The sequence below is a fragment of the Agathobaculum sp. genome, from assembly GCF_050946325.1.
GTDB lineage: Bacteria > Bacillota > Clostridia > Oscillospirales > Butyricicoccaceae > Agathobaculum.
Genome location: NZ_JBMNUP010000001.1, coordinates 1 through 57,671, shown reverse-complemented (window position 1 = coordinate 57,671; position 57,671 = coordinate 1). Strand labels below are relative to the sequence as shown.

Here is a 57,671-nt window from a genome sequence, read left to right as displayed (position 1 = left end):
CAGAATGACAGCGGCAAGCTGGTTCTGGTAGACGGCGAGGGCGGCTGGTTCCTGCGCATGGACGGCGTGACCCACTATGGCTGCGACCCCGTTTACGAGCGCATCTGCACCGAGCCGGATGAGCCGCTCTGCTTCTTCAATATGGAAGCGCACCGCGGCGCGACCTGCCTGATTTGGGAGCACACGCTGGACTCCAACGGTCAGCCCTGTCCCAACCCGCGCGCCATTGTGCCGCGTGAAAAGGTGCCGAACATTGTAACCGAGCCGGTTGAGGTTGACGTGCGTACCTTCGGCGTTCGTATGCCACCTTCTACGGCAGAGGACCCGAACTACGGCATTATGGGCATGATGCATGTTATTCCGCCCGCGCTGGCCTGGCTGTGGCGCCTGGTTGCGCCGCGCGGCTTTAAGAACCCGTCCATTGTGGGCGGCGGCGAGCTCAAGAGCGAGGGCGTAGGCTCTTATTGGCCGTTTGCAACCGGTCTGCGCGTCAAGCAGGCCAACCTGCTGCTCAAGCAGATTCTGGATTGCCCGAACACCCGCTATGTGCTCATTCCGAACCAGCATATCGGCGTATACAAGGTCGGCTTTGCTGCGGAGTGGCTCAGCCGTGAGTATCTGGCGCGCCATAACGGCCGCATTAAGCCGGATCATCTGGAACCGGCCCGCTGCCCGCTGCTTGGCTACGCGCTCAAGGATATGAAGCTGGATGGTCAGAAGATTCGTTCCAAGTTCCTGCGCACGGAGACGCAGGACCGCATGGGCCTGGAAGGCTACGATGCAGGCGCCAAGATTCTGACGGACTTCTTCGAAAAGGAACTGAAAAAGTTCGATACGCCCGATCTGGACCCGATCGGCAAGCAGATTATCGACTGCTTCATGAACGGCGGTACGCTTGCGGATTATGAGGCAATCACGCCGACTAAGTTCTGATAACGTTTGAGAAAACGGAAACAAGCAAGATAAAACAAGGCCATCAGAGTATTCTGATGGCCTTGTTTTTTAGCCTGAAACATAGAAGAGGCCCCCAAAGCGGGGACCTCTTCTAAAAAATAATGAGAAAAGAAGAAAAGAGAAAAAGAGTCAGTCAATAAAGAAACCGCGTCTGGGCAGCTCATGTACGCTCTTCCAGCCTTCGCTGAGCGGCTCGCGCAGGCAGGGCTCGATTTCTTCGTACGGGCGGAGCGAGAACTTGCGGGGATCGGGCACCTGGCCGGCCGGATACGCTTCCAGAATGTCCTCTACCATTGCGTTCAGATATTCGCAGATGGCCGCGATTGCGCGCTTGACGCGGCGCGGCTCGCCGCGGGACGGATAGCCGACAACGCCTTCCGGTGTGCCGAAGCGCTCGATCACGCGATGTCCCTCTGCCTCGGACCACTTGTTCGGACGGTGGAACGAGTCAACGGAACCGTCATAGAACCCTCCGTCCAGCATGCCGAAGCTCTTGGCCTGTGCGTCCACAACGCAGCTCATATCCACCATGCCCGGGAACATCAGCAGCGCTGCCGAGGTCTCCGCCTCGTCCGCATGTACGAACGGCGTGCTGACAAAGTCCGGACGCTCGTCGCCCAGCGGGTAGAAGAACTCGCGCACCGCGCGGTGCCATTCAACTACCGTTGCAAAGGCAGGCAGCTGATAACGCTTGAAGAATTCCTGAATCGCAGATTCCAGCATCCAGTCCATGCCGTGGTTGTTTACCAGAATGATTTTGCGGAAGCCGTCGTCCCACAGGCCGACCATCACGTTGATCAGCGTGTCTACGATGCTCTTTTCGCTCGTCATCACCGTGCCGGGCATGCCGCAGTGGTGATACGGATGTCCGCCGTAGTTGATCGGCGGCAGGGCCAGCGCAACTTCGTGGCCGGCCTTGGCGGTCTTGCGGCGCACCGCTTCGCAGATGGAGGAGCACATGAACGTATCCAGACCGGAGTTGTTATGAATGCCGTGGTTTTCCGTGCAGCCGATCGGCACCAGAACGATATCGTTCTTATGGCGCTTTTCAATCACCATCTTGCGCGGAGAGGTCTGGATATAGCAGCAGGGTTTGCCCATCTCGCTGTCTGACGGAATGCCGTAATCGTCCAGAATCCGCTGGATTTCTTCTTCCGAGGCATCCCACAGCCGCTTCTTCAGCTGTCCTACCTTGTTATCCTCAAAAAATATGTTCGGATACTCTGTGGTCAAATACTTTTCTTTCATGTTGTACAGCTCCTTTGGTAAAGATTTAATATTTGATCGGGTCCTATCGTCAGCAAGTGAACCGTTTCATTTCCTCACGACAAAATCCAATCGGTTATACAGCAGAAAAAAGGGGGTGCCGCGGCGGCGATGGCCGCCGCGGCACATACCAGAAAGATTACCGATTTACGGAACCAGCAGATTAATGCTCTTTAAAGGTGTCCGCGTTGTCCAGGTTAACAACCTTGGTCTTAACTTCGTAGAAGTCCTTGACCTCTTTGCCTTCCAGCACATCGGCCGCCGCCTCGATTGCAGAGTAGCCCTGCATAAAGGGATCGCCGAAAGAGGTCAGCGTGATCTTGCCTTCCTTCAGAGCGGCAACGGCGTCGTCGTTCGCGTCCTGGCCGGAAATCATGATCTGACCGGTCTTGCCGGCAGCGTCAACCGCCTCAGCGGTGCCGAGCGCCATCTCATCGTTGCAGCAGAAGAAAGCGTTTACGTCCGGATAGGACTGGAGCAGGTTCTGCGCTACGTTCAGCGCCTCCGCACGGGAGTAGTTAGCAGACTGGGAAGCAACCAGCTCGATGTCCGGATACTCTTCCAGCGCCTTCTTGCAGCCTTCGATACGGTCAAGAGAGGTCTGCGCACCGGTGGAGCCCTCAATGATGATCAGGGTGCCCTTGCCGCCCATCTTCTCAAACAGTGCCTTGGCAGTGTCATAGCCCTGGTTTACATTTTCCAGGCCGACAAAGGTCTCATACATGGTGTCGTCTGCAATGCGGGTGTTCAGGTTAACAACCGGAATGTTGGCATCCTTGATCTTCTGTACGGCAGGGATGATTGCTTCCGAGTCAACCGGGCACATAACGACGAGGTCAACCTGATTTACGATGGCTTCTTCAGCCAGCTGGCTCTGCTGCTCGTTGCCCGAACCCTCAGCGGTATCAACGGGGGTTTTGACCTCAACATTGTAGCCGAGCTCTTCGCCGGCAGCCTTGGCGCCTTCCGCAACGCTGATAAAGAACGGCGCGGTGGAGTTTTTCAGGATAACAGTAATGTTCTTCTTGGCGCCGGCATCGCCGCCGTCTGCACCAGCGCCAGCGTCAGTGCTGTCGCCGCCGCCGCAACCGGCGAAACCAACTGTCATCAATGCTGCCAATGCCAGTGCTGCAAGTCTTTTGCTCTGTTTCATGATACATTCTCCTTTTTCTTCGACTCGTTTTTATTATCACACGGCGCATGCCGCTATGATACGAATAAAATCAGTGGGGGGATTACTTTGCTTTACCTGCCTGCTTTGCCAGAATATTATTCAGCACGCGCTCGTATATGATAGCGAACAGAATGACAAAGCCGACAACTGCCTGCTGCCAGTTGGTGGAAACACCCATGATGTTCATGCCGTTGCGGATGAACATGATAATCATTGAGCCGATCACGGTGTTGACAACCGAACCGGTGCCGCCGCAGAATGCGATGCCGCCGATCAGCGCAGAAGCGATCGCATCGTTTGTCAACGTGCCGCGGATACTCGGGTCCGCCGCGTTCAGACGCGCCAGATACAGAATGCCGGTCAGCGCAGCCAGCAGGCCGTTGATGACGTAAATCGACATGATGACACGCTCGGAATGCATGCCGGAAAGCTTGGCGGCTTTTTTGTTATAGCCCAGCGAGTACAGCGTGCGTCCGTACGTTGTGCGGCGGGTGAAAAAGTACAGGACAAGAAAGATCAGAATCGTGATGAGGGCAACGTTCGGCAGGCAGGGAATCAGGTGCCCGTTTACAATGCTGCGGAAGCCGTCCGAGAAACCGTAAACATATTCGCCGTTGCAGACGACATAGGCGAAGCCAAGCGCCATAAAGTCCACGCTGAAGGTAGCGATGAACGGCTCAATCTTGACCTTGCTGATCAGCAGGCCGTTGAACAGGCCGAACGCAATACCGATGCCAAAGGCAACGATAATGCCCATCAGGTAGTTGCCCTGCTGGAAGTATGCAGCGCTCATATAGCTTGACAGAACCATGGTGGAGGACATCGAAATATCAATGCCGCCGGAAATCATGGCAAGACTCATGCCGAACGCCAGCAGAATCATAAACGGCGCCTGCTGGAAAACTACCTGCGTGATATTATCAACCGACAGGAACGAAGCGGGACGTGCAATGGCAAATCCGACAAAAACGACCGCAAGAATCAGGAAACGTGAGAGCAGGTCGATTTGATTCTTTTTCTTAACCGACATTGTTGTAGACCCTCCTCTTTGCCTGAATGTTCTTTCTGTGATCGGCGACCACGTCGATGATAATAAGCGAAACGATTACCATGCCGGTGATTGCCTTCTGCCAGGTGGAAGGAATACCCATCAGGCTCAGGCCGCTGGCCAGAATTTTCATCAGCAGCGCGCCGAAAACGGTGCCTACCAGGCCGCCCTTGCCGCCGGAGAACGCCGTGCCGCCGATAACAACCGCCGCCATTGCGTTGAAGGTGTAGTCAACGCCTACGGACGGGCTGCCCGAAGTGGTCATGCAGGCAACCGCAAGGCCGGCGATGGAGGCAAACAGACCGCTGAGCATGTAAACAGCAATGGAGGTTTCCACAACCTTGATGCCGCTGACTGCCGCAACATTTCTGGAGCCGCCCAGGGCGAAGAGGTCGTAGCCGAACTTGGTTTTGTTTTGAACCCAGATCATCAGCGCCGCAAGAATGACAGTAATCCAGATGATCACATACAGACCGGCGATTTTTCCGTTGCCAATCCAGTTGATAAAATCATTTTTAACGGCCACTGTATTGCCTTTTGTTACAACAAGCGCCAGACCGGCGAAGACGCTCATCATACCGAATGTTACGACCCAGTAGTCCAATTTGAATTTTGCAATCAATATGCCGTTAACCAGGCCGATCAGCAAACCAAGGAGCAGCGGTGCGACCATTGCCACAGCCAATGGCGCGCCGTTGTTGTACAAGACGACCACCAGTACGGCTGACATGGATACCACGGAGCCGATCGACATATCAATCTGACCGATCAGGATAACCAGCGTCAGACCGATAGCGGCAAGAAGCAGCGTGCAGGTGTTGCGGAAAATCAAAATAATATTATAAGTAGAGAGGAATTTGTTGTTGGCCAAACCAAACAGGATAAACAGCACGATGTCGCCGATCAGAATGCCGGGGATATTCAGCTGTTTGAATTTGCCAAGCAGTCCTCCGCTTTTTGTTTTATTCATTGACCGCACTCTCCTTTCCGCCGACAGCGAAGCGCATAATCGCTTCCTGCGACATCTGTTCGCGGGACAGCTCGCCGGTGATCTCGCCATCCTTCATAACATAAACGCGGTCAGAGATGCCGATTACTTCGTTCATTTCCGAAGAGATCATCAGAATGCCGTAGCCTTCATGTACCAGACGGTCCAGCAGCTTGTAAATTTCGCTCTTGGCGCCTACGTCGATACCGCGGGTCGGCTCGTCGATAATCAGGAATTTACAGCCGGTTTCCAGCCACTTGCCGATAACGACCTTCTGTTGGTTGCCGCCGGAAAGCTCACCGACCAGCTTATCCGCATTCGGCGTTGCAATACGCAGTTCCTTAACATACTTTTCGCCGATCTCATCCTCCGGCTTAGCGCGAAGAATGCCGCCCTTGAATACCTTGCCGAGACTTGCCGAAACCAGGTTTTCCTTAATCGGCATCTGCAGCACCAGACCCTCGATTTTACGGTCTTCTGACAGATAGCCCATAGAGTTTTTCACGCTCTTGTTCGGCGTTGTGCGGGTGATTTCTCTGCCGTAAAGCGTATAGCTGCCATGCTCGATCGGTTCGTCGCCGAACACGGCCTTGGCGATCTCCGTGCGGCCCGCGCCGATCAGACCGGACAGAGAAACGATTTCGCCTTCCCGCACGTTGATGTTTACATTGCGGAAACGCCAGCCCGAAAGATCCTTGGTTTCAAAAATGACCTTGCCTGGCTCGATGTAGTGGCGCTCATACATGTTTTCGATTTTACGGCCGACCATCATGGAGATGAGCGTGTCCAGCTCAACATCCTTGACGTCTACCGTATCAATGTACTGCCCGTCACGCATTACGGTAACGCAGTCACCAATGCGCTTGATTTCATTCATGCGGTGGGAGATGTAAATGATTGCTACGCCGTCTTTTTTCAGCTTTTCGACGATGCCGAACAGCTTGTCGATCTCGCGGTCGGTCAGCGAGGAGGTCGGCTCATCCATGATAACGAGCTTAACATCCTTGGAAAGCGCCTTTACCACTTCCACCATCTGCATCTGCGCAATACTGAGCTTTTTGACCAGAATGTTCGGGTCCAGATCCAGACCCAGGCGGTCCATCAGCTCCCTGCTGTCGCTGACCATCTTCTTGTAGTCAATGACGCCCTTCATACCCTTGACGCGCGGCTCGTGGCCGAGATAGATATTCTGCGCGATGGTGCGTTCAGGCAGCAGATTCAATTCCTGGTGAATCATGCTGATGCCCGCGTCCATTGACTGACGGACATTTGCAAAAGTTACCTCCTGGCCGTCGTACCAGATGGTGCCTTCATCCCTGCTGTAAATACCGGTGATGATTTTCATCAGCGTGGATTTACCCGCGCCGTTCTCACCCAGCAGAATGTGAACCTTACCCTTTTCGCAGGTCAGCTGCACTTTATCCAGCGCAAGCGTACCGGGGAAGGCTTTCGTAATGCCTGTCATTCGCAGGATTACGTTTTCTTCTCTTACGTCCACTGCGTAGCCTCCTTGTCCTTATCCTTCGCTCTGATCCAATGCATTTAATCTTTCATTGGCCAGAAGAATGGCCGTGTTATCCTTATCCCGAAGCCCCATGGCCATCAGGGTGTTGTATAACTGCATGGTCAAACTGGCAGCCGGCAGGCTTGCGTTTACCTGCTGCGCCAGCGCCATAGCCATTTTCATATCCTTGTGCATGTTATAGCAGGTGGAAGTCGGGGTGAAGTCCCGCCGCTTCATCGTATCTGCCTTATACTGCATAATGGGCGCCGCCGCCGCGCTGTCTCCGATCAGGTCGATCATGGTCTCCCACGGCAGGCCGAGTTTCTCACCCAGCACCAGCCCCTCCGAAAACGACTGAAGCGCCTGCGCCAGCATCATATTGATGATGATTTTCATGTATCGGGCCTGCTCGCCGTCTCCCAGATAGGTCTGGCGGTTGCCAAGCACCTTTAAATAAGGAAGGCAGGTCTCAAAAACATCCTGCTCGCCCGAAACCATGATGCCGAGCGTACCGTTTTTTGCGAAATGCGTACTGCCGGTTACCGGCGCGCGCAGGAGATGTCCGCCGTGGGCCGCCATGCGCCGCGCCGCCTCTTCGGAAGAAGCAGGGTCCACGGTGCTCATATCCACAAGGATTTTTCCGTTCAGATCGGCGCTGTCCAGGCCGTTTTCTCCCGATATGATATCCAGCAGGATCTCCCCGTTGGGAATCATGGTGAAGAGAATATCAGCCTGTTCGGCCACCTCTTTGGGACTGTGCGCCAGCCTGGCGCCGGTCTCTTCCGCATAGGCGCTTAAATCGCGCCGGCCGGAGCCGCATATGGTTACCGGATGACCGGCGGCACAAAGCCGCGCCGCCATCGGTCCGCCCATATTGCCTGTGCCGATCCAGCCCAGCCGTCTGCCGTCGCTCATAGCGTTAAAACGACTTTCATCGTTCCCTCCGGAATGCGCGCCCGCGCAAACGCCTCGGGCGCTTCGGTGATGGGGAAGTAGTGGCTGACCAGCTTATCCGCAGAAGCGGGGAACTTGCAGAGAAATTCCATTGCCCGCGGAAAATCGCCCGTGCCGCCGATGGAGCCGACGATGGTGAGCGACTTGGTAACGATCAGCTTCTGTGCAATTTCCACCTTTGCAATCATGCCGACACAGCCCAGTACGCCGCCCGGCTTTACCAGGTTGAGCGCGTTGGCAAACACGGGAGCCACGCCGGTGGTTTCGATGACGACATCGTATTTGGCCGCAGCGTACATGGAGGCATAGTCCGTGCCGGAAGTGCTGACCTCCAGTTCGGAAGCGTCCGGAATCCGCGCGCCTTCAGACTGGGCCAGCGCCTTGCGGGATTCGGCCAGATCATACAGCTCTGCCTGTTTGCAGCCCTCCATATGGAGCAGCAAAAACAGGGCGCTCATGCCGATGACGCCGCCGCCAAGCACCAGTACACGCTTATCTGCAAAACCGCCCGGCACCGCGCGGCGCACCTTTTCCAGCAGATGCGCGGCAACGGCTACCGGCTCGGACAGGCACAGATGCTTGATGTCCATGCCCTCCGGCGCTTTATACAGATAGGCTTCATCCCGCAGGATGTACTCGGCAGACGCGCCGTCGATGGTGATGCCGAATTTTTCGATATGTTCACACAGGTTTTTGTCCCGTTCGCAGGAGGGGCAGCTGCCGCAGAAGCGGGAGCAGTCGCCGGTCACAACGTCGCCGGGGGCAACGCGGGTTACCTCGCTGCCGACTGCCTCGACAACGCCGGACCATTCATGCCCAAAACGCATCGGATAGCTGTGAGGGCCGTTATAAGTGCCGTTAAACAGATGAATATCCGAGCCGCAGATGCCCACATACTGAACGCGGACAAGCACTTCATGCCCCTGCGGCACCGGCGTTTCGCTCTGCTGCGCTTCTATGCATTTCGGCTCCTTTAAAATGTAAGAAATCATTCTCTTAGTCCTCCTCGTCCCCGTTCGGATGGATGACCACTTTGACTGCGCCATCCTTGTGATTGACAAACGTATCAAATGCCTCCGCTGTCTGTTCCAGCGGGAATGTGTGGGTAATCAGCCTGCCGGCTTCCAGCTTGCCGTGGCCGATCAGCCCAAGTACCGGAAGGGAACAATTCGGGTTGGCGCGAACGCCCTGTACGGTGATCTGATTTTTCACCATATAATAAAGTGCTTTCTGCGTGGTTGGAACCTTGGGATAGGCGATGACGCCAACCTTGCCGTTTTTGGCAGTCATGCGGATGGCTTCATCCAGCGTATCGCCGGCGCCGGCGCAGTCAAAGGTTCGGTCTGTGCCATGTCCGCCGGTAATGCGACGCACCTCTTCCACAACGTCGGTCACTTCGGTCGTTTCAATCACATGGTCCACGCCAACGGTTTTGGCCATTTCCAGCCGGTCGTGATCCTGATAACCGATAATAATGGTTTTGGCGCCCATCGTTTTGGCCATCTGCGCCAGCAGCAGTCCCATCGGACCGGGACCGATGACGCCGACCCAGCCGCCGGGCACAATGCCGGTCAGCTGAATGCCGTTGAAGGCGATGCCTGCCGTATCGACCATGGAGCCTTCGTCGTAACTGACGTTTTCCGGCATCAGCGTTAATGCTTTCTCGTCATAAACCTGATACTGCGCGTAACAGCCGGGGGTTGCGTGGCCATAGTGGTGATGGCCGGAGTGCCCGTAGTTATCGCAGAGATTATAAAATCCCTTTTTACACATTTCACAGGTGCCGCAGCCGCAGTGGGCTTCGCCCGCCACACGGTCGCCAACCTTCAGGTTGCTGGCGCCTTCGCCAAGCTCCACAACCTTGCCGGCGAACTCATGCCCTGCAATAAAAGGATAGTGCGGCGGCCAGCCGTCTCCCAGCACCTTTCCTCCGAAAATGCCAGGGTCGGAACCGCAAATTGCAATTGATTTGATTTCCACCAGCACCTCATTGCGTCCGGGTTTCGGTATTTCTACCTCTTCCACCTGATACACATTCGGCGCGTGCAGAACAACGGCTTTCATGTTGCCTTCCATGTGCGTATCACCTCAGCAATCTCCGTTTGGATGAACGATAACCTTCAGTGCGCCGTCCTTCCGGCTGGTAAATGTATCAAAGGCTTCGTGGATCTGCTCCATCGGGAATACATGCGTGATCTGGTCCTTTACATGCAGGCTGCCCTGGCTGATCAGGTCCAGCACGGTTTTGGAGCAGTTGGGGTTGGCGCGTACACCGTGGAGCGTGATCTGATTCATAATCAGGCTTTTCAGCGCTGCTTCCTGTCCATCCTTGGGCGGAATGCTGATGAGCGCCACATGGCCGCCCTTGCGAGCCATCTGCACGGATTCAAAGTATGCCGTGGCGTTTCCGGCGGCCTCAATTACCTGATGCGCGCCGCCGCCGGTCAGCTTGCGGACTTCTTCCACCGGATCGTCCACTTTTTCGTAATCAATAATGTAATCTGCGCCGAGCTTCTTTGCCATTTGCAGCCGCTCGCGGCGGCCGATGACTATGGTCGCCGAGCCCATCGCTTTGGCAAGGCTCATTGCCATGATGCCCATCGGCCCCGGGCCGATGATGGCGGTGTAGCCGCCCGGCTCCACGCCGGTCAGCCGCAGCGCGTTATATGCGGTGCCTGCCGTATCAACCAGTGTGCCTTCGTCATAGGAGACGTTGTCCGGCAGGGGAGTCAGAACCTTCTGGTCATATACCTGATACTGTGCATAGCAGCCTTCTGAGCTGTGGCCGTAATGATGGTGGCCGGCGGCCTTGTTGCCGTAGTTCAGGCACAGGTTGTAAAAGCCCTTTTTGCACATCTCACAGGTGCCGCAGCCGCAGTGGGCTTCGCCCGCCACGCGGTCGCCCGGCTTGAGGTTGGAAACTCCTTCGCCAACTTCCAGCACTTTGGCGGCAAACTCATGGCCTGCCACAAACGGGAAATACGGAGGCCAGCCGTTTTGCAGCACCTTGCCGCCGAAAATGCCGGGATCGGAGCCGCAGATTGCAACTGCTTTCACCTCTACAAGCACTTCGCCGTATCCAGGGCGGGGAATCGGCACCCAGTCGACCGAAAACTCACCCGGCGCATGAATCTGCACTGCGCGCATCTTTTCTTCCATATACTCTGACAATCTCCTTTCCGCTCCCAACAAACAGGAAATACGGGGGCTTGCCCTGCCGCATTTCCTGTGCAACATCTGCCGAAGGTATCATCCTGAACAAAAATAAACGGTTTGTTCCAATGGGTTTCCGTTAGAATTTGTTTTTTTCGGCATTTATGTGGCATGCCACTTGGGCGCCGAAAAAATCACACATTTTCAAAACGATACTGTTGTTTTGTTTTCGCTTGACTCTATTATTCTACAAAACGAATAAAAAATCAAGCGAAAACACTGCGGTTTTTGTTGTATGTTATTACAAAAATGCTATTTTGCACTTATGCAAAATTAATAAAATCAAAGGGGATGAGAAAAAAATACGATCTTTTGCTTGCAAAATCAAAATCAAAAGCGTATAATGCAGGCAAATGGCATGCCGGTGGCATGACATTAAAGCCATCTGTGCTTTTAATCCGTTTACTTATTTATTGCGCATAAAATTCTATGAAGGGCAGGTTATTTTAAGATGAGCAAATGGCAAATCCCCGCGCAGGGCGGCAACATGGAAGCGAATAATGGTATTTACTATCAGAATATGACACGCAAAGAGGTAGAAGAACGCCTGAAGAAGAACGACGTGATTCTGATTCCGGTTGGTTCGACAGAAAACCATGGTGCCAGCGCGCCGTTTGGTGAAGATACCTATCTGGATACCCGCCTGTGTGAGCAGATCGCCAAGGCGACCGGCTGCACGGTGGCGCAGCCGATCTGGTACGGCTCGCATCCCTATCACCACCTTGGCCAGAAGGGCACGATTATGATTCCGGAAGAGACGCTGGCAGACTATCTGGTTTATGTGTTTGCAGGTTTCTGGAACGCGGGCTTCCGCAAGATGATCGTTGTCAACGGTCATGGTCAGGACTATGTGATTCCGCTGGCGATCCATAAATTCGGCAAGAAGTTCCAGGTGCCGGCCATCATTCTGTATACGCACTTCTGGAACTGCGCCAAGGAGCAGCTGGATACTGCGGACAAGGGCGGCCCCTACACCACGCCGTTTGTACATGCGGACGAGTGCGAGCAGTCCTGGTCGCTGGCCCTGTTCCCGGAATTCTGCAAGATGGAATATGCCGAAAAGGTTGCCTCTGCTCCCATGCTGCCTAAGGGTCACATTAACAATTCCGCAGAGCGCGGCGACGGCCCGATCAAGTGGTACAACGCGCTTGGTTCCTGCGGTATGGAGTGCATCTGCCAGCCGCAGGGCGTTATCGGCGATCCCACGCTGGCAGACCCTGAAAAGGCGCGCAAGGGCATTGAGAAAACGCTTGATTACCTGGAAAAGCTGGTTAATGATATTCTGGAGCGCTATCCGGCCGGCCAGCTGCCTCCGGCAGACCTGATGACCCAGCGCGATCCGGAGGCAATCCGCGCCGTCATGGCTGGCGAGCGTCACATCTACACCCTGGCTTACGATTAATCAGGCCCTGTTTTCATTATAGAATGAGGAGGCGTCATATTATGACGAATCAGCTTGCCATCACTGCCATTACCAGCGGCGCCAAACGCGCGCCTCTGGTGCTGCGCGGCGATTTGGTGAATGCCGTCAAGCAGGCCGCGGAATGGGGCTATGATGCGCTGGAAATCCATGTGATTGAAGCCGGTGATTTTCCGCTTCAGTTGATGAAGGACGCGCTTGCACGCTATGGCGTTCGCATTTCTGCCATTGTTACCGGCCAGATTTTTACCAGACGGCATCGCTGCATAACCTCGCCTGATCCGAATAACCGCGCCGCCGCCATGGCAGAGGTGCGGGATTATATTGACATCGCGGCCGAGCTTGGCGCAACGGACGGCATTGTCATCGGTTGGATTAAGGGCGACCGGCCGGACAGCCGGCAGGAGGAATTTGACCGGCTGCTGGCCGATCAGCTCCGTGTGTTGGGCGAGTATGCCGCAACCAAGGGACAGCGCATTCTGGTAGAGGTGATCAACCGGTATGAAACCAATTTGTTCACAACCGCCGCAGAGCTGCGCGCCTTTTTGGATAAGTGGGACCTGCCGAACTGCTGGATTCATATGGACACGTTCCATATGAATATTGACGAAGCCGATATGGCTGCGGCCATTCGCACCGCAGGCTCCAAAATGGGGTATCTGCACGTTGCAGATTCCAACCGGCTTTATCCGGGCGCCGGTCACCTGAATTTTGCAGAGGTGTTTGCCGCGCTGAAAGAAATCGGCTATCGGAATACCATTTCGGTGGAGTGTATCCCAGAACCGGACAGCGATACTGCCGGTGTACAAAGCATGGCCTTTTTATCAAAAGCGTTGAAAGGTTCTTGACAACGCACGGAGATTATAATAGACTGAAATCAATATATTCCGTGCGAAAAAGGAACTTATAATCTCCAAAACGTAATAAAGAACGGTGAATTGAATGGACTATTTTGACGAAGACGCAAACTGCGATCTCAGCAAATCAGAATTTGTATATCGAACCCTGCGGGATGCGATTCTGAACGGAACGTATGCGCCCGGCACCACGCTGTACATTCGCGAACTGAGCACACAGCTGGGCGTGAGCCGCACCCCGGTGAAGGAGGCAATCAGCCGCCTTGCCTTTGAGGATTATATCGAGATGCTGCCCAACCGCTGCGCCGTCGTTTCCAAAATCAGCGCGACTGAAGTCATCGAGCTGCTGGAATTGAGAGAGAGTCTGGAACGCTCTACCGCATATTATGCCGCCCTGCGTCACACGGAAGCGGATATTATGGAAATGCAGCAGATGGAAGATTATCACAAAACGCTTCCTGCAAAGGAAATACAGCGCGTTGCAGACTGCGACCGCCGCTTTCATTTGGCAGTGGCGAAGGCCGCGTATAACCGCCAGATGTATCAAACGCTGGAAAAGGTTTTTTCCAAGCTCAACCGCGTATCGCTGGCGATCAGCCAGGCGCGCCTGCCGGATTCTCTGGTGCAGCACGCCAATATTCTGAATGCGATTCGCGCGGGAAACGCGGAAGCGGCGCGCCGGTATATGTCGGAGCACGATCAGGATATCCTGACTTCGGTTAAACTGTTCCAGTATCAAAATATCCATTTGTTCCGCTCCTGACAGCAGCATGAAAACAGAAAAAGTTCCAGATTCATTTTTGTCTGGAACTTTTTTTGCCTTTTATGTCATGTTGGGCTTTCTCCTTTTACTTTGCGGCCCCGGCCGTGCAAAAGATGTTTCTGCATTTTTACGAATATAAAAAGGAGAGCAAAACAAATGACCAGACTGAATACCCTTTTGCCTGCCCTGCAGCAGGCGCTGCAGGAAAAGCCCGTCTCCGTGTATCCGGAATCCTGTTTTGAAGTGAGCGGCGGCGAGCTTTGCATCGCGGATTTCGGCGCGTATGACGCGCTGCTGTTCTGGGGAGAAAACTGCCCCTTTGCTGCGGCGGAGTCCGCGTTGATGGATGGACTGCCGCTTGCAAAGGTGGCGCTTGACCATGACTGCGCGGCAGTGCTGCATCGTCTGCTGCCGTTTACCGCGCCAAAGCCTGTGCTCAGCCGTGAGCGGACGTTTGGCATGGGCGACCGGCTGGGGATTGCCACGCTTGGGCATATTCGCGCTGCGAAAAAGTTTGATATTTATCCTGTTTTTGCGCAGCAATCGATGCGCGAGCTGACGCTGATGTGCAAAACATATGATGACGTTATCGACCGCGTGACCTTCCAGGTTTTGCAGGCCGGCTTTACCAAGGGATACGGTGCCGACGGCGACCACCTGAAGACGCTGGAAGAGGTGAACGGCGCGATTGCCAGCGGCTGCACAATGATTACGCTGGACTGCAGCGAGCATATCCGCGGCGAAGGCGCGGCGATGGACGCTGCCGCCCTCTCGGCGGCCTGCCCGCTTTCTGCGGAACTTGAACAGCGTTATCTCGGTCAAACGTTTGCTGTTGGGGGCACGCAGATTGCGTTTACAAGGGAAGATTTGCAGCGGTGCGTGATAATTTACGGCGAAGCCATTGGGTTTGCCAAAAAGATTTATGACTGCTGCATTGCGGGTAAGGAAGTCGAGCTGGAGATTTCCATTGATGAAACCGCAACGCCCACCACGCCCGCGCAGCACTTCTTTGCCGCAAACGAGCTGACGCTGGCCGGCGTGCAGTTTATCACCATGGCGCCGCGTTTCTGCGGCGAATTCCAGAAGGGCATTGATTACATCGGCGATTTGGAGCAGTTTGATCGGGAGTTTGCGCAGCATGTCGCCATCGCCGAGCATTTTGGCTATAAGATCAGCGTACACTCCGGTTCGGATAAATTCTCGGTTTACCCCTCTGTGGGCCGGATGACGCACGGCCGGTTTCATGTAAAGACTTCGGGCACCAGCTGGCTGGAGGCTGTCCGCCTGGTGGCGCAGGCCGACCCTGCGCTGTTCCGCGAATTGTACCAATACGCGCTCGGCGTTTTTGAAGAGGCGCGCGCGTACTACCATGTTTCTGCCGAGCTGGAGCAGATGCCCCCGATTGACGGCTATACGGACGACAGGCTGACAGATCTGCTCGAGCTGCCGGCGTCCCGACAGCTGATGCATATTACTTACGGCAAGATTATGAACGAAGTGAATCCGGACGGTTCCCTGCGGTTTAAGAACAGACTGTACGATTTGCTGCGGGAACACAGGGAAGAATATACCGCGATGCTGGAAAAGCATATGGAGCATCATCTCGGCCTGCTGTTTTCGCAGCAGTAAGGCGGAACGCCGGTGCGGCGGCAGCGCGGTGCCGATGAAAAAACGGAATAAAAACACAGCAGGAGCAGCGTGCCGGCCGGCATGCTGCTCCTGCTTTTTTGTGTGATGACAGAGGGGACGATGCGGTGTTGTATTTTTAAGGAAGCGGCTCGATATCGGTGACGGTGAGCATCGGGTCGTCTACGGTGAAGCGGATTTCAAAACCGGCAAAGGGGAAGCCGTAGACGCGGTCGCGCTCGTGCTGGTAGCCCGGCCGGGGGTCCTGCGCAAGCAGAGAAAGCAGGGCGCTTTGCCGGTCTGCGGGCAGCCGGCCGAGCAGTGCGGGCGGACAGTTGACGCGCAGCACGCCCTCACGGTTTTGCAGGGCAAATCCGCCTGTCGCGTCGGGATGGCAGTCTGTGTAGGGCAGATACGGTTTGATATCGAAAATGGGGGTGCCGTCCATCAGATCGGCGCCCAAAACATACAGCACGGGGCCGTCAGGCGTATGCAGGTCAACGCGGTCCAGCCGCACGGAGGACAGGCCGACGGCGTTCGGCCGGAAAGGCGAACGTGTGGCAAATACGCCTGCGCGGCGGTTTCCGCCCAGCTTGGGCGGGCGCACCGTGGGCGACCAGCCCTCGCGCACAGCTTCGGAAAACTGCCAGATGAGCCAGAGATGGGAAAAACCCTCTATATCCCGCAGCGCATCGGCGTTTCGGTAAGGCGGCTCAAAAACAATACGCGCCCGTGTTTCGGCAAGGCCGCTCTGGCGCGGAATGCCGAATTTGGTTGGAAAATCGCTGCGCAGACGCGCGATGATATGCATGGGGACGGTTGTAGACATGGAACTCTTCCTTTTTCATTTGATGCGTTCAGTATAGCATATCCGGCTGCCGGACGCAAATCTGCCGCGCTTTTACAAATCGTTAATGCTTTTTGCGCAAAAAGGCGGTATAATGGTTACATACTATGGAAAGCAGGGGACAACCATGGCAAAGAAAATACTGATTGTGGAAGACGAGGCCAATATCCGCGAATTATTGCGCCTGTATCTGGAGCGGGAAGGCTATACGGTAATTGAGGCAGAGAACGGCGTGGAAGGCATCAAGCTCTGGAAAGCGGAACGGCCGGATATGCTGCTGCTGGATGTGATGATGCCGGTGATGGACGGCTGGGCGGTCTGCAAGGAAATCCGTCAGACCAGCGACGTGCCGATTATCATGCTGACCGCAAAGGGCGAAACGGCGGACCGCGTTTCCGGCTTGGAAATGGGAGCGGACGACTATATCGTCAAGCCGCTGGAAATGCCGGAGGTCATTGCGCGTGTGCGCGCCGTGTTCCGGCGCATGGCGCCCGACGACCAGTTGGAAAAGATCTCGTTTGACAACCTGACGATCGACAAGCAGGCGTATGACCTGGTGATCGGCGGCAAGCGCGTTGACGCGCCGCCCAAGGAGATTGAACTGCTGTATTATCTGGCGTCCAGCCCCAACAGGGTGTTCACCCGCGCGCAGCTTCTGGACGACGTGTGGGGATTTGATTACTTTGGCGATACCCGCACGGTGGACGTACATGTAAAACGCCTGCGCGAAAAGCTGGAAGGGGTTTCTGATAAATGGGAACTGAAAACCGTATGGGGCGTCGGCTATAAATTTGAGACAAAGGAGTAAGCGATGGGCAGACGCAGCTTCTTTTTTAAAAACTATGTTTCGCATGTGATTCTGATTGTATGTGCCTTTACCATTGCCTGCGGCGTGTTTTACTATCAGATGAGCGGCTACGCGCTTGCGGCCAAGCAGGCGGAACTGCACACGACGGTCGGCAGCCTTGCCGAACAGACCAAGCTGATGAAAGAGAACAATTCTGAGGCGTTTCAGCAGTTTTACATGCTGGCAGTTTCCCGGATGGCGGAAGAGGACCAGATTACCGTGCTTGTGACGGATGAACAGGGTGTGGTTTTGTTCCTTGCCGGTCCGGATGGCAGAATGGCAACGCAGCCCGGGTATATCATCGCGCCCGAAGCGGCGCGGCAGGTGCGCCAGACTGGCCGGTATGCCGAAGTGGGCACAATGGGGGTCTTTACAGAGGCTTCCAGTTATGCGGTCGGCACCGCCGTACGCAATGATGACGGAGAAATGACGGCAATGGTCTTTGTTTCCACCCAGGATACCTCGGTGGCAGGCACCATCCGTCATTCCACGCAGATGCTTATGCTGATTCTGCTGGTCACACTGGTGGTGGCGCTGATTTTGTCCTTTATCATCTCGCAGCATATGACGCGCCCGCTGGGCACGATTGCAGCGGCAGCCAAGGAGTTTGCCGCCGGCAACTTCTCTGTGCGTGTGCCGGAGGATAACCGCTGCTATGAGATTGACGAGCTGGCGGCTTCCTTTAATAATATGGCGCGCGATCTGGATCAGCTGGAAGAGCTGACGCGCGGATTTATTTCCAATGTCAGCCATGAATTTAAAACCCCGATGACCGCAATCGGCGGCTTTGTGGACGGCATGATCGACGGCACCATCCCGCCTGAGCAGTATGACAAATACCTGCATATTATCGCGGAAGAGAGCCGCCGTCTGTCCCGCATGGTGGGACGGATGCTGGATGCGGCCAAAATTCAGTCGGGTGAACTGCTGCTGGCGCCCGCACCCTTTGACTTCTCGGAAATGACCGCACAGATTTTGCTGTCCTTTGAGCAGAAGATTGAAAAGCGCGAACTGACGGTTGATTGTGAAATCGATGACCGCCTGATGGTGATGGGCGACCGGGACCACCTGTATCGGGTGGTGTACAACCTGGTGGATAATGCGGTGAAGTTTATTGATACAGGCGGGGTTTTGAGCCTGCGCGCGCACCCGAAGGGACAATTCTGCATGTTTTCCATCAGCAACACCGGCACGGGAATTTCGGAAGAGGACCTGCCGCATGTGTTTGACCGTTTTTATAAGGCGGATAAGTCGCGTTCAATGGATAAAACAGGCGCGGGATTGGGATTATATATTGTCAAAAATATCATTAATCTGCACGGCGGTGAAATTGCAGTCCGCTCGGACGGCGGCGAGACGGAGTTCTCCTTCACGCTGCCGCTTGCGCCGCCGCAGCTTGCAGGCAGCAAACCGCAGGCCTGATTGCCGGTTTTGCGCGGGAAACCGCCAGAACGCCCCATCCGGTTGCACCGGATGGGGCGTTCTCGACGGCTGGAGGAATTGCAGACCGCTTTTTTGACGAAAACGGCAAGTTCAAGAAATGTTCATATTGCTTTCAACAAAACGTCACATTGCGCAGATAAAATAAAATCACAAAATTGATAAGGAGGCCATCATCATGGACGACTTCAACAACAACTACACGCCGTCTTCGCATGGCGATGACAATATGGTTCCACAGCAGCCGATGGCAGAACAGCAGAATACGATGCAGCAGCCGCAGAATACGATGCAGCAGCCGCAGAATACGCAGGCGGCGGAGCCGCAGCCCGCGCAGGGGCAGTTTGCACAGGAAGAGCCGCGCACTCCGTATCAGACGCCGGTGCAGCATCCGGCGTATCAGGCGCCGCAGCAGCCGGCAGGGCAACAGTATAACCCGCAGGACGAAAACGGTGCGCCGCAGCCGCCGAAAAAGAAAAGGCCGCATGGCAAGGGCGTGGTAATCGCGCTTTGCAGCGTGGCGGTGGCCTGCCTGTTGTTTGCGGGCGGCGCAGCGCTGGGCCATGCGTTTTCCTCGGACGGCAGCGCGCCGGAAGACAATGAGCAGGCGGACTCGGGCGAACTGCCCACCATGCAGCTTTCTCAGACGCCGGAACTGGACCCGGATAATTATGATGTGGTTAACGGCCTGGCCGGTGAAGAGATTTATAAAAAAGTCAGCCCGTCCATTGTTTCTGTCCTTGCGATGAATAATGACGGTACGGGCGGCAGCGGCTCGGGCGTTATTATGTCGGAAGACGGCTATGTGATTACCAACAATCACGTTGTCGTAAACGATGAAGGCAGCGGTGCGCGGGTGGACAATGTGACCGTGCAGCTCAGCGATGGCACGCAGCTTCCGGCGACAATCGTCGGCACCGATGAAAAGACCGATCTCGCCGTGCTCAAGGTGCAGACGGATGAAAAACTGACCGCAGCAGAGTTTGGCAATTCGGACGAATTGCAGCCTGGTGAATATGCGTATGCGATTGGTTCGCCCGGCGGCGTTGAACTGGCCAACACGATTACCGGCGGCCGCATCTCGGCCATCAATCGTGATATTACGATTGACGATCGCGTGATGACGCTTATTCAGACCGATGCTTCGATTAACCCCGGCAACTCGGGCGGCGCACTCATCAACAAGTTCGGTCAGGTTGTCGGCATTACCTCCGCCAAGCTGTCCAGCAGCGGTTTTGGCGGTACTTCGTACGAGGGCCTTGGCTTTGCCATTCCGATTAACACCACCAAGACCATTGTTGACGAGCTGCTGCAGAACGGCTACATTACCGGCCGGCCGAGTATCGGCATCACGGGCAAAAATGTGGAGTCTGCCGACGGCAGCATCCGCGGTGTGCAGATTTATTCGATTGACTCCCGCACCAAGGCGGCAACAGAAGGTCTGCAGGTAGGCGATATTATTACCGCGGTAGACGGTACGCCGACGCCGACGATGAACGAGGTAAACGAAGTCAAGGAAAACAAGAAGGCGGGCGATAAGCTGACGCTGACGGTTTACCGCATGTCGGTCAACAAGTCGATCAACGTAACGGTAACCCTGACTGACGAGCATGATCTGGAGGGCGACGACCCCAATGCGCAGCCGTCCGGCGGTCAGAGCAGCGGCAGTTCGCCTTATGGCGGACGGGACCCGTTCTCTTACTTCTTCGGCTGGTAAAATAGCGAAAAAGAGCTTCCCCATAGGGGGAAGCTCTTTTTTTGTAACAAAACTGTGTATAAAGACTGTGCGGTTATTTTTCGTACTGGTCGGCAAGCTGCTGGCTGATGAACTGCCGCGCAGTGCGCGGCGAACGTCCGTTGCGGCGCAGCGCAAAACGTTCGGCCAGCAGGTGCAGCTGGTCGCGCGGCAGGTCGATGCCGCTTTCTGCGGCAAGCTGCTCAACGATGTACAGGTATTCGTCCTTGTCCGGCACAGAGAAAGTGATTTCCAGCCCGAACCGGTCGGACAGAGAGGTTACGGTTTCCAGCGTATCGCGTACGCGCACATCGTCTCCCTGCCGGTCAGCCATGCTTTCGCGGATCAGGTGACGGCGGTTGCTGGTGGCATAGATGACCAGATTTTCCGGCTTGCCGGCAAGGCCGCCCTCGATAAAGGCCTTGAGTGCCGCAAAGTTATCGTCCTCGCGGCTGAAGGACAGATCATCCAGAAAAACGATGAAATGGAAGGGAGAACGCAGGGTTTCTGCAAACAAATGCGGAAAACAGGTGATATGCCGGGGGGACATTTCGATGATCTTCAGCCCGCGGTCCGCGTATTCGTTGACCACGGCCTTGACGGTTGAGGATTTGCCGGTTCCCTTATCGCCGTAAAGCAGGATGTTGTTGGCGTCGCGTCCGGCAAGGAAAGCGCGGGTGTTGCGCAGAATCTGCTCCTTCTGGCGCGCATAACCGGGAAGATCGTGCAGGCGGACGCCGTCCGGATGGAGGACGGGAACGGTGGTTCCGTCATCCTGCATGGCAAAGGCCGAGGACTGCGCAAAAAAACCGTAGCCTTCGGCGCGGTAGTAACCGGCAAGGGCGGCGCCGTCCGCAAAGGGCAGCGGCTCGGCGGCGGGAAAATCGGGAAGCGTGCGCAGCGCAGGAGCGCCGAGGGCGGCTGCGGCAGCGTTTTTCAGGGAAGCGCCGTCCAGCGCGAGCAGCGCGTTTAACACTTCAATATCGTGCGTAGCGGCATAAAGCAGCGTGGGGGCGGGCGCATCAATGGTGTCGGTCATCGGGTTGACATCAAAATGGACGGCGTCCAGCACGGTGCGCGAAGGATTGCCGCAGGCAAACAGGGTGGCGCAGAGTGTGCCGTAGCGGTCAGCAAAACTGGCAGGGTCCAGAGAAAGCGCCTGCAGCGCGCCGGCATAGGCGGCAACAAGCGGGTTGGAAAGCAGGCCGCGCAACACGGACAGCGCGCGGACGCGCAAAGAAAGGGTGGAAAGCTCCATATGGTTCACTCCCGTGTGATAGATAGTTTATTTGGTTCAGCATACCACACTTTGACAGGTTTTTCAACATAACATGAGAACAGACCGAAAAACAGGAGGAGATCGATATGGGACAACACACCCTTTTGATATGCCGCAGCCAGACAGAGGCGGTTGGCGTGTATCATCACTTAAAGCGGATGGGCATACACAGCGAGGTAACGCAGCCGCCGCGCCGTCTGCGGACAGAATCCTGCGGCTGGGCGGTGCGCGTTCACGCGGGACAAAGCGGAGAAGCACTGCGCCAGCTGCGGCTGGCAGGCATTTCGCCGTGCCGTGTGCTGGAGGAGACGGGAGGCGGCATATGATTTATCTGGATAATGCGGCCACCACGCTACACAAGCCGCGGGCTGTGGAACAGGCAGTATATCAGGCGATGCGCAAGGCGGGAGGGTATGCCCGCGGCGGGCATGCGGCGGCGCTGCGGGCCGGAGAGGCGGTTTACGATTGCAGGGAGCAGGCGGCGCTGCTGTTCGGACTGGATGACCCCGCGCGCGTGGTGCTGACGCTGAATGCGACGCATGCGCTCAATCTGGCGATCCATGCGCTGACGCGGCCGGGAATGCGTGTGGCGGTGAGCGGATATGAGCATAATGCGGTGATGCGGCCGCTGCGGCTGCGCGGCGTGCAGGCAGATGTGCTGGATACGCCGCTGTGGGACGCGCAGGCGATGGTGCGGCGGGCGGCGGAAGCGATAGAGGCGGGAGCAGAGCTGTTTATCCTGAACCATGTGTCCAATGTGTTCGGCTTTGCCGCACCGCTGAACGAAATGGCCGATCTGCTGCAGGAGAAGGGCGTTCCGCTGATTCTGGATGCTTCGCAGTCGGCCGGTATACTGGATATTGACGTGCGGCGATATCCCTGCCTTGCAGCCGTGTGCATGCCTGGACATAAGGGGCTGTACGGCCCGCAGGGTACAGGGCTGCTGTTGGCGCTGGACGACCGGCTTGCGCAGCATCCGCTGCTGGCAGGCGGAACCGGCAGTCTGTCCGAGCAGATGCAGCAGCCGGATTTCCTGCCTGACGCGCTGGAAAGCGGCACGCCGAATGTGCCGGGCGCTGCCGGTTTGGCGGCAGGTATTGCATTTGTGCGCGCAATCGGCCCTGCGGAAATTCTGGCGCACGAACGTGCGCTGATACGGGAGTTTGCGCGCGCGCTGGAGCAGGAACAGCGGCTGGAATGCTTTGGTCATCCAATGCAGACGGGGGTGCTGTCGCTGCGCGCCGCGGGCATTCCGTGCGAGACGCTTGCAGAAGAACTGGCGCGGCGGCAGATTGCGGTTCGGGCGGGCCTGCACTGCGCGCCGCTGGCGCACCGCACGGCGGGAACCGAGCAGACAGGAACGGTTCGTTTTTCGCTTTCGTTTTATTCAACGGCGCTTCAGCTGGAACAGACAGCAGAGATGCTGAAGCAATTGGTAAAAAAATTGTGAAAACGCGAGGGGGCGCTATACAGCCCGGCCTTTTTGTGGTAATATATTAATGTTTGGAAGTTTGCCGCGCGTGTTTTGCGCGCCATGGAAAAGGAAATGGAGGGAAACGGTCGGATTATGGAGCAATTACAGCGGCTGCTGTCTACAGATTTTTTCAACATTCGATGGAGCGAACTTGTCTCCGGACTCAGAAGTCTGACCATTATATCATTTGCCGACGTAGTGGATATTCTGCTCGTTGCCTATATCATATATCGCCTGATGAAACTGCTGAAGGATACCAGCGCAGAACGGCTGGTCAAGGGCATCATTGTGCTTGCTGCGGCTTTCCTGCTGACAACGGCACTGCAACTGTCCACCATCAGCTTTATTTTGCGGGCGGTGTTCACCTATGCGCCGTTCTTCCTGGTTATTGTGTTTCAGCCCGAGCTGCGCCGTCTGCTGGAACAGGTGGGCAAAGGCAACCTGAGCCGGCTGTTCAGTTCTGCGGGTGATCCGGATATGGTGCAGGAGGCGATTGATGCGACGGTTTCTGCCTGCGCCGACATGTCCCGCACCAGAACCGGCGCGCTGATTGTGTTTGAGCACCGTGAACGCCTGGGTGAGATTGTTGCAACCGGCACCAAGGTGGATGCAGTGGCCACGCCGGAACTGATCAAAAACATCTTTTTCAAAAACAGTCCGCTGCATGACGGGGCGATGATTATGCGCGAAGGACGGGTGCACGCCGCCGGCTGTGTGCTGCCGCTTTCGGGCAGCCAGAACCTGTCGCGCGATCTTGGCACGCGCCACCGTGCGGCGGTCGGCATGAGCGAAACGTCAGACAGCGTGCTGGTTGTGGTGTCCGAGGAGACGGGCGCGATTTCCGTCGCTATCGGCGGCATGCTCAAGCGGCATCTGTCGGCCGAGGTGCTGCAAAAGGTGCTGGAGGCCGAGCTGATTGACGACGCCAAGCTGGAAAAGAGCCGCCTGGCCGCGCTCCGCAACATTTGGAAGGGAGGCGCGGGCAAGTGAAGCAGTTTATCACAAAGCATGATATCTGGCTGCGGCTGCTGTCGCTTGCGCTGGCGTTTGTGCTGTGGGCCATCGTGATGGGAGAGGAAAATCCGACCCGCGCGGCGATTTTCAGCGGCATCACCGTCAATGTGACGGGGCAGGACGAATTGTTGGAAGAATATGGCCTGTCGCTGATTGAAATGGATATGAATACGGTGACGGTACATGTCAGCGGCCCGCGCAATTCCATTACACCGTCGGAGCTGCAAAACCGCATTACGGCGGAACTGGATATTTCGGGCTGCACAGAAGCGGGCGAATATGACCTGAAGCCGCTGGTTTCCGTCCAGCGCGCGGGCGTGGAAGTGACCAATGTGACGCCCCGCACCATACATGTGCGTGTGGATAAGATGACGACCATGAACGTGCCTGTTCGGGTAGAGGCTGTGGGCAGCCCGGCAGAGGGGTTCAGAGCGGGCAGGCCGGAGCCGGTGACGGCCAATAAAGTGACGGTACAGGGGCCGGTGTCCGAACTGGAGGAGACGGTTTATGCCTATGCAGTCATCAGCGCAGATGGAAAAACCGCAACCGTAACGGAAGAGTGCCCCATTACGCTGTACAACGGCGCGGGCGAACCGATTACCGGCGCGCATGTGACCTGTCTGACCGAACGCATCAAGGTCCGGCTGCCGATTTATCCGATTGAAACCATTCCGCTGAGCGTTACCCTGCGGGGCGGCGGCAGCGTGACCGAGGAAGAGACCGAGGTCAGCATTGAGCCGGACAGCGTTAAGGTGATCGGCGACCCGAATGTTATCGCCGGCATGAAGGAAATTGACCTGGGCGAGCTGAATCTGGACAGCGTCCGCACGGGCGTGCCGATCGAAATGGAAATTCCGCTGCCGGACGGCGTCCGGCTGGACGAAGGCCAGCCGACGACCGCCAAGGTGACAGTGACGATAGACGGCATTGAGACGCGAACGGTTGAGGTGTCCAAAATTGCGCTGAATGATACGGCGGAACAAAGCCCCTATACTGCGGCGGTAGCGGCACAGAGCCTTCCGGTGGAACTGCGCGGCAGCGCCAGCGCGTTGGATGAAGTGGATGAGAGCGGTCTGACCATCGGCATTACCTTTGATTCGGCGGCGCTGGGCGAGGGCGCGCATATGGTGCGCGGCGTCGTGGTGGCATCCAATCTGCCGGACGGTGTGTCGCTGGTGGAGCAGGATGTGCAGGTGATGCTGGAAATTACGCTGAACGACCAGGCAGACGGTGTTCTGCCGGATGGCGGACAGCATATTGAGCAGCCGGATGCGGCGCTGCCCGAGGAAGGCGGAGACGCTGCGTGAGCATTATGGTAAGCAATATCCGGCTGCCGTTTGACCAGCCGGAAGAGGAGGCGCTGGCAGAAGCACGGCGCCTGACCGGCCTGCGGTCGGAGGAGATACAGGCGGCGGTGTGCCGCGTCAGCGTGGACGCGCGGCGCGGACACATCTCTCGCGTATATACGGTGCGCCTGGATGCGCCGTGGGACGAAAAGGCATTTGCAGAAACCCTGCAAATGCCCTTCGTGCGTTATAAACCGAATGAAAAGCCTGCGGTGCCGCAGGGAAGAAAACATCTGGAACACCGGCCGGTGGTGATTGGGCTGGGGCCGGCGGGGCTGTTTGCCGCCTATACGCTGGCGCAATACGGCTACGCTCCGCTTGTGCTTGAACGCGGCGGCGCGCTGGAGGAACGCGACCGCGCGGTCGATGCGTTCTGGTCGGGCGGCGCGCTGGACACGGACTGCAACATCCAGTTCGGGGAAGGCGGCGCAGGCGCGTATTCGGACGGCAAGCTCACCACCCGCATCGGCGACCCGCTGTGCGACACCGTTCTGCAAACGCTGGCCGCGCACGGTGCGCCGTCCGATATTGTGAAAAAAGCCAAGCCCCATGTGGGAACGGATATTCTCAAAAACGTGGTGCGTGCGATGCGGTGCGCGATTATCCAAAACGGCGGTGAGGTGCGCTTCCGCACCGCCCTGACAGGGGTGACGCTGCAAAACGGCGTGCTGCGCGCGGTGCAGGCGGACGGTGACGCCATTCCGTGCGAGCGGGCGGTGGCCGCGATCGGACATTCCGCGCGGGATACCTTTGCAGTGCTGCATCAAAACGGGGTATACTTTGAGCCAAAGGCGTTTTCGGTCGGCGTGCGGATCGAGCACCTGCAAAGCGAGCTGGACCGTGCGCTGTACGGAAAATATGCCGGGCATCCGCTGCTGCCGCCGGCGGAGTACAACCTGTCCCGCCGCGCGGGGGGACGGGCCTGCTATTCCTTCTGCATGTGCCCGGGCGGCGTGGTGGTCGCGGCACAGAGCGAGGAAAACACCGTTGTGACCAACGGCATGAGCTATCACGCGCGGAACGGCAAAAATGCCAACGCCGCGCTGGCGGTTTCGGTCGATCCCGTGGATTTTGCGGATGGTACGCCGTTCGGCGGCGTGGCGCTGCAGCGGCAGATCGAGCGCGCGGCCTTTGCGCAGACCGGCTCGTACCGTGCCCCCTGCCAGCGCGTAGGGGATTTTCTGGCGGGACGGGCGACCGTGCGCGCGGGTAAGATTCAGCCGAGCTATCCGGTCGGCGTGCGGTACGGGGAGGCGGCGGCCAGCCTGCCTGCCTTTGCGCAGGCGATGCTGCGGGACAGCCTGCCGTATTTCGGCAGAAAAATCCGCGGCTTTGACGCGGCGGACGCGCTGCTGACCGGCCCGGAAACGCGCACCTCCTCTCCGGTGCGGATGACGCGCGGGGACGACCTGTTTTCCCTCTCGGGCGCGGGGCTGATCCCCTGCGGCGAGGGTGCAGGCTATGCGGGCGGCATCATGTCCGCAGCGGTGGACGGCATCCGTGCGGCTTACCGTATTATGGAGGAATATGCGCCAATATTGGAATAAACGGAGAATTGAAACGGCAGAATGGAGCATTCCTGAACCGCGCGCCGCGCGGATGAAATGCGCCGCTTTAGGCCGCTCCCTCCTTCTCCGTTCTATAAGCGATTCATAATGGAAAGGTGAGACAAAACAATGACCCAACAGGGAACGATAAAAAAACTGCTGCCGGACGGCATGGCAGAGATTGAGGTAACGCGCCGCTCGGCCTGCGGACATGACTGCGCCAAGTGCGGCGGCTGCGGCGGACTGGAGACGCAGACGCTGCGTGTGACCGCGCGCAACAGCGCAGGGGCGCAGGTGGGTGAGCGCGTATTGATCGAAGGCGGAACAGGGCAGGTGCTCGGCTATGCGGTGCTGGTGTATCTGCTGCCGGTAGCGCTGTTTTTCATCGGTTATGCGGCGGCCGGTCTGGCGCATGCAGGCGCAGGGGTGAGTGCGCTTTGCGGCGGTATCTTGTTTGCCGCAGGCATCATCGGCGCGATTTTGTACAGCCGCCGGATGAAACAGAGAAATGAGATTCCGTTTGAAATCACAAGAAAGCTCTGAATTTTTTGTGAATTTTTGCGGCTTTTGTCTGCAAACATCTTGTCTTATTGAGAAAAGTTCGGTAGAATATATTGATTGGAACTGCGGGCGCGGTCTGCTGCGCCTGCGGAAATGATAAAAAGCCGCAAGTTCTGCTGCGGCGCGAAAGGGATTTGCAATGTTTGGGTTTATCCGGCCGGTCAAACCTGAGCTGCGCGTCAAGGAAGCGGATCGGTTTCAGCAGGTATACTGCGGCCTGTGTCATGCCATCCGCGCGCGGTACGGCCGATTTTATACGCTGTTTTTGAGCTATGATATGACCTTTTTCGCATTGGTGGCAGGGTGCGGACGGCAGGATACGCCGCCGCCCTGCAAAAAACGGTGCGACGCGCATCCGCTGACCCGGCGGGAGTGCGCGCAGACGGAGGAAGCGCTTGAACTTGCGGCCGATGTGAGCGTATTGCTGACCTATCATAAATTCAGGGACAGCGTGCAGGACGAAAAAGGCGTCAAACGCCTGCTGGCAAGGCTGGCGTGCAGAGCCGGCCGGCGCGGGTATGAGCGGGCGCGGGCACGGCAGCCGGAGGCGGACGCAGAAATGGTTGCGGCGCTTGACGACCTGCAGGCGCTCGAACGGGAAAACTGTGATTCCATGGACCGTCCGGCAGATGCTTCGGCGCGGCTGACCGCCGCCGTTGTGCCCCGCACGGGAGACAGCCGCGAGCGGGTGCTGCGGCAGATGTTTTACCAGATCGGCCGCTGGCTGTATCTGCTGGATGCTGCGGCTGACGTGGCAGAGGATATGGAAGACGGTAATTATAATCCGGTTGTGCGCCGGTATGCGCTGCGCGCACCGGATTTGACAGAGATAAGAAAACCGCTGGAGCGTACACTGGAACGCTCTCTGGCCGACGTCTGTATGGCGTTTGACCTGCTGGATGCGCAGCGGGATGCGGATCTGATCCGCAATATTATTTTTTTAGGTATGCCGCTTGTCACCCTGCAGGTGCTGGATGGAACATACCAGAGGAACGGAGGATGGGGTAAACATGGATCCCTATAAGGTGCTGGGCGTCACGCCGCAGACAAATGATGACGACGTGAAGCGCGCATACCGTGAGCTGGCGCGGAAATATCATCCGGATAATTATATCAACAACCCGCTCGCGGATCTGGCAGAGGCCCGGATGAAGGAAATCAACGAGGCCTACGATATGATTATGAATGAGCGCTCGGGCCGCGGACAGGGCGCCGCGGGTGCGGGCGCGCGGCAGCAGTACGGCGGGTACTCTTCGCAGCAGCGCACCTATACGGGCGCAAATGCGGCGCTGTACAGCCAGGTGCGGCAGGCGATTAATCAGGGCAATCTGGGCATGGCAGAGGCACTTTTGCAGCGCGCAGGCGCACGGGATGCGGAGTGGTTTTACCTGATGGGTACGGTATACTATCGCAAGGGATGGTATGACGAAGCCGGACGCGCCTATACGCAGGCCTGCCAGATGGACCCGTCGAACAGCGAATACCGCACGGCGCTCAACAACCTGAATATGTCCGGCGGATACGGCGGTTACCGGCCGATGGCTGAGGCCAGTATGTGTGATTTCTGCTTGCAGATGGCGGTATGCAACTGCTGTCTGAATGCTTGCTGCGGAGGCGGATGCTGACGTGAATGCGAAGGACATCGCGCGCGGCGGCATGCTGGCTGCCGCCGCGGTTGCATTGTTATATATCGGCGGTGCTTCTCCCTGGATGGGCCTTGCCTGCTGCGCGGCGGCAGGCGTTTTCTCCGCTGTGCCGCTGCTGCGGCGCGGCAGGGTGCGGCATGCGGTGCTGCTTTATCTGGCTGCGGCGCTGCTTGCGGCGCTGATTGTGCCGCGCAAAAGCGTTGCGGCCGGCTATATCGGCCTGTTCGGCGTGTATCCGATTTTAAAATACGGGATTGAAAGCCGGATACCGCGTCATGTGCAGCGGTATGTCAAACTGGCGTATTTTAACGTGCTGCTGGCGGTGCTGGCAGTGCTGGCAAAGGCTGGGCTGTTTCCGCAGTTTGCAGGCATGGGACTGATCCGGCTGGCGCTGCTCTGGATTGCCGCCAATATTGCGTTTGAATTTTATGACGTCGGGCTGTCGCGGCTGATTGCTGCGCTGCGCAGAAGACTGCCGCCCGATTAAAAAGGGGAAATATATATGAAGAGCATGACCGGCTACGGCCGAGCCAAGGAACAACTGAGCGGCAGGACGATTACCGTTGAACTGCGCGCGGTCAATCACCGGTACCTGGACTGCACGGTAAAAGCACCGCGTCAGTATGGCTTTCTGGAGGACGCCGTTAAAAAGGCTGCCGCCGCCCGCATTGCGCGCGGCAAAGTGGAGGTATATGTTGCGGTTGAGGTACAGGAGGGCGGCGATGTTGCCGTTACCGTCAACCATGCGCTGGCAGCGCGGTATCTGACTGCGCTGCGCGAACTGGGGGAGGCCTGCGGTCTGCGGGATGACGTGACCGTTATGAGCCTTGCCAAAATGCCCGACGTGCTCGGTTCGGAGCGTATTGAACAGGATGCGGACGAAATGATTCGCGATGTGACCGCTGTGTTTGAGACGGCTTGCAACGGTTTTGATCAGATGCGCGAGCGCGAAGGGGAAAAGCTGGCGGAGGATGTGCGTTCCCGCTGCGCGGCGATTGAAAAGCTGGTTGGCGAAGTGGAAAAACGCTCGCCCGAGCGGGTGCGCGAATACCGCGAAAAGCTGCTTGCCCGTATGAAGGAAGTACTGGCCGACACCAGTATCGACGAGACCCGCATTGTGACAGAGGCGGCGCTCTATGCGGATAAGACTGCGGTGGATGAGGAAACCGTCCGCCTGCGCAGTCATCTGCACCAGCTGGACGGCATGCTGCGCGAGACACAGCCCGTCGGCCGCAAGCTGGATTTTCTGGTGCAGGAGATGAACCGCGAGGCCAATACCATCGGCTCCAAGGCGAACGATGTGGACATGGCGCGTATCGTGGTGGATATCAAGAGCGAAATCGAAAAGATTCGGGAGCAGATCCAGAATATCGAATGACAAGGGGACGGCGCGGATGAAGCTCATCAATATCGGTTTTGGAAATATGGTTGCCTCGTCGCGGCTGATCGCAATCGTCAGCCCGGAGTCTGCGCCGGTCAAGCGCACCATACAGGAGGCGCGCGACCGCGGTATGGTAGTGGACGGCACCTATGGCCGCCGCACCCGCGCCGTGCTGATTATGGACAGCGATCATGTGGTACTCAGTGCGCTGCAGCCGGAGACGGTGGCGGCGCGCTTTGCCGGAGAAGAAGACGGAGGTGTGAGCGAAGATGCATAAAGGAACACTGTATGTTTTCACCGGCCCGTCGGGCACTGGAAAAGGCACGCTGCTTTCCCGCGTGATGGAAGGGGACGATAAAGTGTTTTACTCCATCTCGGCAACTACCCGCGCCCCGCGCCCGGGTGAGACGGACGGCGTACAGTATTATTTTCTGTCCAAGGCGGATTTTGAGCAAAAAATTGCGCAGGACGCATTTTTAGAGCACGCAAAATATGTGGATAATTACTATGGAACGCTGGAGGCGCCGGTGAACGAAAAGCTGGATGCCGGCTGCGACGTTGTGCTTGAAATTGAAGTGCAGGGCGCCATGCAGGTGCATGAAAAACGTCCGGATGCGGTTCTGGTGTTCATTGCGCCGCCCTCGTTTGAAGAATTGGCGCAGCGCCTGCGCGGACGCGGCACGGAGAGCGAGGAAAAAGTGCAGAAGCGCCTGGAAACGGCGCGGCGTGAAATGCAGTATGCCGACCGGTTCGACTATGTCGTCGTTAACGATGAGGTAGACCGTGCGGTGGACGAAATACGCGGTATACTGGCGCTGCGGCGTACATAAGCCGCAGCAAACAAACATAAATTGAGCGATACAAGAACAGGGAAATAAAGGAGAAAACACATTATGCTGAAACCTTCGATGCAGGAACTGATGAAACGTGTGGGCAACCGCTATCTGCTGGTCAACCTGGCCGCGCAGCGCGCCCGCGATATTGCCGACGAGGCAGAGGAAAACGAGGAGCAGCTGGACGATAAGGCGGTAAAGCTTGCGCTGGATGAAATTGCAAACGGCTCCATTGTATACCGCCCCGGCCCGCGGACGGAGCCGGTTGTCATCACCCAGAAGAACGCAATTGCAGCGGCCATGATTGACGTGGACGCGCTTGACCTGGATGACGAGGATGACGAAGAGCGCGAAGACGGCGAGGACGATGAGAAGAACGAGGACGACGAACTGGAGGAAAAGCGTTCTCTGGACGAGTTTGCAGACCATGAGCTGGACGACGGCGACGTGCCGGAGGAGGACCGCTGAGCCATGGTTTTGGCAGGAAAGACGGTTGTTCTGTGCGTAACGGGAGGCATTGCGGCCTATAAGGCGGCGGACTTGACCAGCAAGCTGCGCCATCAGGGCGCGGCGGTGCGTGTGCTGATGACCGAATCGGCCACGCAGTTCATTTCGCCGATGACGTTTGAAACGCTGTCGTCGAACCGCGTGGTAGTGGATACGTTTGACCGTAATTTTGCATGGGAGGTTGAGCACGTTTCGCTGGCTAAGGCGGCGGATGTGTTCGTGATTGCGCCTGCAACAGCCAATGTGATTGCCAAGGCGGCGCACGGCATTGCGGACGATATGGTGACGACCACGCTGCTCGCCACCAAAGCGCCGGTTGTCATCGCGCCTGCGATGAATACGGGCATGTATGACAATCCGGTGACGCAGCAGAACCTGGAGACGCTGCGGCAGCGCGGATTTCACATCGTAGACCCCGCGGCAGGCCGCCTGGCCTGCGGAGACACGGGCCGCGGCAAACTGGCCGATACGCCCGATTTGATTTGGGGCATTGAAAAGGCGCTGACGCCGCAGGACATGGCGGGAAAGCGTGTGCTCGTTACAGCGGGCCCGACGCAGGAAGCGATGGACCCTGTGCGGTTTTTATCCAATCACTCCTCTGGCAAACAGGGGTATGCGGTTGCTGCCCGCGCCGCAATGCGCGGGGCCGAGGTAACGCTGGTCTCCGGACCGACCGCGCTGGACACGCCGAACGGCGTCTGCCGGGTGGATGTGGTTTGCGCCCGCGATATGCACGAGGCGGTTCTTGCCCGCGCGGAAACGCAGGATATGATCATCAAGGCGGCGGCGGTGGGCGATTACCGCCCTGCGGAAACCGCCTCGGAAAAACTCAAAAAGGGCGATGGCGAACTGACGGTTACCCTTGCCCGCAATCCGGATATTCTGGCGGAGCTGGGGCAGAAAAAACGCCCAGGGCAGCTGCTGTGCGGCTTTGCAATGGAAACCCAGAATCTGCTGGACAATGCGGCGGACAAGCTGCGCCGCAAGAACTGCGATATGCTGGTAGCGAACTCCCTGCGGGACAAGGGCGCCGGCTTCCAGGGAGACACCAACCTTGCCACGCTGCTGTTTGCAGACGGAAAACAGGAAACGCTGCCGCTGATGGGCAAGGACGCCCTGTCAGATATTATTTTGGACCGTCTGCTGGGACTTGCTGGGGGCGTGTGAAGCAGAAACTGATAGAACGCCGCAGGAATTGCGGCGTATATCATGCTGCAAGAGGCCGCATTTTGTATAAACAGAGAAAGACAGAGCTGGACATAGCAAAAGGAGGTGCGCGTCCATTGGCTGAAACCATTTGCGCCGTCGCCGTGGACGCCGCGACTTTTGCGATAGATAAACTATATTCCTACCGTGTGCCGGACGGACTGCGGGAACAGGTGCAGATTGGCACCCGTGTTCTTGTGCCGTTCGGCATTGGTAATAAAAGGGCGGAAGGCGTGGTGCTCGCCTTCCGGCAGGACGACGGGGGGCGCAGGCTCAAACCCGTGGTGGAAGTGCTGGATGATATGCCTGTGCTGACTGCGGAGCAGCTCAGGCTTGCCGCATGGATGCGGGAGCGGCTGTACTGCACATTTTTTGACTGCGTGCGTGTTATGCTGCCTGCCGGACTGTGGTTTAAGCGGAACGAGACCTATACGCTTTGCGCGCAGGCCGATTTGGAAACGCTGCGGATGCGGGAAGGAGACGCGGGCGCGGTGCTGCGGCTGTTTGACCAGCCAGGGCAGACGCTGACCGCCGCCGATATCCGGCAGCGGCTGGGCGGCAGAAGCGTAACCCGCACATTGGACGCGCTTGCGGGGGAAGGGGTGCTGCTGTACCGCAGCAATACGGTGCAGAAATCAAACGATAAAACAGAAAAAATGCTCGCGCTGGATATGGACGCCTCACAGGCGTATGCCCAGGCCGGCGGCCGCAGTCCGGTACGGCTGGACGTGATCGGCGTACTGGCGGACGGGGGCTGGATGAGCCAGAAAGAGCTTTGCTATATGACGGGCGCGAGCGACGCCGTCCTGCGCGCGATGGTGAAAAAGGGACTGCTACGCGTGCGGTATGAAGAATGTCTGCGCACGCCTGATTTTGCGGAGATTCCAAAAGCGCCGCCGCCGCTGCTGTCCGCAGCGCAGCAGCGGGTGTATGACGGAATCGCGCCGCTGATGGATACGGGAAAGGCGCAGGCAGCGCTTTTGTTCGGCGTGACGGGCAGCGGAAAAACGCAGATCTATCTGAAACTGATTGAAAAAGCGCTTGCACAGAATAAAAGCGCCATTGTGCTGGTGCCGGAGATTGGGCTGACGCCGCAGGTGCTGCGCCAGTTCGCCGCGCAGTTTGGGGATGCGGTGGCGGTGATGCATTCCGGCCTGTCTGTCGGCGAGCGGTATGACAGCTTCAAAAAAGTCAAATCCGGCCGTGCGCGCGTTGTGCTTGGCACACGTTCGGCGGTGTTCGCGCCGGCAGAGCAGATCGGCCTCATCATCATTGACGAGGAGCAGGACGGCGCATACCGTTCCGAACAGTCGCCGCGCTATCATGCGCGGGATGTGGCGAAATATCTGGCCGCGCAGCACAAAGCGCTGCTGGTGATGGGTTCGGCAACCCCTTCGGTGGAAAGCTATTACGGTGCGCAGCAGGGAAAATATCCGGTTTTTTCGCTGACCGAACGATTTCTGGGCACAGCGATGCCGGAAGTTGTGATTGCAGATATGCGCGGTCAGGCGCGCGAAGGGCGGACGGGCGTCATTGGCCCGCAATTGGAGCAGGAGCTGCGGGACACGCTGGAAAAAGGAAAACAGGCCATCCTGTTTCTCAACCGGCGGGGCAACAGCAGGGTCATCGGCTGCGCGCTTTGCGGCTGGGTGCCGGAATGCCCGTCCTGTTCCACCAATATGACCTACCATTCGGCTTCGGGCCGCGCGATGTGCCACTATTGCGGCGCGTCGGTTAAAATTACGGGGCAGTGTCCGGTGTGCGGAGGTGAAAACCTGTTTACCGAAACGCCCGGCACACAGAAGGTGGAGCAGGAGCTGCATGAAAAGTTTCCTGCTGCGCGCGTGCTGCGTATGGACGCAGACACGATGAATACCAAAAATGCGCATGAAAAGCTGTTTGCCGCTTTTGCAAAGGGCGAGGCGGACATCCTGCTCGGTACGCAGATGGTGACCAAGGGGCTGGATTTTGAAAATGTCACGCTCGTCGGCGTGCTGGATGCGGACCAGAGTCTGTATGCGCAGGATTACCGCGCGCGGGAGCGCACATTTTCGCTGATTACGCAGGTGGTCGGCCGCGCGGGACGGCGGTTTGATACGGGCCGCGCCGTGATTCAGACCTACAGCCCGACGCATCCGGTGATTCTTGCCGCGGCGCGGCAGGATTATGAAGCCTTTTTCGAGCGGGAGCTGGAAACGCGGCAGGCGCTGCAATGTCCGCCGGTTTGTGATCTGACCGTGCTGACCGCCTCGGGCGAGGTGGAACAGCAGGTGCTGCAAAGCCTGCTTTCGCTCAAAACGCGGCTGCAAAGCCTGATGGAGGGCCAGTATGCCGATGTGAAGGCGCCGGTTCTGGGGCCGGCGGCGGCGCAGGTCGTTAAGGTGATGGGGCGATACCGGTATCACCTGACCATCCGCGCGCAGAACAGCGCGCGCTGGCGTTCGCTGATTGCGGGCGTAACGCGGGAGTTTTGGGCGGATACGAAAAACCGAGGGGTGCTGCTGTATGCAGACAGCAATCCCGATATGTGATATACTGAAAAATGGAACAGCAGAAAAAGAATGCCTATGTGCTGCGGCCGGCCTGTGCGGACGACGCGGCGGCTCTTTTAGCGGTGTATGCGCCGTATGTGGCGCAGACGGCCGTTACATTTGAATATGAAATCCCGTCCGAAGCGGAGTTTGCCGCGCGGATTGCCCGCATTGGGGCGGAGTATCCGTATCTGGTATGCGAGCGGGCCGGCAGCGTGCTCGGCTATGCCTATGCGCACCGGCATATGGAACGGGCGGCCTACGGCTGGAACGCAGAACTGTCCATCTATCTTGCGTCCTGGGCGCAGGGGCGCGGCGTGGGCACGGCGCTGTACCGTGCGCTGGAAGTGCTGCTCGCCCGGCAGCATGTGCGCAATCTGTATGCCTGCATTACGCTGCCCAATGAAAAAAGCGTGCGGCTGCATGAAAAGATGGGCTTTTCGTATCTGGGCGCATATCACCGCTCCGGCTGGAAAAACGGCTCCTGGCATGATGTGGGATGGTTTGAAAAGCGGCTTGGCGGGGAGCAAGCGCCGCAGCCATTTATCCCCATTGCACAGATAAATGGCAGAGAAAAAGAAGCATGTTTGCTGGTACAAATGGAAATGTTGAATGACAAAGGAGAATGAATGATGGCACTTCGTAATATTTTAACACAGGGTGAAGAGCAGCTGCTGAAGCGCAGCCGCAAGGTGGAAAAGTTTGACGCCCGTCTGCACATGCTGCTGGACGATATGCGGGAGACGCTTGAACATTCGGGCGGCGTCGGTCTGGCCGCACCGCAGGTGGGCGTGCTGCGCCGCGTGGTTGTGCTGCTGGACGTCAACAAGGAGCCGGAGGAAATGGTGGAGCTGGTTAACCCTGAGGTGATCGAGCAGCGCGGCGCGGAGCGGCGGGTGGAAGGCTGCCTGTCCGTGCCGGGCGTGTACGGCTATGTCACCCGTCCCACCTGGGCAAAAATCCGCGCACAGGACCGGAACGGCAACTGGTTTGAGCGGGAGGGCGAGGGCATGGTAGCCCAGTGCTTCTGCCATGAGACCGAGCATCTGGACGGCCATCTGTTCACCGAAAAGGTGGAAGAATATGTGGATGTGGACGATGTGCAGGACGGCGCGGGTGACGGCGAATGAAAATGGTATTTATGGGCACGCCGGATTTTGCCGTGCCAAGCCTGCAAAAACTGCTGGACGCAGGGCATGAGGTGTGCGCAGTTTATACCCAGCCGGATAAGCCGCAGGGCCGGAAACAGATACTGACGGCGCCGCCGGTGAAAGAGCTGGCGCTGCAATATGATATTCCGGTTTACCAGCCGGCAACGCTCAGAAGCGAAGAAGAGCAGGAGCGCCTGCGCGCCCTTGCGCCCGAGGTCATCGTTGTGGCGGCCTATGGCAAGCTGCTGCCCCGGGCGGTGCTGGAGATTCCGCCGCGCGGATGCATCAATGTACACGGCTCGCTGCTGCCGCGCTGGCGCGGGGCGGCGCCTATCCAGTGGGCGGTCATCGCGGGCGACCAAACGGCCGGCGTCACCATCATGCAGATGGCGGAGGGGCTGGACACGGGCGACATGCTCACCCGATATGAGACCGAAATCGGCGAAAAAGAGACCGCAGGCGAGCTGTTTGACCGGCTTGCAGAGGCGGGCGCGGCGCTGCTGGTGCAGACCCTTGAAAAGCTGGACAGCATTACGCCGCAGCCGCAGGATGACAGCCAAAGCTGTTATGCGCATATGCTGGATAAGCAGATGGCGGTGATTGACTGGACCCGCTCTGCGCACGAAATTGACTGTCTGATTCGCGGACTGAATCCGTGGCCGATTGCGCTGACGGCGCTTGCGGGCGAGCGGATGAAAATTTATGCCGCAGAGCCGGCCGCCGGCAGCGGCGCGTCGGGTGAGGTGCTGGAGAGCGACCCGAAGAAGGGCCTGCTTGTTGCCTGCGGTACAGGCGCGCTGCGGCTGGACGAAATACAGATGGTCGGCGGCAAGCGGATGCGCGCAACCGATTATCTGCGCGGCCACGCAATTGAAAAAGGAACCGTTTTAGGCGTGTAAAGGAGAAAAGTATGCCTTTTTATTACGGGTTTGATATGTATTATGTAGTGCTGGTGCTGCCCTGCCTTTTGCTGGCAATGTGGGCGCAGGCGCGCGTCAATTCCACGTTTAACCGGTATTCACAGGTGCGCAATATGCGCGGCATTACGGGCGCGCAGGCGGCAGAGGCCGTGCTGCGGCAGAATGGCGTAACCGGTGTGCGCATTGAGTGGGTAGCCGGCAAGCTGACCGACCATTACGACCCGCGGACCAACACCATCCGGCTGTCCAATACGGTATACAGCTCGGATTCGGTCGCGTCGGTAGGCGTGGCCGCGCATGAGGCCGGACATGCGGTGCAGTATGCGATGGGCTATGCGCCCATCAAACTGCGCGCAGCGATTATTCCGATCACACAGATCGGTTCGCAGGCTGCGCTGCCGCTGATTTTGCTGGGTCTGGTATTCAGCTTTGGCGCGCTGGTTGATATCGGCATCTGGGCGTTTGCACTTTCGACAATTTTTCAGCTGGTTACGCTTCCGGTGGAGCTGAACGCTTCGCGCCGCGCGCTGGCGGCCATTGAGCAGAGCGGATTGCTGACCGACGACGAATATCCGATGGCGCAGAAGACGCTGTCGGCCGCGGCGATGACCTATGTGGCCGCGCTGGCGGTTTCGCTGGCGCACCTGCTGCGGCTGGTGCTGCTGTTTGGAGGACGGGGTCGAGATGATCGCTAAACGTCCGCGTACACCGCGTGAGGCGGCGGCATTTACCCTGTTTTCCATGGATGAAGAGGCCGCGTGGTCGGACGGGGCGCTGCATCATTACCTGAGCCGCGCAGAGCTGACCGGACGCGACGCGGCGCTTGCTTCGCGTCTGGCGTATGGCACGGTGCAGAACCAGCTGCTGCTGGACTGGTATTTGCGGCAGTTTTCCAGCGTGAGACTGGGAAAAATCGCGCCGCGTGTGCGCCGGTGCTTGCAGATGGGACTGTATCAGCTGATCTTGCTGGACAAGATTCCGGCGCATGCGGCGGTGGATGAGACGGTGGCTTTGGTGCGGCGGTACTGTCATGCCAATGAGCGGACGGTTTCCTTTGCCAATGCGGTGCTGCGCCGTGCGGCGGAGGCGGCGCAGGAGAACCGTCTGCCGGTGCTGAACTGTCCGGATAAAGAAAGCTATTATGCGCTGAAATACAGTCATCCGGAGTGGCTGGTCCGGCTGTGGTCAAAGCAGTTTGGGCAGAAGCTGACGGAGCGCATCTGCCAGGCGGACAATGCGGATACGCCGGTTTCGGTGCGCGTCAATACGCTGCGCACCACGCCCGAACAGGCGGCGGCAGAGCTGGAAAACGCAGGTCTGACCGTTGCGCGGCACGATGCGTTTGCAGATATTTTGCTGTGCAGCGGCGGAGACGTAGCGGCGCTGCCTGCTTTTGCAGAGGGGCGCATCACCGTGCAGGACGCGGCGAGCGCGCTGGCTGCCGCAGTGGCCGCGCCCCGTCCGGACGACAGGGTGCTGGACTGCTGCGCCGCGCCGGGCGGCAAGAGCTTTGCCATGGCAGAGCGGATGCAGGGCCGCGGCACGGTTGTTTCCTGTGATATTTATGCGCACAAGCTGGAGCGCATCCGCACGGGTGCGGCGCGTTTGGGGCTGCCCAATGTGCAGACCGTTTTGCAGGACGCTGCCGCGCCGCGTGCAGAGTGGTTTGCGGGCGCGGACGTGGTGCTGTGCGACGTGCCCTGTTCCGGACTGGGCATCATCCGCAAAAAGCCGGAAATTCGCTATAAAGACCCTGCGGAGCTGGAAAATCTGCCGGTGCTGCAAGGGAAAATCCTGCGCAACTGCGCGCAGTATGTGCGGCCGGGCGGCACGCTGGTTTATTCGACCTGCACGATTTTGCAGCGGGAAAATGAAGACGTTGTCCGCGCTTTTCTTGCGGAACAGCCTGATTTTGCGCCGGCGCCGTGGACGCATGCGGTCTGCGGCGCACGGGAGGACGGCATGGCGGCCCTGTTGCCGCCGGTACATGGGACGGACGGATTTTTTATCGCAAAACTGAGGAAAAAAGCATGACGGAAATCAAATCGCTGACAATGGAAGAACTCAAAGCCGCGCTGAAGGAGTTGGGTGAAAAGCCCTTTCGTGCGGGGCAGATTTTCAAGTGGCTGCACGCAGGCGTGCGTTCGTTTGACGAGATGAGCAATCTGTCCAAGGAGCTGCGCGCCAAGCTGGCAGAACGGTTTGTTTTAACCGTGCCGGAGGTTGCGCGCAAACAGGTGTCCCAGGTGGACGGCACGGTAAAATATCTCTGGCGCATGCGGGACGGGGACTGCGTTGAGTCCGTTTTGATGCACTATGAACACGGCAACACGGCCTGCGTTTCAACGCAGGTGGGATGCCGCATGGGCTGTAAGTTCTGCGCAAGCGGTCTGAATGGACTCAAACGCTGCCTGTCGCCGGGAGAAATACTGGACGAGGTGCTGTTCATGCAGCAGGACAGCGGTGAAAAAATATCCAATATCGTGCTGATGGGCACGGGCGAACCGCTCGATAATTATGACAATGTGCTGAAATTCCTGCACCTGGTCAGCTGTGCGGAGGGCATCAACATCGGCCAGCGGCATATTTCCTTGTCAACAAGCGGAATTGCTGATAAAATAGAGGAGTTAGCAGAGGAAAAACTGCAAATTACGCTGTCTGTTTCGCTGCACGCGCCGGATGATGAAACCAGGTCGAGCATCATGCCTGTCAACAGGGCCTATCCCATTGAACGGCTGGTGCGCGCCTGCAATTATTATTTTGATACCACGGGCCGCCGCATTTCCTATGAATACATGATGGCGCGGGACAAGACGGACCGCCCCTGGCAGGCGGAAAAACTGGCGGGGCTGCTGCGCGGCCGGCCGGCGCACGTCAACCTGATTCCGCTCAATGAGGTGGCGGAGAGCCCGCTTCGCCCTTCGACCAGAGAGACGGTGCGGCGGTTTCAGGCGGCGCTGGAAAAACGCGGCGTTACGGCGACGGTGCGCCGTAAACTCGGTCCGGATATTGACGCTGCCTGCGGCCAGCTGCGCCGCAGAGAAATGCAGAAGTAGCCGCAAAGCAGCCAATGCAGTGATAACAGGTGCAGGAGGTAGCTGATTTACCCCCTATAACCATACAGGAGGTGTTTCTATGGAATGGTTCGGTCTGACGGATAAAGGACGTGTGCGCCCAACCAACCAGGACATTTACAGAATTGAAGTGCGGGAGCAGAATGAAACCGCACTTTTGGTCGTGTGCGATGGGATGGGCGGCGCAAACGCCGGCAATGTGGCGAGCCGTTTTGCCGCGCAGGCGTTTGCCGAGGCGGTGATTCCTGCGCTGGACAGCGCGCCGGATGAGAACCGGCGGCGGGAACTGCTGACCGGCGCGCTCAGACAGGCGAATGAAACGGTGTTCCGTCTGGCAGGCCGTCAGCCGGAATTCCGCGGCATGGGCACAACGCTGGTTGCCGCGCTGGTACAGGGCGGCAGCGCGACCATTCTGAACGTGGGCGACAGCCGCGCCTATCTGTTTGACGGCACACGGCTGCACCAGATTACCGAGGACCATTCCTATGTGGAGGAAATGCGCCGCCAGGGCCGCATCACGGAAGAGGCCGCGCGCACCCATCCGCAGAAAAACCTGATTACCCGCGCGGTAGGCGTGGAGACCATGGTGGAGGGCGATCTGTTTGAAACGCGGCTGGAACCGAGCGAGATTCTGCTGCTGTGTACGGACGGATTGACCGGCATGGCAGAAGACGAACAGATTGCAGAGACGATTCGCCAGAGCAAAACGCTGGCCCTGGCGGGCGATGCACTGCTGACCCTTGCGCTCGCCGGCGGCGGACGCGATAATATTACCGTTGCGCTGTTCACCCGCGGCGCGGGAGAGGAGGCGTGAGATGGATAAGTATATAGGCAAATGGCTGGGCGGCCGGTATGAGATTATCGACGTGGTCGGCGTGGGCGGCATGGCGGTAGTTTACCGCGCGCGCGATACGGTGCTGGGCCGCTATGTGGCCGTTAAAATACTCAAGGACGAATTTGCCAAAGATGCGGAAATCCGCAAGCGCTTTTCGATTGAATCGCAGGCGGTTGCCAAGCTGTCCCATCATAATATTGTCTCTGTGTTCGATGTAGGCAGTGAAAACGGCGTGGATTACATCGTCATGGAGCTTATAGAAGGCGTGACGCTTAAGGAATATCTGAAGAAAAAAGGCAGACTTACCTGGCAGGAATCGCTTTTCTTTGCGCAGCAGCTTTGCCGCGCGCTCTCTCATGCGCATTCCCGCGGCATTATCCATCAGGATATCAAGCCGCAGAATGTCATTATCCTGCGCGACGGCACGGCCAAGCTGACCGATTTCGGCATTGCTTCCTTTGCCACAACGCAGGAGACGCGCGTTGTGCAGGAGGCGATTGGCTCGGTTCACTATATCTCACCCGAGCAGGCCAAGGGCTCCAAAATTGATTACCGCACCGATATTTATTCGCTCGGTGTGGTGATGTACGAAATGCTGACAGGCAAGCTGCCGTTTGAGGGTGAGACTGCGCTGCAGGTCGTCATGCAGCACCTGAATGCGGTACCGCTTGCGCCGAGCGAACTGGCGCCCGGCATTCCAAAGGGGCTGGATGCGGTCGTCATGCATGCGATGTGCGCCAACGTGTCCAAGCGGTATGCCGCGGCGGACGAGCTGTACGCAGATTTGGAAAGAATAAAAAATGAGCCGCAGGTTCATTTTCATTATACTGATGCGGATGATGCGGCGGATAAAACGCAGGTGCTTGGTCCGGAAGTGCAGCAGGCGGCGCGCCGCACAGCGGCAGCGCGCGGAAACAGCGCGCCGCGGCGGGAGCCGCCGGTGGAAGAACGGGAACCGGAAGGCTTTTTTGAGCGGCTGGCAGAGCGGCCCGGCCTTGCGGCAGGAATCGCGGTTGGCGTGTTTGCAGTGATTGCGCTGATGGTGGCCGGCATTCTGATTTTTACGGGCAGCACTGGCAAGGAAAAAATTACGGTGCCGCCGCTTGTCGGCAAGTATATCGACGAGGTACTGGCCGATACCGAACTGACCGAGCAGTTCACTGTGCAGGAGGCGGAGCAGCGTGTGGAATCCGACCGCCCAGCAGGAGAAATTTTGGAGCAGGACCCTGTGCCGGGCGATAAAGTGGTCAAGGGAACCGTCATTACGCTGACGGTATCCGCCGGCGGCGATCATGTGAGCGACAGCTATATGATTGTGGATTTCAAGGAGAAAAAGCTGGATTATGTGACAACCATTCTGGAAGAACACGAGATTGCCTATACCGTTGAGCAGGAATTTTCAGACGAGGTGGAAAAAGACCTTGTCACGCGCACCGACCCGCCTGCGGGAACCGAACTGGAGAAGGGCGCGTCGCTGACCATTTACGTCAGCAAGGGCAAGGAAGGCCAGGAATGCACCGTGCCTGACCTGTATGGCATGACCCGCAGCGCAGCCAAAGAAGCGCTGGAAGCACAGAAGCTGAAGCTTGGTTCGGTGGACGAGGTGGAGAGCCAGGCGGAAAAGGGCACGGTGATCTGGCAGTCTACCGATAAGGACACCAAGGTTGCGGAGGGGACTGCAATCAATGTGCAGATCTCCAAGGGTAAAAAGCAGGAAGAGCCGCAGGAGCCGGAACCCGATGAGCCGGACGAGCCGACCCCGCCGCCGGCGCCGGAGATGGGTTCTGCAATTGTGAATGTGATGCTGCCGGACACGACCGATATGGCGCATGTTGTTATATCGGTGGACGGTGAGGTCAAATATGACCAGACGCATCCGACCGACATGGGCAGCGTTTCGGTAACGGTGCAGGGAACGGCCGGCCAGCATGAGGTAACGGTCAGCATAGACGGCAATTCCAACACCTCGACCTATCTGTTCAGCTGACAACAAAGGAGCGTATTTTTTGACCGAAGGAATCATTCTAAAGGGCATCGGCGGGTTTTACTATGTGGATACTGCGGACGGGCTGATTGAATGCAAAGCGCGGGGCAGATTCCGTAAAACCGTGGGCAAACCCATTGTGGGCGACCGTGTGACGCTGGAAATCCAGCCGGAGGACGGCACGGGCTATCTGTTGGATATTCAGCCGCGCAAGAACAGCCTGGTGCGTCCTGCGGTGGCCAACCTGGATCTGCTGGTTGCAGTGGCTTCGGCTGCGCCGCCGGTGACCGACCCGTTCCTGATTGACAAGGTGACGGCCATTGCCGCCCACAAGGAGATGGACGTGCTGGTGGTCGTCAACAAGACCGACGCCGACCCGGGCGACGCACTGTATGAAATTTACCGTGCAAGCGGCATTGAGGTGATGCGCGTGAGCGCGCTGACCGGCGAGGGGATTGATGCGCTGAAAGCGCGCATCCGCGGTCTGGTATCTGCCTTTGCCGGCAATTCCGGCGTAGGCAAATCAAGCGTACTCAATCGTCTGGACGCCTCGTTCGGCGCGCAGGTCGGCGCAATTTCCGACCGGCTTGGGCGCGGCAAACATACAACGCGCCATGTTGAGCTGCATCCGATTGCGGGCGGCGGGTATATTGCGGATACACCGGGATTTTCTTCGTTTGAAACCGAGCAGATGGATTTGGTGCTGGCGGAGGACCTGCAATTTGCATTCCCTGAGTTTGCACCCTATCTGGGCAGATGTAAATTTACGGGCTGTGCGCATGTGAAAGAAAAGGGATGCGCGGTGATTGAAGCGGTTCAGGCGGGAAAAATTGTCAAGAGCCGGCATGAAAGCTATTGCAGGCTGTATGAAAGCGTAAAGGATTTGAAACAATGGGAGATTTCGAAGGGCGGCACGCGCTGATTTTTGCGGCAGCGCCGGAGACGGAATACGAATATATCCGCACTTTTTTATCTGCGCATCCGGACGTGCTGATTGCCTGCGCGGACGGCGGCCTGCGCCACGCGCGTGCGCTGGGGCTGCATCCGGACTTCATGATTTCGGACTGTGACTCCATGCCGGAGGTGGAAGGGGCGGAAATTGTTCGCCTGAAGCCGGAAAAAGACGATACGGATACGCAGGGGTGCCTGCGCGAAGTGTTCCGCCGCGGCTGCCGGGAAGCGACGCTTGTCTGCGCGACAGGCGGGCGGGTCGATCATATGCTGGCCAACCTCTCCCTGCTGGAAGAAGCGCGCGCGCTGGGCGGCCGTTTGACTGTTCTGGACAGGCAAAACAAACTGGTTTTGCATGAGGGCGGCCTGCAGAAATTCAAAATGCCCGAAGTGTATCAGTATTTTTCCATTGTGCCGCTGGATGCGGTTTTGAAAGGCGTGACCATTACGAACGCGAAGTATCCGCTGCAAAATGCAACCGTTACGCGCGCCGGCATGGTGACAATCTCCAATGAAGCGACGGCCCCTGTGTTTACGGTTTCAATTGAACAGGGAAGCGCAGTGGTTGTGTTTTCACGCGATCTGACGGCGCCTTTGTGAAAAATCAACACGGAAGGCACAGGTTTGGAAGCGTTTTTCTATCAACGGATTTGCAATTTTGCAGAGGCGGACTTGCAAAACGAAGAAAGGAAGCATATAATAGGGACACAGAGTGAAGCAAGAGTGAAGCAAGGGAGTGCTGGATGGTGGCATTGAAACCAATTTCAAAAATTGCAGCAGGGGTGCAGGCGTCAACGACGCTGGCGATCGACTCGCTGTTTAAGCAGATGAAAGCGGACGGACTGGATGTTGTTGGCTTTGGCGCCGGCGAACCGGACTTTCCGACGCCGGAGCACATCAAGCAGGCCGGTATTGAGGCGATTGAGTGCAATCAGACGCGCTATACGCCGGCAGCCGGTCTGATGACGTTGCGCGAGGCGGCCAGTTACCGCCTGAAGGCCGATTTTGATTTGGACTATGCGCCCAATCAGATCGTGGTGGCTTCGGGCGCAAAGCATGCCGTGTACATTACGCTGATGACGCTGTGCGACCCGGGTGACGAAGTTGTGATTGCCGCACCGTACTGGGTCAGCTATTCGGAGATGGTCAAGCAGGCAGGGGCGGTTCCGGTCATCATTGCCGCAGAAGAGGAACATGATTTTAAGGTCACCGCCGCCCAGCTGGACGCTGCGATTACGGATAAAACCAAGGTGTTCATGCTCAATTCCCCCTGCAACCCGACGGGCATGGTCTATACCCGCGAAGAATTGGCTGCGATTGCGGAAGTGTGCTGCCGGCATAATATTTATGTGATTGCAGATGAAATTTACTGTAATCTGGTGTATGACGATAAGGAATTTGTTTCCTTTGCTTCGCTGGGAGAGGATGTCAAGGAACGGACGATCATCGTAAACGGCGTATCCAAGTCCTATGCGATGACGGGCTGGCGCATTGGATACACGGCTTCCAATGCGGCGCTGGCCAAGGTGATGGCAAGTTACCTGAGTCATTCGACCGGCGCGCCCTCGACGATTTCGCAGCAGGCGGCCATTACCGCACTGCGCGGGCCGCAGGAAGATATGCAGGTGATGAAGCGCGCGTTTGAGGAGCGCCGCGACCATCTGGTGGAGCGGATGAACCGGATTGCGGGCGTTTCGTGCATCAAGCCGGAGGGCGCGTTCTATGTGATGATGAACATGAAGAGCTTTCTTGGCACGACGATGTATGGCAAGAAGATTGAAAGTGCGGAGGATTTTGCGCAGCTCTTCCTGGAAAAGGGGCTGGTGGCAACTGTGCCATGTACGGCGTTTGCAGCGCCCGGCTTCATCCGCTGGAGCTATGCTACGTCTCTGACCGAGATTGATAAGGGACTTGACCGGCTGGAAGAATTTATCAAAAATGCATAAAGAAAAAGGAAGGACGAAAGTCCTTCCTTTTTTTCTTACGGCTGCGGCAGGCGTTTGATGAGACGGTATTCGGTAAAACCGTTTTGACTGTACACCTGTTTGAGCGCAAACCCAAAATGAAGATACATCGGTACATTTTCGCGTGAGAGCGTTTCGAGTGCCACGGAGGCAAACTCCTGTGCGGCGGCATGGCGGCAGGCGCCTTCCAGCAGTGTGCGCGCAATGCCGGTACCGCGAAACGGCTGTGCCACAGCGAACTGCGCAATATAGTACGGGCGGGGGTCATAGCGGCGGTACCAGTTCGCGCTGTGTACCGCCATGACGGGACGGCTGTTTTTCGCAATCTGTGCCATAAGTTTGCGGGGGATGGGCCGCAGAAGCCTGCGGTTGCGCAGTCCGTAGGCGAGTTGGCCGAGCGGGCCAAGCTGCGCCAGACGATGCGGGTCGGCGCCGATCAATGCGCCGGACAGCGTGCCGTCCGGCGCGTCGCAGAGAAAAATATCGCCCTGCTGGAAGAACCAGCCCTGCCCCAGGCGGACAACGAGCGGGCCCACCGCACGGGCAGTTTCGGGTGCGATGCCGGCAAACTGCTGCTGCAATTCCTCTTTCTCGTAAAATTGTTCGAACATCAGCGCAGACAGCGCGGGCAGGTCTTCTTGGCGGGCTTGTCGCATGGCGCACCTCCAGTGTTTTGATGGATTGATGATACCATGCGGTGTACACGGCCGTCAAGCGGCGGCCTGTCTGTCAAAACCGTGGCGGATAGGAAGAAAATCTTTGTTTATTGCTACAAGATGTGTGCGAAACCCATGGGTTTTCCTTGAAATACGGGGGACAGGGTGTTAAACTAAAATAAGACTGTTCAGGGCTGGAACGGTGTGTTTTCAGCCGCAAAGGACGATAGAACGGAAAGGATAACGGACATGAACAATGTGTACGAAAGCCCGCTTGCTTCGCGTTACGCCTCGAAGGAGATGCTGTATAACTTCTCGCCGGATATGAAGTTTTCGACCTGGCGCCGCCTGTGGGTATCGCTGGCCAGGGCGGAAATGGCGCTTGGCCTGCCGATTACGCAGGAGCAGGTGGACGAAATGCAGGCGCATATCACGGATATTGATTACGAAGTGGCCCGTGCCCGAGAGAAAGAGGTGCGCCATGATGTAATGGCGCATGTGTATACCTTCGGCAAGGCGGCGCCGAAGGCGGCCGGTATTATTCATCTGGGAGCGACGAGCGCGTATGTGGGTGATAACACCGATATCATCCAGATCCGCGAGGGCCTCAGGCTGGTGCGCAAAAAGCTGGCGGCAGTACTCGATCAGCTGGCGCAGTTTGCAGAGGAACACAAGGCGCAGCCGACGCTCGGTTTTACCCATTTTCAGCCCGCGCAGCTGACGACGGTCGGCAAGCGCGCGACGCTGTGGATGAACGAGCTGCTGATGGACCTGAGCGAAGTGGAGTTCCGCATTGAAAACTTGCGCATGCTGGGTTCCAAGGGAACCACGGGTACGCAGGCTTCCTTTATGGAGCTGTTTGACGGCGATGAGGGCAAGATCAAAGAGATGGAGCGCCGCATTGCAGAGGACTTCGGCTTTGCCGGCGTTGTGCCGGTGTCCGGCCAGACCTACTCGCGCAAGATTGACGCGCAGACGCTGGCAACCCTGTCCGGCATTGCGCAGTCAGCTTCCAAATTTGCAACCGATCTGCGGCTGCTGCAGCACCTGAAGGAGATTGAGGAACCGTTCGAGGCGCACCAGATTGGTTCGTCCGCAATGCCCTATAAGCGCAACCCGATGCGCTCCGAGCGTATTTGCGCACTTGCGCGCTATGTCATCTGCGACAGCCTCAACCCTGCCTTTACTTCGGCTACGCAGTGGTTTGAGCGCACGCTGGACGATTCCGCCAATAAGCGCATTTCGGTGCCCGAAGCGTTCCTTGCGGTGGACGCTATCCTGAACATCATGCTCAACGTGGTTTCCGGACTGGTTGTTTATCCCAAGGTCATCCGGCAGCGTGTGATGAACGAGCTGCCCTTTATGGCGACGGAGAATATCATGATGAGCGCGGTCAAGCGCGGCGGCAACCGGCAGGAGCTGCATGAGCGCATCCGTGAGCATTCCATGGCGGCGGGCAAACGCATCAAAGAGGAAGGGCTGGATAATGACCTGATTGCGCGCATTGCCGCCGACCCGATGTTCGGCATGACGCGGGAGGAAATTGAGGCCGAACTGGACCCGCAGAACTATATTGGCCGCTGCCCTGCGCAGGTGGACGAGTTCCTCAGCGAATGCGTCCGTCCGGCGATTGCCCCCTACCTTGGCGGAGAAGAGATTAAGGCAGAAATCAGCCTTTAACTGCGATAAAATACTGCCTTTGCCCAAAACAGAGAACTTCCGACGGTTATTGACTTTCTGAGGGTTTGGCAGTATACTAAGTTAGTTGTGTTAGAAATCAAAAGGAGGCTGTAAGCATTGAAGAAAAGTGTAACTTCCTTTATTGCGGTCATGCTGGTTATTGTTCTGTTGGGCGTGACTGCGGTAACGGGATTGTATATTCCGGGCGGGTGGAGCATGCCATTCCGGAATACGGAGGAAACGACTGCGGCTGACGACAGCGCAGACACGGCGGAGGGCGAAAAAGACGCTGACGCCGCGGGGGACAGCGCGTCGGATGAAACAGGGGAAGAAACGGACGAGTCGGATACGGCTGACGAAGCCGAGCCGGTCAAGGCCATTATCCCGAGCATTATGGACACCAAAAACGGTATCCGCCTGGGCCTTGATCTGGTCGGCGGCTCGCGTATTGTATATGAGGCAGAACTGCCGGAGGGCTATGACCATGCCAATCTGGCGGACGATATGGAGTCCGTGCAGAAGATCATCCGCCAGCGTCTGACCTATAAGGGCTTTACCGAGGCTACGGTTACGCTCAGCGGAGAGAACCGCGTAACGGTGGAGATTCCGCAGATTACCAATCCGGAAGAAGCGGTGCAGACGCTGGGTTCAACGGCGCAGCTCACCTTCCGCGATGCGGACAATAAAGAATGGCTGAGCGGTACGGACGTGAAGAAGGCCGTTTATGCTTACGGCCGTCCGACCGGCACGGAGCTGGCGGACATTCACTATGTTCAGATTGAGTTTACGAGCGAAGGCCGCAAAAAGTTTGCGGAGGCAACCAAGGCGGTTGCCGCGCGTTCGACCGCAAACGGCGGCGACGGCAAGAACGTGCTGTTTATTGTGATGGACGATCAGCTGATTTCCTATCCCTCCGTCAGCGAGGCGATTGACAATGACAGCTGCGTTATCACCGGCAACTTCACGCAGGAAAGCGCGACGGAGCTGGCAAACCTGATTAACGGCGGCCAGATTCCCTTCAGCCTGAAGCAGATTGAGCTGCGCTCGGTCGGCCCGCAGCTGGGTGCGAACGCAATGCAGACCTCGCTGACCGCAGGCGCCATCGGCATTCTGCTGGTCTGCCTGTTTATGCTGATTATCTATCGCGTGCCCGGCCTGGTGGCCTGCCTCGCGCTGGGCTTCTATATTGTGCTGGAGGCCATCATCTTCAGCCTGATTCATGTGAACCTGTCGCTGCCCGGCATTGCAGGCATCCTGCTGTCCATCGGCATGGCCGTGGACGCCAACGTGATTATCTTTGAACGCATCAAGGAAGAACTCCGTGCGGGCAAGACGGTCAAGAGCGCCATCGAATCGGGCTTCAAGCGCGCGTTTGCGGCGATTCTGGACTCCAATATCACTACGCTGATTGCGGCTGCCGTGTTGTTCTGGAAGGGCACGGGCACAATTGTTGGCTTTGCAACTACGCTGGGCATCGGCGTTATCATTTCCATGTTCACCGCGCTGACCGTGACCCACTTCCTGCTCAACCGCATGGTTGATTTCCGCATCCGCAGCCCCAAGGCTTACGGCCTGCGCGAGCAGAAGCAGGAGCGCAAGCACTTCCCAATTCTGAAGAATTTCAAGATTTACGGCATTATTTCCATCCTGCTGGTGGCAACCGGTCTGGTGGCGCTGCTGATGCTGCCTACCGGCCACAACCTGTTTAACCTGAGCATTGATTTTGCCGGCGGCACCGAGATGGAGTTCAACATGAACCAGACGGTAACGCAGGAAATCCAGAGCGAAGTTGCCGAGCTGGTGAAGGAGACGGCCGGTGTGGACGCCTCTGTCACTTCGTCCGGTGATAAGAACGAGCAGGTGCTCATCCGTTCGACTTCGATTGACTCCGAAACCCGTGAAAAGGTGATTGCGGCGATGGAGGAAAAATACGGCCTGGATGAGAACGACCTGTACGGCAATGAGGATGTTTCGGCCTCGGTTGGCAGCGACTTGCAGCAGGCGGCGTTTATTTCGGCAATTGTGGCCATTGTGCTGATGCTGATTTATATCACCATCCGCTTTGAGCTGACCAGCGGCCTTGCGGCGGTATGCTGCCTGGTTCACGACCTGCTGATTATGCTGAGCGTATACGTCTGGTTCCAGATTCCGCTGGATACCGGCTTTATTGCAGCGGCGCTGACGATTCTGGGTTATTCCATCAATGCGTCCATCATCGTATTCGACCGTATCCGCGAAAACCTGCGCACCGCGCGCAAGGAGCCGTTTGAGGATGTGGCCGAGCGCAGCGTATGGCAGACGATGGGCCGTACCATCAACACCACGCTGACCACGCTGTTCACCGTCGGCATGATTTTCCTGCTGGGCGTTCCGTCGCTCAAGCAGTTCACGCTGCCGCTGATTATTGGCATCATTGCGGGCGCATGGTCGTCGATCATGCTGTCGTCCAGCTTCTGGGCGTTCTTTCGCAAGCACTTCCGCAAGAAGCGCATCTGATAAAAAGAGTTCAAATGGGGGTGCCGCAAGGCGTCCCCATTTGTTTCTTTCGGAAAGGAGGAGACGCGATGCGTCTTGGTGTTTCAACAGCCTGTTTCTATCCGCAGCCGCTGGAAGAGATTCTGCCTGTGCTTTCCGGCATGGGCGTGCGCGCGGCCGAGATATTTTTCAACACGGAAAGCGAATTTGAGCCGCGCTTCTATGAGCGGCTGGGGGCGCAGGCCGCGCAGCTGGGACTGGATATTGTGTCGATTCATCCCTATACCTCCCTGATGGAGGGACTGCTGTTTTTCTCTGACTACAGGCGCCGGCTGGAGGATGGACTGACGCAGTACAGACGTTATTTTGCGTGTGCGGCGGCGCTTGGCGCGCGCTGTCTGACTTTCCACGGAGAACGCGATATGGGGCCGCCGGATACGCCCGAGCGCTGGGCGCGCAAATGCGCCGCTTACCGCCGGCTGTGTGCGCTGGCGGACGAATACGGGGTGAAGGTGGCGCAGGAAAATGTTGCATGGTGCCGTTCCAGGCATCCTGACTATATCCGCGCGCTGTATCGGGATGTGCCTGAACTGCGATATACGCTTGATATCAAGCAGGCGCACCGCGCGGGGCAGGACTGGCGTGTGCTGATGGACGCCATGGGCGACCGGCTGATCAATGTGCATATCAACGATTTTTCAAAGGAGCAGAGCTGCATGCTGCCGTGCAGCGGCATGATGGACTATACCGCGTTTTTCTCCCGCATGCACCGTCTTGGCTATGACGGGCACGCGCTTGTTGAGGTGTATCGCTCCAATTTTGGCGAAGCTGAGGAGCTGCGCAGGTCGGTGTGCGCGCTGTCCCGCTTTGTGCCGCGATGAAGCGCAATTTATTGTGGCATGGTTGACTTTTGGAAACAACTAATGGTATAATAACCGTAAACCAGGTTGATATTTTACAGGATTGCGAGGGTGAGGCCCGATGAAATGTCCGTTTTGTGGCTTTGATGACAGCAAAGTTGTTGATTCCCGTCCGACCGACGAGGGGACGAGCATTCGCCGCAGGCGTGAATGTCTCAAGTGTCTGAAGCGGTTTACCACATATGAAACCGTGGAGCGGATGCCGCTGATGCTGGTCAAGCGGGATGGTACCCGCCAGGCTTATGACCGCCAGAAGCTGTTGAACGGACTGGTGAAAGCCTGTGAAAAGCGGCCGGTTTCCCTGATGCAGCTGGAGCAGATTGTGGATAATGTGGAGCAGAAAGTGTTCGGCACGCTGGAGAGCGAGGTTTCCAGCAAAGCAATCGGCGAGCTGGTGATGGAGCAGCTGCGGCATGTGGATGAGGTGGCGTATGTACGCTTTGCCTCCGTGTATCGGCAGTTTAAGGATATTAATACCTTTATGGAAGAACTCAACACGCTGCTGAAGGATAAGTGAACACCCAGTAGGGCGGCCGGACAGATGGGAAAAATTTTCTTGACAAATCGACCGGCATAGACTACACTATAACCAACATAGCAATATTCTATAGAATTCGTAGGAAAAGGAGGAAAACCGTCATGACCATGCAGCGAATGTACATGTGCGATATGTGCGGTTTTGCTCGTTTTACTGCGGCGTCAGGGCGTTTTTGAACCTCTGATGCGGACGGTGCGGGCCGCTTGTTGTGCGGCTGGGCGCTGTATCATTGAAAACGGGCGGAAAGCAGAAACTGCTTTCCGCTTTTATTTTGAAGCAAGGGGGAATCACTTTTGGAACGGGACGTTATCGTTCGCATCCGCGGTTTGAATAAGACCTTCCACGGCCGCGTAGGCACGGTCGTCGCGCTGGACGGCATCGATCTTGATATCATGCGCGGGGAAATTTTCGGCATCATTGGCCTGTCGGGCGCCGGCAAATCGACGCTGGTGCGCTGCATCAACTTTCTGGAGACGCCGACAGAAGGTGCGGTGACGGTGGACGGACAGGAGCTGGGGCGGCTCTCCAAACCGGAACTGCTGGCGGCACGCCGCAGCATGGGTATGATTTTCCAGCAGTTCAACCTGCTGCAGCAGCGTACAGCGATGGAAAATATCTGTTTTCCGCTGGAGATTGCCGGCGTAAAAAAAGCGGCGGCGCAAAAGCGGGCACGCGAACTGCTGGAAATTGTCGGCCTGAGCGACAGGGCGGACAACTATCCCTCGCAGCTTTCGGGCGGTCAGCAGCAGCGTGTTGCCATTGCCCGCGCGCTGGCAACGGAGCCGAAAATCCTGCTGTGCGACGAGGCGACCAGCGCCCTTGACCCGACGACGACGCGCTCCATTTTGGCGCTGCTCAAGGAAATTAATCAGACGCTTGGCATCACCATTGTTGTCATCACACATGAGATGGCCGTCATTGAGGAGATCTGCCAGCGGGTTGCGATTATTGACTCCAGCCGTATCGCGGAGGTTGGCACGGTTGACCAGGTGTTCACCAAACCGCAGTCCGCAATGGCAAAGCAGCTGATTTATCCGGACGGAGGACGGCAGAAACTGGCCACCGGCAAGCGATACTGCCGCATTGTGTTTGACGGCAACTCATCGTTTGAACCCGTGGTGTCCAATATGGTGCTGGAGTGCAAGGCGGCGGTCAATATTATGTTTGCCAACACCAAGAATATAGACGGCAAGGCGTATGGACAGATGATTTTGCAATTGCCCGAGGAGGAGCGCGCAGCCAGCCGTGCGCTGGCTTATCTGGAGACGCAGAATGTGCATGTAGAGGAGGGCAGCGCAGATGATTTCACCTGAACTTTGGGCCCTGATTGGCCAGGGCGTGATTGAGACGCTGTATATGGTTGTGTTTTCCACCATTGTGTCGTATCTCATCGGGCTGCCGCTCGGCCTGCTGCTGGTGGCGACCGATAAGGGCGGCGTGCGGCCGATGCCGGCGCTCAATGCGGTGGTTGGCGTGATCGTCAACATCCTGCGTTCGGTGCCTTTCCTGATTCTTGCGGTACTGGTGATGCCGGTCACCCGTGCAATTGTAGGCACAACCATTGGTACGGTGGCAACGATTGTGCCGCTGACAATTGCGGCGGCGCCGTATATTGCCCGCATGGTGGAATCCTCTATTAAGGAGGTGCCGTTCGGTGTGATTGAGGCGGCGCAGTCCATGGGCGCAAGCCCGTGGCAGATTGTTACCCGCGTGCTGGTGCCGGAAGCCAAGCCTTCTCTGATGGTGGGCGCGGCCATTTCGATTGTAACCATTTTGGGATATTCCGCGATGGCGGGCTTTATCGGCGGCGGCGGCCTGGGCACGATTGCCCAGAACTACGGTTATAACCGCAATCAGACCCCGCCGATGATCGTGACGGTGGCGCTGCTGGTCATTATTGTTCAGATTTTCCAGACCGTCGGCCTGTGGCTGGCGAAAAAGCTGGATAAGCGCAACCGGTAAACAACTATTGTTATCATTAAAATAATGATATAGAAGAAAAAGGAGAGATCACCATGAAAAAGAAAATTGCAGCCATTCTGGCCGGCGCGCTGTGCCTGACCGCCCTTACTGCCTGCGGCGGCAACGATGGCGCGCAGAGCGGCGGCGACGCGGCAGACAAGCCCATCAAGGTTGGCGCTTCACCCACACCGCATGCGGAAATTTTGAATGCGGCCAAGGATGTGCTGGCTGAGGCGGGCTATACGCTGGAAGTTGTGGAGTTCACCGACTATATTCAGCCCAACGTTGCGCTGAACGACGGCCAGCTGGATGCGAACTATTTCCAGCATCTGCCCTATCTGGAGAAAAAGTGTGAGGAAGAAGGCTACAAGCTGACCTCTGCTGCGGAGATTCACTACGAGCCCTACGGTCTGTATCCAGGCAAGACTGCCGCGATCGCGGATATTCCGGAAGGCGGCGTCATCGCTGTGCCGAATGACGATACGAACGAGACCCGTGCGCTGCTGCTGCTGCAGGACCAGGGCCTGATTAAGCTCAAGGATGGCATTGATGCAACCAAGTCTGCAACGGTGCTGGATATTGTGGAGAATCCCAAGAACCTGACCATCAACGAACTGGCGGCCGAGCAGATTCCGCGCTCCCTGCAGGACGTGGATATGGCGGTTATCAACGGCAACTATGCGCTGCAGTTCGACCTGAACGTCAATGACAATGCAGTTGCCGCAGAGTCCGAGGAGTACGGTTCGGTGTATGTCAATGTCATCGCCTGCCGCGAAGGAGACGAAAACAGCGACAAAATCAAGGCGCTTGTGGACGCGCTCAAGAGCGACACGGTCAAGCAGTTTATTGAAGATACCTATCAGGGCGCGGTAGTACCGACGTTCTGAGCAACCGCAGACAGCAAAGGGACGCATGCGCGAAAGGCGAATGCGTCCCTTTTGCTTGCTTTTTGATTTGCACAGGCGCTTTTCTGCGGCATTTCGGCCGGAAAACGCAAAAAAAGAACCGCCCGGAAGCGGTTCTTTTTTGCACGGAATTTATTCGGCTGCTGCGGCCTGTACGCCCGCCATGTCCGCAACCGGCTTGCAGGACAGCGCTTTGCTGATTTTGCCGGCAAAGCCGGTCAGCGTTTTGCCCGGACCGACCTCGCATGCGCTCGTCAGTCCGGCGGCCATGCCGTTCTGCACCAGATGGGTCCAGCGCACGGGCGAGACCATGTGCTGCTCCAGATGCGCGGGCAGATCGTCAATTTTGAGGATTTGGCCGTCCAGGTTGGAGTAAATATCCATCTGCGGGGCCGAGAACGTAAAGTCCGCTACAAAAGCGCGCAGCTCGGCTGCGGCCCCGGCCATCAGCGGGGTGTGGAACGCGCCGGATACCGCCAGCGGAAGCGCGCGGCGCGCGCCGGCAGCCTTGCAGTTTTCAATGGCCTCAGCCAGCGCGGCCTTTTCGCCGGCAATGACAAGCTGCCCGGGGCAATTGTAGTTGACAGGGCGCACCACGCCGCTTTTCACTGCGGCGCAGGCTTCTTCGATTTTGGCGTCCTCCAGACCCAGGATGGCAGCCATACCGCCCTGAATGGAGTCGGCCGCCTGCTGCATCAGCTTGCCGCGCATGGAGACGATTTTCACGCCGTCCGCCAGCGAGACAACGCCCGCTGCGGCCAGCGCCGTATATTCGCCAAGCGAGAAACCGGCCGCCGCATGGAAGGATACGCCGTTCTCTTTGAGCGCAGCGAGCGCCGCCATCGAGTGGGTAAAAATTGCGATCTGGCTGTTTTCTGTGCGGGAGAGCGTTTCCTTGTCACTGTCAAAACAGAGTTTCGCTACGTCAAGACCGGCGCCGTCGCTGGCTTCCTCAAACACCAGCTTGGCAGCCGTGCTGTTTTCATACAGATCTTTGCCCATGCCCGGCGCCTGCGCGCCCTGGCCGGGGAAAAATGCAAAACCATATTCCATGTATCTTCCTCCAAATATTTCTGTCAGCCATCGGAAAAGGTTGACATTTGTGCTTGCTTTTATTATAATATTCACGGATTACTTTGTCAATCAAACTATTGTCGCTTTTCCACGATTCCGGAAGGGCGATTTACTTTAGGAGCGAATAGGTTTATGGTGAGCAAACTGATAGGAGTGGGCAGTTATGTGCCGGAGCACAGGCTGACCAATGCTGCGCTGGAGCAGCTTGTCGATACGAACGATGAGTGGATTGTGCAGCGCACCGGAATACACGAGCGGCGCATTGCAGCAGGTAAGGCCACATGGGAAATTGCGCTTGCTGCGGCAAAGGCTGCGCTGGCGGACGCCGGCGTTTCGGCAGAGGAGCTGGACCTGATTATTGTGACGACGGTCACGCCGGACACGTTTACACCGACGGTTTCCTGCAGGCTTCAGGCAGAACTGGGGGCGAAAAACGCATCGGCGCTTGATTTTAATGCGGCGTGTAGCGGCTTTGTATATGCGGTAGAGATGGCGGACGGCTATATCCGCACAGGCAAGAAGAAGACCGTGCTGATTGTTTCGGCAGAACGGCTGCACAGCGTGATTGACTATACCGACCGTGCAACCTGCGTTCTGTTTGGCGACGGCGCGGGCGCAGCG

At 57.4% G+C, this 57,671-nt stretch carries 54 protein-coding genes and 1 pseudogene (1 of these 55 running past the window's edge); 42 read left to right on the top strand and 13 right to left on the bottom strand.

From position 1 onward, the window contains the following. Positions 1-933, top strand: the 3' end of a protein-coding gene (locus ACOYIE_RS00275; protein ID WP_433409766.1) for a DUF4914 family protein. It extends 933 nt beyond the left edge of the window; only the last 933 of its 1,866 coding nucleotides appear in the window; its start codon lies off the left edge, out of view; it ends in the stop codon at positions 931-933. A 150-nt stretch (positions 934-1,083) separates the two neighbouring features. Here ACOYIE_RS00275 and iolN (ACOYIE_RS00270) read toward each other — a convergent pair whose 3' ends face one another. The 9 genes from iolN (ACOYIE_RS00270) to ACOYIE_RS00230 form a co-directional block, all read right to left on the bottom strand. Further along, positions 1,084-2,202, bottom strand: a complete 1,119-nt coding sequence (gene iolN, locus ACOYIE_RS00270) for a 3-dehydro-scyllo-inosose hydrolase (RefSeq protein WP_433409764.1) — start codon at positions 2,200-2,202, stop codon at positions 1,084-1,086. Positions 2,203-2,383: 181 nt separating this feature from the next. Next, positions 2,384-3,373, bottom strand: a complete 990-nt coding sequence (locus ACOYIE_RS00265) for a sugar ABC transporter substrate-binding protein (protein ID WP_433409763.1) — start codon at positions 3,371-3,373, stop codon at positions 2,384-2,386. A gap of 82 nt (positions 3,374-3,455) precedes the next feature. After that, positions 3,456-4,424: an ABC transporter permease gene (locus tag ACOYIE_RS00260; protein WP_433409761.1), complete on the bottom strand. Its 969-nt coding sequence runs from the start codon at positions 4,422-4,424 to the stop codon at positions 3,456-3,458. After that, a complete protein-coding gene (locus ACOYIE_RS00255; protein WP_433409759.1) occupies positions 4,414-5,412 on the bottom strand; it encodes an ABC transporter permease in 999 nt (332 codons plus the stop codon). The genes ACOYIE_RS00260 and ACOYIE_RS00255 overlap by 11 nt, the downstream gene beginning before the upstream one ends. Further along, complete coding sequence (locus tag ACOYIE_RS00250; RefSeq protein WP_433409757.1) at positions 5,405-6,928, bottom strand: sugar ABC transporter ATP-binding protein; 1,524 nt, start codon at positions 6,926-6,928, stop codon at positions 5,405-5,407. The genes ACOYIE_RS00255 and ACOYIE_RS00250 overlap by 8 nt, the downstream gene beginning before the upstream one ends. 18 nt (positions 6,929-6,946) lie before the next feature. Further along, positions 6,947-7,849, bottom strand: a complete 903-nt coding sequence (locus tag ACOYIE_RS00245; RefSeq protein WP_433409755.1) for an NAD(P)-dependent oxidoreductase — start codon at positions 7,847-7,849, stop codon at positions 6,947-6,949. Further along, positions 7,846-8,880, bottom strand: coding sequence for a zinc-dependent alcohol dehydrogenase (locus ACOYIE_RS00240; RefSeq protein WP_433409754.1), 1,035 nt, complete (start codon positions 8,878-8,880; stop codon positions 7,846-7,848). Before ACOYIE_RS00240 ends, ACOYIE_RS00245 begins: the two co-directional genes overlap by 4 nt. A 4-nt stretch (positions 8,881-8,884) precedes the next feature. Beyond that, on the bottom strand, positions 8,885-9,964 hold the full coding sequence (locus tag ACOYIE_RS00235; protein ID WP_433409752.1) for a zinc-dependent alcohol dehydrogenase: 1,080 nt from the start codon (positions 9,962-9,964) through the stop codon (positions 8,885-8,887). Between the two features lie 12 nt (positions 9,965-9,976). Next, positions 9,977-11,047 (bottom strand): zinc-dependent alcohol dehydrogenase, encoded by a 1,071-nt coding sequence (locus tag ACOYIE_RS00230; RefSeq protein WP_433409750.1) that lies wholly within the window; start codon positions 11,045-11,047, stop codon positions 9,977-9,979. Positions 11,048-11,552: 505 nt separating this feature from the next. Between ACOYIE_RS00230 and iolN (ACOYIE_RS00225) the strand changes: the two genes are divergently transcribed. The 4 genes from iolN (ACOYIE_RS00225) to ACOYIE_RS00210 all read left to right on the top strand — a co-directional run bounded on the left by iolN (ACOYIE_RS00225) (position 11,553) and on the right by ACOYIE_RS00210 (position 15,770). Further along, positions 11,553-12,503 (top strand): 3-dehydro-scyllo-inosose hydrolase, encoded by a 951-nt coding sequence (gene iolN / locus ACOYIE_RS00225; protein ID WP_433409749.1) that lies wholly within the window; start codon positions 11,553-11,555, stop codon positions 12,501-12,503. 41 nt (positions 12,504-12,544) lie between these two features. Beyond that, positions 12,545-13,369 carry a TIM barrel protein gene (locus tag ACOYIE_RS00220; protein WP_433409747.1) on the top strand — a complete coding sequence of 275 codons (825 nt, stop codon included), beginning with the start codon at positions 12,545-12,547 and terminating at the stop codon, positions 13,367-13,369. A gap of 94 nt (positions 13,370-13,463) precedes the next feature. Further along, positions 13,464-14,141, top strand: coding sequence for a GntR family transcriptional regulator (locus ACOYIE_RS00215; RefSeq protein ID WP_433409745.1), 678 nt, complete (start codon positions 13,464-13,466; stop codon positions 14,139-14,141). 156 nt (positions 14,142-14,297) lie between these two features. After that, complete coding sequence (locus tag ACOYIE_RS00210; RefSeq protein ID WP_433409744.1) at positions 14,298-15,770, top strand: tagaturonate epimerase family protein; 1,473 nt, start codon at positions 14,298-14,300, stop codon at positions 15,768-15,770. Positions 15,771-15,906: 136 nt separating this feature from the next. Here the strand turns inward: ACOYIE_RS00210 and tsaA are convergent, their stop codons facing one another. Next, on the bottom strand, positions 15,907-16,596 hold the full coding sequence (tsaA, locus tag ACOYIE_RS00205) for a tRNA (N6-threonylcarbamoyladenosine(37)-N6)-methyltransferase TrmO (RefSeq protein ID WP_433409743.1): 690 nt from the start codon (positions 16,594-16,596) through the stop codon (positions 15,907-15,909). A gap of 145 nt (positions 16,597-16,741) precedes the next feature. Here tsaA and ACOYIE_RS00200 point away from each other — a divergent pair, with 145 nt between their 5' ends. From ACOYIE_RS00200 to ACOYIE_RS00190, 3 genes are all read left to right on the top strand, one after another. Further along, positions 16,742-17,422: a response regulator transcription factor gene (locus tag ACOYIE_RS00200; protein ID WP_433409741.1), complete on the top strand. Its 681-nt coding sequence runs from the start codon at positions 16,742-16,744 to the stop codon at positions 17,420-17,422. A gap of 45 nt (positions 17,423-17,467) precedes the next feature. After that, positions 17,468-18,883 (top strand): ATP-binding protein, encoded by a 1,416-nt coding sequence (locus ACOYIE_RS00195; RefSeq protein WP_433409740.1) that lies wholly within the window; start codon positions 17,468-17,470, stop codon positions 18,881-18,883. A 196-nt stretch (positions 18,884-19,079) separates the two neighbouring features. Next, on the top strand, positions 19,080-20,618 hold the full coding sequence (locus ACOYIE_RS00190) for a trypsin-like peptidase domain-containing protein (RefSeq protein ID WP_433409739.1): 1,539 nt from the start codon (positions 19,080-19,082) through the stop codon (positions 20,616-20,618). Between the two features lie 73 nt (positions 20,619-20,691). Here the strand turns inward: ACOYIE_RS00190 and ACOYIE_RS00185 are convergent, their stop codons facing one another. Further along, complete coding sequence (locus ACOYIE_RS00185; RefSeq protein ID WP_433409737.1) at positions 20,692-21,894, bottom strand: ATP-binding protein; 1,203 nt, start codon at positions 21,892-21,894, stop codon at positions 20,692-20,694. Positions 21,895-22,001: 107 nt separating this feature from the next. Between ACOYIE_RS00185 and ACOYIE_RS00180 the strand changes: the two genes are divergently transcribed. From ACOYIE_RS00180 to ACOYIE_RS00055, 26 genes are all read left to right on the top strand, one after another. Continuing rightward, complete coding sequence (locus ACOYIE_RS00180) at positions 22,002-22,241, top strand: putative Se/S carrier-like protein (protein WP_433409736.1); 240 nt, start codon at positions 22,002-22,004, stop codon at positions 22,239-22,241. Beyond that, positions 22,238-23,365 (top strand): aminotransferase class V-fold PLP-dependent enzyme, encoded by a 1,128-nt coding sequence (locus ACOYIE_RS00175; protein ID WP_433409734.1) that lies wholly within the window; start codon positions 22,238-22,240, stop codon positions 23,363-23,365. Before ACOYIE_RS00180 ends, ACOYIE_RS00175 begins: the two co-directional genes overlap by 4 nt. A gap of 117 nt (positions 23,366-23,482) precedes the next feature. After that, positions 23,483-24,379: a diadenylate cyclase CdaA gene (gene cdaA, locus ACOYIE_RS00170; protein WP_433409732.1), complete on the top strand. Its 897-nt coding sequence runs from the start codon at positions 23,483-23,485 to the stop codon at positions 24,377-24,379. Beyond that, a complete protein-coding gene (locus tag ACOYIE_RS00165; RefSeq protein ID WP_433409730.1) occupies positions 24,376-25,710 on the top strand; it encodes a CdaR family protein in 1,335 nt (444 codons plus the stop codon). The genes cdaA and ACOYIE_RS00165 overlap by 4 nt, the downstream gene beginning before the upstream one ends. 5 nt (positions 25,711-25,715) lie before the next feature. Beyond that, entirely contained in the window at positions 25,716-27,296 is a 1,581-nt protein-coding gene (locus ACOYIE_RS00160; RefSeq protein ID WP_433409787.1) for an NAD(P)/FAD-dependent oxidoreductase, read from the top strand. 129 nt (positions 27,297-27,425) lie between these two features. Further along, a complete protein-coding gene (locus tag ACOYIE_RS00155; protein ID WP_433409729.1) occupies positions 27,426-27,839 on the top strand; it encodes a SoxR reducing system RseC family protein in 414 nt (137 codons plus the stop codon). Between the two features lie 157 nt (positions 27,840-27,996). Further along, a complete protein-coding gene (locus tag ACOYIE_RS00150; protein WP_433409727.1) occupies positions 27,997-28,881 on the top strand; it encodes a DUF5685 family protein in 885 nt (294 codons plus the stop codon). Beyond that, positions 28,868-29,482 carry a J domain-containing protein gene (locus tag ACOYIE_RS00145; RefSeq protein WP_433409725.1) on the top strand — a complete coding sequence of 205 codons (615 nt, stop codon included), beginning with the start codon at positions 28,868-28,870 and terminating at the stop codon, positions 29,480-29,482. Before ACOYIE_RS00150 ends, ACOYIE_RS00145 begins: the two co-directional genes overlap by 14 nt. A 1-nt stretch (position 29,483) precedes the next feature. Beyond that, a complete protein-coding gene (locus tag ACOYIE_RS00140; RefSeq protein ID WP_433409723.1) occupies positions 29,484-29,990 on the top strand; it encodes a hypothetical protein in 507 nt (168 codons plus the stop codon). 15 nt (positions 29,991-30,005) lie between these two features. Continuing rightward, a complete protein-coding gene (locus ACOYIE_RS00135; RefSeq protein WP_433409722.1) occupies positions 30,006-30,881 on the top strand; it encodes a YicC/YloC family endoribonuclease in 876 nt (291 codons plus the stop codon). A 16-nt stretch (positions 30,882-30,897) separates the two neighbouring features. Then, positions 30,898-31,161, top strand: a complete 264-nt coding sequence (locus ACOYIE_RS00130) for a DUF370 domain-containing protein (RefSeq protein WP_433409720.1) — start codon at positions 30,898-30,900, stop codon at positions 31,159-31,161. After that, a complete protein-coding gene (gene gmk, locus ACOYIE_RS00125; RefSeq protein WP_433409719.1) occupies positions 31,154-31,714 on the top strand; it encodes a guanylate kinase in 561 nt (186 codons plus the stop codon). The genes ACOYIE_RS00130 and gmk overlap by 8 nt, the downstream gene beginning before the upstream one ends. A 63-nt stretch (positions 31,715-31,777) precedes the next feature. After that, entirely contained in the window at positions 31,778-32,185 is a 408-nt protein-coding gene (gene rpoZ / locus ACOYIE_RS00120; RefSeq protein ID WP_433409718.1) for a DNA-directed RNA polymerase subunit omega, read from the top strand. Positions 32,186-32,188: 3 nt separating this feature from the next. Then, on the top strand, positions 32,189-33,391 hold the full coding sequence (coaBC, locus tag ACOYIE_RS00115) for a bifunctional phosphopantothenoylcysteine decarboxylase/phosphopantothenate--cysteine ligase CoaBC (protein ID WP_433409717.1): 1,203 nt from the start codon (positions 32,189-32,191) through the stop codon (positions 33,389-33,391). Between the two features lie 116 nt (positions 33,392-33,507). Then, positions 33,508-35,961: a replication restart helicase PriA gene (gene priA, locus ACOYIE_RS00110; protein WP_433409715.1), complete on the top strand. Its 2,454-nt coding sequence runs from the start codon at positions 33,508-33,510 to the stop codon at positions 35,959-35,961. An 11-nt stretch (positions 35,962-35,972) separates the two neighbouring features. After that, a complete protein-coding gene (locus ACOYIE_RS00105) occupies positions 35,973-36,590 on the top strand; it encodes an N-acetyltransferase family protein (RefSeq protein ID WP_433409714.1) in 618 nt (205 codons plus the stop codon). Between the two features lie 3 nt (positions 36,591-36,593). Then, positions 36,594-37,091, top strand: a complete 498-nt coding sequence (def, locus tag ACOYIE_RS00100; RefSeq protein WP_433409713.1) for a peptide deformylase — start codon at positions 36,594-36,596, stop codon at positions 37,089-37,091. Continuing rightward, the gene (gene fmt, locus ACOYIE_RS00095; protein WP_433409712.1) at positions 37,088-38,011 is read left to right on the top strand and encodes a methionyl-tRNA formyltransferase; all 924 of its coding nucleotides are present in this window, start codon (positions 37,088-37,090) and stop codon (positions 38,009-38,011) included. Before def ends, fmt begins: the two co-directional genes overlap by 4 nt. Before the next feature lie 11 nt (positions 38,012-38,022). Further along, positions 38,023-38,727, top strand: coding sequence for a zinc metallopeptidase (locus ACOYIE_RS00090; protein WP_433409710.1), 705 nt, complete (start codon positions 38,023-38,025; stop codon positions 38,725-38,727). Then, entirely contained in the window at positions 38,717-40,066 is a 1,350-nt protein-coding gene (gene rsmB, locus ACOYIE_RS00085) for a 16S rRNA (cytosine(967)-C(5))-methyltransferase RsmB (protein ID WP_433409708.1), read from the top strand. Before ACOYIE_RS00090 ends, rsmB begins: the two co-directional genes overlap by 11 nt. After that, positions 40,063-41,088 carry a 23S rRNA (adenine(2503)-C(2))-methyltransferase RlmN gene (rlmN, locus tag ACOYIE_RS00080; RefSeq protein WP_433409706.1) on the top strand — a complete coding sequence of 342 codons (1,026 nt, stop codon included), beginning with the start codon at positions 40,063-40,065 and terminating at the stop codon, positions 41,086-41,088. The genes rsmB and rlmN overlap by 4 nt, the downstream gene beginning before the upstream one ends. A 79-nt stretch (positions 41,089-41,167) precedes the next feature. Further along, positions 41,168-41,920, top strand: coding sequence for a Stp1/IreP family PP2C-type Ser/Thr phosphatase (locus ACOYIE_RS00075; protein ID WP_433409704.1), 753 nt, complete (start codon positions 41,168-41,170; stop codon positions 41,918-41,920). A 1-nt stretch (position 41,921) separates the two neighbouring features. Next, positions 41,922-43,928, top strand: a complete 2,007-nt coding sequence (gene pknB, locus ACOYIE_RS00070; RefSeq protein ID WP_433409703.1) for a Stk1 family PASTA domain-containing Ser/Thr kinase — start codon at positions 41,922-41,924, stop codon at positions 43,926-43,928. Positions 43,929-43,947: 19 nt separating this feature from the next. After that, positions 43,948-44,847, top strand: coding sequence for a ribosome small subunit-dependent GTPase A (rsgA, locus tag ACOYIE_RS00065; RefSeq protein ID WP_433409701.1), 900 nt, complete (start codon positions 43,948-43,950; stop codon positions 44,845-44,847). Then, entirely contained in the window at positions 44,817-45,476 is a 660-nt protein-coding gene (locus ACOYIE_RS00060) for a thiamine diphosphokinase (protein ID WP_433409700.1), read from the top strand. Before rsgA ends, ACOYIE_RS00060 begins: the two co-directional genes overlap by 31 nt. Before the next feature lie 152 nt (positions 45,477-45,628). Then, on the top strand, positions 45,629-46,822 hold the full coding sequence (locus ACOYIE_RS00055; protein ID WP_433409699.1) for a pyridoxal phosphate-dependent aminotransferase: 1,194 nt from the start codon (positions 45,629-45,631) through the stop codon (positions 46,820-46,822). Positions 46,823-46,857: 35 nt separating this feature from the next. Here ACOYIE_RS00055 and ACOYIE_RS00050 read toward each other — a convergent pair whose 3' ends face one another. Further along, positions 46,858-47,496 carry a GNAT family N-acetyltransferase gene (locus ACOYIE_RS00050; RefSeq protein ID WP_433409697.1) on the bottom strand — a complete coding sequence of 213 codons (639 nt, stop codon included), beginning with the start codon at positions 47,494-47,496 and terminating at the stop codon, positions 46,858-46,860. Positions 47,497-47,745: 249 nt separating this feature from the next. Between ACOYIE_RS00050 and purB the strand changes: the two genes are divergently transcribed. From purB to ACOYIE_RS00015, 7 genes are all read left to right on the top strand, one after another. After that, positions 47,746-49,176, top strand: coding sequence for an adenylosuccinate lyase (gene purB, locus ACOYIE_RS00045; protein ID WP_433409695.1), 1,431 nt, complete (start codon positions 47,746-47,748; stop codon positions 49,174-49,176). A gap of 117 nt (positions 49,177-49,293) precedes the next feature. Continuing rightward, positions 49,294-51,672, top strand: coding sequence for a protein translocase subunit SecD (gene secD / locus ACOYIE_RS00040; protein ID WP_433409693.1), 2,379 nt, complete (start codon positions 49,294-49,296; stop codon positions 51,670-51,672). 68 nt (positions 51,673-51,740) lie between these two features. Then, entirely contained in the window at positions 51,741-52,532 is a 792-nt protein-coding gene (locus ACOYIE_RS00035) for a sugar phosphate isomerase/epimerase family protein (protein WP_433409691.1), read from the top strand. Positions 52,533-52,632: 100 nt separating this feature from the next. After that, complete coding sequence (nrdR, locus tag ACOYIE_RS00030; protein ID WP_433409689.1) at positions 52,633-53,088, top strand: transcriptional regulator NrdR; 456 nt, start codon at positions 52,633-52,635, stop codon at positions 53,086-53,088. Between the two features lie 314 nt (positions 53,089-53,402). Beyond that, on the top strand, positions 53,403-54,422 hold the full coding sequence (locus ACOYIE_RS00025; RefSeq protein ID WP_433409687.1) for a methionine ABC transporter ATP-binding protein: 1,020 nt from the start codon (positions 53,403-53,405) through the stop codon (positions 54,420-54,422). Further along, positions 54,409-55,071, top strand: a complete 663-nt coding sequence (locus ACOYIE_RS00020; RefSeq protein WP_433409685.1) for a methionine ABC transporter permease — start codon at positions 54,409-54,411, stop codon at positions 55,069-55,071. Before ACOYIE_RS00025 ends, ACOYIE_RS00020 begins: the two co-directional genes overlap by 14 nt. 53 nt (positions 55,072-55,124) lie before the next feature. Beyond that, the gene (locus ACOYIE_RS00015; RefSeq protein ID WP_433409684.1) at positions 55,125-55,958 is read left to right on the top strand and encodes a MetQ/NlpA family ABC transporter substrate-binding protein; all 834 of its coding nucleotides are present in this window, start codon (positions 55,125-55,127) and stop codon (positions 55,956-55,958) included. A gap of 150 nt (positions 55,959-56,108) precedes the next feature. On the opposite strand, the gene fabD is transcribed toward ACOYIE_RS00015, so the two are convergent. Next, positions 56,109-57,029 carry an ACP S-malonyltransferase gene (fabD, locus tag ACOYIE_RS00010; RefSeq protein WP_433409682.1) on the bottom strand — a complete coding sequence of 307 codons (921 nt, stop codon included), beginning with the start codon at positions 57,027-57,029 and terminating at the stop codon, positions 56,109-56,111. A 153-nt stretch (positions 57,030-57,182) separates the two neighbouring features. Here fabD and ACOYIE_RS00005 point away from each other — a divergent pair. Beyond that, positions 57,183-57,671: pseudogene (locus ACOYIE_RS00005) on the top strand (3-oxoacyl-ACP synthase); the annotation flags it as partial.

Excerpts from the sequence above, each read along its gene's own strand:
- ACOYIE_RS00175 (WP_433409734.1), top strand. The coding sequence starts at position 22,238 with ATGATTTATCTGGATAATGCGGCCACCACGCTACACAAGCCGCGGGCT.
- ACOYIE_RS00035 (WP_433409691.1), top strand. The coding sequence starts at position 51,741 with ATGCGTCTTGGTGTTTCAACAGCCTGTTTCTATCCGCAGCCGCTGGAA.
- ACOYIE_RS00060 (WP_433409700.1), top strand. The coding sequence starts at position 44,817 with ATGGGAGATTTCGAAGGGCGGCACGCGCTGATTTTTGCGGCAGCGCCG.
- fmt (WP_433409712.1), top strand. The coding sequence starts at position 37,088 with ATGAAAATGGTATTTATGGGCACGCCGGATTTTGCCGTGCCAAGCCTG.
- rpoZ (WP_433409718.1), top strand. The coding sequence starts at position 31,778 with ATGCTGAAACCTTCGATGCAGGAACTGATGAAACGTGTGGGCAACCGC.
- iolN (WP_433409764.1), bottom strand. The coding sequence starts at position 2,202 with ATGAAAGAAAAGTATTTGACCACAGAGTATCCGAACATATTTTTTGAG.
- ACOYIE_RS00135 (WP_433409722.1), top strand. The coding sequence starts at position 30,006 with ATGAAGAGCATGACCGGCTACGGCCGAGCCAAGGAACAACTGAGCGGC.
- ACOYIE_RS00160 (WP_433409787.1), top strand. The coding sequence starts at position 25,716 with ATGGTAAGCAATATCCGGCTGCCGTTTGACCAGCCGGAAGAGGAGGCG.
- ACOYIE_RS00210 (WP_433409744.1), top strand. The coding sequence starts at position 14,298 with ATGACCAGACTGAATACCCTTTTGCCTGCCCTGCAGCAGGCGCTGCAG.
- ACOYIE_RS00075 (WP_433409704.1), top strand. The coding sequence starts at position 41,168 with ATGGAATGGTTCGGTCTGACGGATAAAGGACGTGTGCGCCCAACCAAC.
- ACOYIE_RS00245 (WP_433409755.1), bottom strand. The coding sequence starts at position 7,849 with ATGAGCGACGGCAGACGGCTGGGCTGGATCGGCACAGGCAATATGGGC.
- ACOYIE_RS00220 (WP_433409747.1), top strand. The coding sequence starts at position 12,545 with ATGACGAATCAGCTTGCCATCACTGCCATTACCAGCGGCGCCAAACGC.
- purB (WP_433409695.1), top strand. The coding sequence starts at position 47,746 with ATGAACAATGTGTACGAAAGCCCGCTTGCTTCGCGTTACGCCTCGAAG.
- gmk (WP_433409719.1), top strand. The coding sequence starts at position 31,154 with ATGCATAAAGGAACACTGTATGTTTTCACCGGCCCGTCGGGCACTGGA.
- ACOYIE_RS00230 (WP_433409750.1), bottom strand. The coding sequence starts at position 11,047 with ATGGAAGAAAAGATGCGCGCAGTGCAGATTCATGCGCCGGGTGAGTTT.
- coaBC (WP_433409717.1), top strand. The coding sequence starts at position 32,189 with ATGGTTTTGGCAGGAAAGACGGTTGTTCTGTGCGTAACGGGAGGCATT.
- rsmB (WP_433409708.1), top strand. The coding sequence starts at position 38,717 with ATGATCGCTAAACGTCCGCGTACACCGCGTGAGGCGGCGGCATTTACC.
- ACOYIE_RS00185 (WP_433409737.1), bottom strand. The coding sequence starts at position 21,894 with ATGGAGCTTTCCACCCTTTCTTTGCGCGTCCGCGCGCTGTCCGTGTTG.
- nrdR (WP_433409689.1), top strand. The coding sequence starts at position 52,633 with ATGAAATGTCCGTTTTGTGGCTTTGATGACAGCAAAGTTGTTGATTCC.
- iolN (WP_433409749.1), top strand. The coding sequence starts at position 11,553 with ATGAGCAAATGGCAAATCCCCGCGCAGGGCGGCAACATGGAAGCGAAT.
- def (WP_433409713.1), top strand. The coding sequence starts at position 36,594 with ATGGCACTTCGTAATATTTTAACACAGGGTGAAGAGCAGCTGCTGAAG.
- pknB (WP_433409703.1), top strand. The coding sequence starts at position 41,922 with ATGGATAAGTATATAGGCAAATGGCTGGGCGGCCGGTATGAGATTATC.
- cdaA (WP_433409732.1), top strand. The coding sequence starts at position 23,483 with ATGGAGCAATTACAGCGGCTGCTGTCTACAGATTTTTTCAACATTCGA.
- ACOYIE_RS00240 (WP_433409754.1), bottom strand. The coding sequence starts at position 8,880 with ATGATTTCTTACATTTTAAAGGAGCCGAAATGCATAGAAGCGCAGCAG.
- fabD (WP_433409682.1), bottom strand. The coding sequence starts at position 57,029 with ATGGAATATGGTTTTGCATTTTTCCCCGGCCAGGGCGCGCAGGCGCCG.
- ACOYIE_RS00145 (WP_433409725.1), top strand. The coding sequence starts at position 28,868 with ATGGATCCCTATAAGGTGCTGGGCGTCACGCCGCAGACAAATGATGAC.
- ACOYIE_RS00235 (WP_433409752.1), bottom strand. The coding sequence starts at position 9,964 with ATGGAAGGCAACATGAAAGCCGTTGTTCTGCACGCGCCGAATGTGTAT.
- ACOYIE_RS00180 (WP_433409736.1), top strand. The coding sequence starts at position 22,002 with ATGGGACAACACACCCTTTTGATATGCCGCAGCCAGACAGAGGCGGTT.
- tsaA (WP_433409743.1), bottom strand. The coding sequence starts at position 16,596 with ATGTCTACAACCGTCCCCATGCATATCATCGCGCGTCTGCGCAGCGAT.
- ACOYIE_RS00090 (WP_433409710.1), top strand. The coding sequence starts at position 38,023 with ATGCCTTTTTATTACGGGTTTGATATGTATTATGTAGTGCTGGTGCTG.
- rlmN (WP_433409706.1), top strand. The coding sequence starts at position 40,063 with ATGACGGAAATCAAATCGCTGACAATGGAAGAACTCAAAGCCGCGCTG.
- ACOYIE_RS00260 (WP_433409761.1), bottom strand. The coding sequence starts at position 4,424 with ATGTCGGTTAAGAAAAAGAATCAAATCGACCTGCTCTCACGTTTCCTG.
- ACOYIE_RS00215 (WP_433409745.1), top strand. The coding sequence starts at position 13,464 with ATGGACTATTTTGACGAAGACGCAAACTGCGATCTCAGCAAATCAGAA.
- ACOYIE_RS00130 (WP_433409720.1), top strand. The coding sequence starts at position 30,898 with ATGAAGCTCATCAATATCGGTTTTGGAAATATGGTTGCCTCGTCGCGG.
- ACOYIE_RS00190 (WP_433409739.1), top strand. The coding sequence starts at position 19,080 with ATGGACGACTTCAACAACAACTACACGCCGTCTTCGCATGGCGATGAC.
- ACOYIE_RS00265 (WP_433409763.1), bottom strand. The coding sequence starts at position 3,373 with ATGAAACAGAGCAAAAGACTTGCAGCACTGGCATTGGCAGCATTGATG.
- ACOYIE_RS00050 (WP_433409697.1), bottom strand. The coding sequence starts at position 47,496 with ATGCGACAAGCCCGCCAAGAAGACCTGCCCGCGCTGTCTGCGCTGATG.
- ACOYIE_RS00200 (WP_433409741.1), top strand. The coding sequence starts at position 16,742 with ATGGCAAAGAAAATACTGATTGTGGAAGACGAGGCCAATATCCGCGAA.
- ACOYIE_RS00015 (WP_433409684.1), top strand. The coding sequence starts at position 55,125 with ATGAAAAAGAAAATTGCAGCCATTCTGGCCGGCGCGCTGTGCCTGACC.
- ACOYIE_RS00150 (WP_433409727.1), top strand. The coding sequence starts at position 27,997 with ATGTTTGGGTTTATCCGGCCGGTCAAACCTGAGCTGCGCGTCAAGGAA.
- ACOYIE_RS00020 (WP_433409685.1), top strand. The coding sequence starts at position 54,409 with ATGATTTCACCTGAACTTTGGGCCCTGATTGGCCAGGGCGTGATTGAG.
- ACOYIE_RS00155 (WP_433409729.1), top strand. The coding sequence starts at position 27,426 with ATGACCCAACAGGGAACGATAAAAAAACTGCTGCCGGACGGCATGGCA.
- ACOYIE_RS00105 (WP_433409714.1), top strand. The coding sequence starts at position 35,973 with ATGGAACAGCAGAAAAAGAATGCCTATGTGCTGCGGCCGGCCTGTGCG.
- ACOYIE_RS00255 (WP_433409759.1), bottom strand. The coding sequence starts at position 5,412 with ATGAATAAAACAAAAAGCGGAGGACTGCTTGGCAAATTCAAACAGCTG.